General features: G+C 60.0%; 55 protein-coding genes (1 of these 55 running past the window's edge). 23 read left to right on the plus strand and 32 right to left on the minus strand.

What is annotated here, in order from left to right:
• Positions 1 to 3: 3 nt before the first annotated feature.
• From FEE99_RS10620 to FEE99_RS10655, 8 genes are all read right to left on the minus strand, one after another.
• Positions 4 to 468 carry a Rha family transcriptional regulator gene (locus FEE99_RS10620; protein WP_016488749.1) on the minus strand — a complete coding sequence of 155 codons (465 nt, stop codon included), beginning with the start codon at positions 466 to 468 and terminating at the stop codon, positions 4 to 6.
• A 304-nt stretch (positions 469 to 772) separates the two neighbouring features.
• Positions 773 to 1,783 (minus strand): hypothetical protein, encoded by a 1,011-nt coding sequence (locus FEE99_RS10625; RefSeq protein ID WP_041478056.1) that lies wholly within the window; start codon positions 1,781 to 1,783, stop codon positions 773 to 775.
• A gap of 44 nt (positions 1,784 to 1,827) precedes the next feature.
• On the minus strand, positions 1,828 to 2,223 hold the full coding sequence (locus FEE99_RS10630; RefSeq protein ID WP_041478055.1) for a hypothetical protein: 396 nt from the start codon (positions 2,221 to 2,223) through the stop codon (positions 1,828 to 1,830).
• Between the two features lie 283 nt (positions 2,224 to 2,506).
• The gene (locus tag FEE99_RS10635) at positions 2,507 to 2,830 is read right to left on the minus strand and encodes a hypothetical protein (protein ID WP_041478054.1); all 324 of its coding nucleotides are present in this window, start codon (positions 2,828 to 2,830) and stop codon (positions 2,507 to 2,509) included.
• A 141-nt stretch (positions 2,831 to 2,971) separates the two neighbouring features.
• The gene (locus tag FEE99_RS10640; protein ID WP_041478053.1) at positions 2,972 to 3,598 is read right to left on the minus strand and encodes a hypothetical protein; all 627 of its coding nucleotides are present in this window, start codon (positions 3,596 to 3,598) and stop codon (positions 2,972 to 2,974) included.
• 101 nt (positions 3,599 to 3,699) lie between these two features.
• Complete coding sequence (locus FEE99_RS10645) at positions 3,700 to 4,104, minus strand: hypothetical protein (protein ID WP_041478052.1); 405 nt, start codon at positions 4,102 to 4,104, stop codon at positions 3,700 to 3,702.
• 49 nt (positions 4,105 to 4,153) lie between these two features.
• Positions 4,154 to 5,428, minus strand: a complete 1,275-nt coding sequence (locus FEE99_RS10650) for a site-specific integrase (protein ID WP_041478051.1) — start codon at positions 5,426 to 5,428, stop codon at positions 4,154 to 4,156.
• Positions 5,429 to 5,655: 227 nt separating this feature from the next.
• A complete protein-coding gene (locus FEE99_RS10655) occupies positions 5,656 to 6,153 on the minus strand; it encodes a DUF6231 family protein (protein WP_041478050.1) in 498 nt (165 codons plus the stop codon).
• Between the two features lie 199 nt (positions 6,154 to 6,352).
• On the opposite strand from FEE99_RS10655, the gene FEE99_RS10660 reads away from it, so the two are divergent.
• The 4 genes from FEE99_RS10660 to FEE99_RS10675 all read left to right on the plus strand — a co-directional run bounded on the left by FEE99_RS10660 (position 6,353) and on the right by FEE99_RS10675 (position 9,054).
• Entirely contained in the window at positions 6,353 to 7,048 is a 696-nt protein-coding gene (locus FEE99_RS10660) for an OmpA family protein (protein ID WP_041478049.1), read from the plus strand.
• Between the two features lie 90 nt (positions 7,049 to 7,138).
• Positions 7,139 to 7,861 (plus strand): OmpA family protein, encoded by a 723-nt coding sequence (locus FEE99_RS10665; protein ID WP_041478048.1) that lies wholly within the window; start codon positions 7,139 to 7,141, stop codon positions 7,859 to 7,861.
• 160 nt (positions 7,862 to 8,021) lie between these two features.
• Entirely contained in the window at positions 8,022 to 8,303 is a 282-nt protein-coding gene (locus FEE99_RS10670) for a DUF1145 domain-containing protein (RefSeq protein WP_016771375.1), read from the plus strand.
• Positions 8,296 to 9,054, plus strand: coding sequence for a collagen-like triple helix repeat-containing protein (locus FEE99_RS10675; protein ID WP_041478047.1), 759 nt, complete (start codon positions 8,296 to 8,298; stop codon positions 9,052 to 9,054). The genes FEE99_RS10670 and FEE99_RS10675 overlap by 8 nt, the downstream gene beginning before the upstream one ends.
• Before the next feature lie 198 nt (positions 9,055 to 9,252).
• On the opposite strand, the gene FEE99_RS10680 is transcribed toward FEE99_RS10675, so the two are convergent.
• The gene (locus FEE99_RS10680) at positions 9,253 to 9,717 is read right to left on the minus strand and encodes a CopD family protein (protein WP_016771373.1); all 465 of its coding nucleotides are present in this window, start codon (positions 9,715 to 9,717) and stop codon (positions 9,253 to 9,255) included.
• A 99-nt stretch (positions 9,718 to 9,816) separates the two neighbouring features.
• Between FEE99_RS10680 and dinG the strand changes: the two genes are divergently transcribed.
• The 6 genes from dinG (at position 9,817) to FEE99_RS10710 (ending at position 18,415) form a co-directional block, all read left to right on the plus strand.
• The gene (dinG, locus tag FEE99_RS10685; RefSeq protein WP_024011911.1) at positions 9,817 to 11,961 is read left to right on the plus strand and encodes an ATP-dependent DNA helicase DinG; all 2,145 of its coding nucleotides are present in this window, start codon (positions 9,817 to 9,819) and stop codon (positions 11,959 to 11,961) included.
• Positions 11,962 to 12,056: 95 nt separating this feature from the next.
• Positions 12,057 to 14,525: a beta-galactosidase gene (locus FEE99_RS10690; protein WP_041478046.1), complete on the plus strand. Its 2,469-nt coding sequence runs from the start codon at positions 12,057 to 12,059 to the stop codon at positions 14,523 to 14,525.
• Between the two features lie 210 nt (positions 14,526 to 14,735).
• The gene (locus FEE99_RS10695; RefSeq protein WP_041478045.1) at positions 14,736 to 15,881 is read left to right on the plus strand and encodes an EstA family serine hydrolase; all 1,146 of its coding nucleotides are present in this window, start codon (positions 14,736 to 14,738) and stop codon (positions 15,879 to 15,881) included.
• A gap of 113 nt (positions 15,882 to 15,994) precedes the next feature.
• On the plus strand, positions 15,995 to 17,098 hold the full coding sequence (locus tag FEE99_RS10700) for an OmpA family protein (RefSeq protein ID WP_041478044.1): 1,104 nt from the start codon (positions 15,995 to 15,997) through the stop codon (positions 17,096 to 17,098).
• A 24-nt stretch (positions 17,099 to 17,122) separates the two neighbouring features.
• On the plus strand, positions 17,123 to 17,770 hold the full coding sequence (gene pdxH, locus FEE99_RS10705; protein WP_041478043.1) for a pyridoxamine 5'-phosphate oxidase: 648 nt from the start codon (positions 17,123 to 17,125) through the stop codon (positions 17,768 to 17,770).
• 180 nt (positions 17,771 to 17,950) lie between these two features.
• Positions 17,951 to 18,415, plus strand: a complete 465-nt coding sequence (locus FEE99_RS10710; protein ID WP_016771369.1) for an outer membrane lipoprotein — start codon at positions 17,951 to 17,953, stop codon at positions 18,413 to 18,415.
• 73 nt (positions 18,416 to 18,488) lie between these two features.
• Here the strand turns inward: FEE99_RS10710 and FEE99_RS10715 are convergent, their stop codons facing one another.
• The 5 genes from FEE99_RS10715 to nhaA form a co-directional block, all read right to left on the minus strand.
• Positions 18,489 to 18,740: a pyocin S6 family toxin immunity protein gene (locus FEE99_RS10715; RefSeq protein WP_041478042.1), complete on the minus strand. Its 252-nt coding sequence runs from the start codon at positions 18,738 to 18,740 to the stop codon at positions 18,489 to 18,491.
• Positions 18,741 to 18,760: 20 nt separating this feature from the next.
• On the minus strand, positions 18,761 to 19,006 hold the full coding sequence (locus FEE99_RS10720) for a colicin E3-like toxin immunity protein (protein WP_041478041.1): 246 nt from the start codon (positions 19,004 to 19,006) through the stop codon (positions 18,761 to 18,763).
• 63 nt (positions 19,007 to 19,069) lie between these two features.
• A complete protein-coding gene (locus tag FEE99_RS10725) occupies positions 19,070 to 19,306 on the minus strand; it encodes a DUF7683 domain-containing protein (RefSeq protein WP_041478040.1) in 237 nt (78 codons plus the stop codon).
• Positions 19,303 to 20,514 (minus strand): S-type pyocin domain-containing protein, encoded by a 1,212-nt coding sequence (locus FEE99_RS10730; protein ID WP_041478039.1) that lies wholly within the window; start codon positions 20,512 to 20,514, stop codon positions 19,303 to 19,305. The genes FEE99_RS10725 and FEE99_RS10730 overlap by 4 nt, the downstream gene beginning before the upstream one ends.
• Positions 20,515 to 20,685: 171 nt before the next feature.
• Entirely contained in the window at positions 20,686 to 21,870 is a 1,185-nt protein-coding gene (nhaA, locus tag FEE99_RS10735) for a Na+/H+ antiporter NhaA (protein ID WP_041478038.1), read from the minus strand.
• Positions 21,871 to 22,121: 251 nt separating this feature from the next.
• Here nhaA and FEE99_RS10740 point away from each other — a divergent pair, with 251 nt between their 5' ends.
• On the plus strand, positions 22,122 to 23,216 hold the full coding sequence (locus FEE99_RS10740; protein ID WP_041478037.1) for a PLP-dependent cysteine synthase family protein: 1,095 nt from the start codon (positions 22,122 to 22,124) through the stop codon (positions 23,214 to 23,216).
• Positions 23,217 to 23,354: 138 nt separating this feature from the next.
• Here the strand turns inward: FEE99_RS10740 and FEE99_RS10745 are convergent, their stop codons facing one another.
• Both FEE99_RS10745 and FEE99_RS10750 read right to left on the minus strand, forming a co-directional pair.
• Complete coding sequence (locus FEE99_RS10745; protein ID WP_041478036.1) at positions 23,355 to 24,968, minus strand: NAD(P)/FAD-dependent oxidoreductase; 1,614 nt, start codon at positions 24,966 to 24,968, stop codon at positions 23,355 to 23,357.
• A gap of 96 nt (positions 24,969 to 25,064) precedes the next feature.
• Positions 25,065 to 25,718 (minus strand): COG3650 family protein, encoded by a 654-nt coding sequence (locus FEE99_RS10750; protein ID WP_041478035.1) that lies wholly within the window; start codon positions 25,716 to 25,718, stop codon positions 25,065 to 25,067.
• Positions 25,719 to 25,855: 137 nt separating this feature from the next.
• Here FEE99_RS10750 and FEE99_RS10755 point away from each other — a divergent pair, with 137 nt between their 5' ends.
• Complete coding sequence (locus tag FEE99_RS10755) at positions 25,856 to 26,203, plus strand: hypothetical protein (RefSeq protein ID WP_041478034.1); 348 nt, start codon at positions 25,856 to 25,858, stop codon at positions 26,201 to 26,203.
• A gap of 4 nt (positions 26,204 to 26,207) precedes the next feature.
• Here FEE99_RS10755 and FEE99_RS10760 read toward each other — a convergent pair whose 3' ends face one another.
• Positions 26,208 to 26,807, minus strand: a complete 600-nt coding sequence (locus FEE99_RS10760; RefSeq protein ID WP_041478213.1) for a short chain dehydrogenase — start codon at positions 26,805 to 26,807, stop codon at positions 26,208 to 26,210.
• A gap of 104 nt (positions 26,808 to 26,911) precedes the next feature.
• Between FEE99_RS10760 and FEE99_RS10765 the strand changes: the two genes are divergently transcribed.
• Positions 26,912 to 27,826 (plus strand): LysR family transcriptional regulator, encoded by a 915-nt coding sequence (locus FEE99_RS10765; protein ID WP_041478033.1) that lies wholly within the window; start codon positions 26,912 to 26,914, stop codon positions 27,824 to 27,826.
• A 98-nt stretch (positions 27,827 to 27,924) separates the two neighbouring features.
• Here FEE99_RS10765 and FEE99_RS10770 read toward each other — a convergent pair whose 3' ends face one another.
• From FEE99_RS10770 to FEE99_RS10810, 9 genes are all read right to left on the minus strand, one after another.
• The gene (locus FEE99_RS10770) at positions 27,925 to 28,401 is read right to left on the minus strand and encodes a DoxX family protein (protein ID WP_143978896.1); all 477 of its coding nucleotides are present in this window, start codon (positions 28,399 to 28,401) and stop codon (positions 27,925 to 27,927) included.
• On the minus strand, positions 28,398 to 29,156 hold the full coding sequence (locus tag FEE99_RS10775; protein WP_041478031.1) for an HvfC/BufC N-terminal domain-containing protein: 759 nt from the start codon (positions 29,154 to 29,156) through the stop codon (positions 28,398 to 28,400). Before FEE99_RS10775 ends, FEE99_RS10770 begins: the two co-directional genes overlap by 4 nt.
• Positions 29,153 to 30,040, minus strand: coding sequence for an MNIO family bufferin maturase (gene bufB / locus FEE99_RS10780; RefSeq protein WP_041478030.1), 888 nt, complete (start codon positions 30,038 to 30,040; stop codon positions 29,153 to 29,155). The genes FEE99_RS10775 and bufB overlap by 4 nt, the downstream gene beginning before the upstream one ends.
• Before the next feature lie 25 nt (positions 30,041 to 30,065).
• Complete coding sequence (locus FEE99_RS10785) at positions 30,066 to 30,371, minus strand: BufA1 family periplasmic bufferin-type metallophore (RefSeq protein WP_041478029.1); 306 nt, start codon at positions 30,369 to 30,371, stop codon at positions 30,066 to 30,068.
• A 291-nt stretch (positions 30,372 to 30,662) separates the two neighbouring features.
• The gene (locus FEE99_RS10790) at positions 30,663 to 31,364 is read right to left on the minus strand and encodes an ABC transporter ATP-binding protein (protein WP_003222380.1); all 702 of its coding nucleotides are present in this window, start codon (positions 31,362 to 31,364) and stop codon (positions 30,663 to 30,665) included.
• The gene (gene livG / locus FEE99_RS10795) at positions 31,365 to 32,132 is read right to left on the minus strand and encodes a high-affinity branched-chain amino acid ABC transporter ATP-binding protein LivG (protein WP_041478028.1); all 768 of its coding nucleotides are present in this window, start codon (positions 32,130 to 32,132) and stop codon (positions 31,365 to 31,367) included.
• Positions 32,129 to 33,385, minus strand: a complete 1,257-nt coding sequence (locus FEE99_RS10800) for a high-affinity branched-chain amino acid ABC transporter permease LivM (protein WP_016771356.1) — start codon at positions 33,383 to 33,385, stop codon at positions 32,129 to 32,131. The genes livG and FEE99_RS10800 overlap by 4 nt, the downstream gene beginning before the upstream one ends.
• The gene (gene livH, locus FEE99_RS10805; protein WP_016771355.1) at positions 33,382 to 34,305 is read right to left on the minus strand and encodes a high-affinity branched-chain amino acid ABC transporter permease LivH; all 924 of its coding nucleotides are present in this window, start codon (positions 34,303 to 34,305) and stop codon (positions 33,382 to 33,384) included. The genes FEE99_RS10800 and livH overlap by 4 nt, the downstream gene beginning before the upstream one ends.
• A 229-nt stretch (positions 34,306 to 34,534) precedes the next feature.
• On the minus strand, positions 34,535 to 35,662 hold the full coding sequence (locus FEE99_RS10810) for a branched-chain amino acid ABC transporter substrate-binding protein (protein WP_016771354.1): 1,128 nt from the start codon (positions 35,660 to 35,662) through the stop codon (positions 34,535 to 34,537).
• 351 nt (positions 35,663 to 36,013) lie between these two features.
• On the opposite strand from FEE99_RS10810, the gene FEE99_RS10815 reads away from it, so the two are divergent.
• Positions 36,014 to 36,319, plus strand: a complete 306-nt coding sequence (locus tag FEE99_RS10815; protein ID WP_016771353.1) for a DUF2288 domain-containing protein — start codon at positions 36,014 to 36,016, stop codon at positions 36,317 to 36,319.
• A 284-nt stretch (positions 36,320 to 36,603) separates the two neighbouring features.
• On the opposite strand, the gene FEE99_RS10820 is transcribed toward FEE99_RS10815, so the two are convergent.
• Entirely contained in the window at positions 36,604 to 38,802 is a 2,199-nt protein-coding gene (locus tag FEE99_RS10820; protein WP_041478027.1) for a hypothetical protein, read from the minus strand.
• 196 nt (positions 38,803 to 38,998) lie between these two features.
• Here FEE99_RS10820 and FEE99_RS10825 point away from each other — a divergent pair, with 196 nt between their 5' ends.
• Complete coding sequence (locus FEE99_RS10825; RefSeq protein ID WP_167351298.1) at positions 38,999 to 39,895, plus strand: NAD(P)-dependent oxidoreductase; 897 nt, start codon at positions 38,999 to 39,001, stop codon at positions 39,893 to 39,895.
• Here FEE99_RS10825 and FEE99_RS10830 read toward each other — a convergent pair.
• On the minus strand, positions 39,786 to 42,068 hold the full coding sequence (locus FEE99_RS10830) for a putative bifunctional diguanylate cyclase/phosphodiesterase (protein ID WP_041478026.1): 2,283 nt from the start codon (positions 42,066 to 42,068) through the stop codon (positions 39,786 to 39,788). The two genes, FEE99_RS10825 and FEE99_RS10830, sit on opposite strands and share 110 nt — an antisense overlap.
• Before the next feature lie 150 nt (positions 42,069 to 42,218).
• Positions 42,219 to 42,587, minus strand: coding sequence for a YkgJ family cysteine cluster protein (locus FEE99_RS10835; protein ID WP_041478025.1), 369 nt, complete (start codon positions 42,585 to 42,587; stop codon positions 42,219 to 42,221).
• Positions 42,588 to 42,888: 301 nt separating this feature from the next.
• Here FEE99_RS10835 and FEE99_RS10840 point away from each other — a divergent pair, with 301 nt between their 5' ends.
• Positions 42,889 to 44,238: a spinster family MFS transporter gene (locus FEE99_RS10840; RefSeq protein WP_041478024.1), complete on the plus strand. Its 1,350-nt coding sequence runs from the start codon at positions 42,889 to 42,891 to the stop codon at positions 44,236 to 44,238.
• Positions 44,239 to 44,429: 191 nt separating this feature from the next.
• Here FEE99_RS10840 and rapA read toward each other — a convergent pair whose 3' ends face one another.
• On the minus strand, positions 44,430 to 47,276 hold the full coding sequence (rapA, locus tag FEE99_RS10845) for an RNA polymerase-associated protein RapA (protein ID WP_041478023.1): 2,847 nt from the start codon (positions 47,274 to 47,276) through the stop codon (positions 44,430 to 44,432).
• 239 nt (positions 47,277 to 47,515) lie between these two features.
• On the opposite strand from rapA, the gene FEE99_RS10850 reads away from it, so the two are divergent.
• From FEE99_RS10850 to ccoM, 3 genes are all read left to right on the plus strand, one after another.
• A complete protein-coding gene (locus FEE99_RS10850) occupies positions 47,516 to 47,857 on the plus strand; it encodes a hypothetical protein (protein WP_024011931.1) in 342 nt (113 codons plus the stop codon).
• A 94-nt stretch (positions 47,858 to 47,951) separates the two neighbouring features.
• Positions 47,952 to 48,113, plus strand: coding sequence for a hypothetical protein (locus FEE99_RS10855; RefSeq protein ID WP_016771347.1), 162 nt, complete (start codon positions 47,952 to 47,954; stop codon positions 48,111 to 48,113).
• Between the two features lie 154 nt (positions 48,114 to 48,267).
• Entirely contained in the window at positions 48,268 to 48,381 is a 114-nt protein-coding gene (gene ccoM, locus FEE99_RS10860; RefSeq protein ID WP_016771346.1) for a cytochrome c oxidase subunit CcoM, read from the plus strand.
• Between the two features lie 956 nt (positions 48,382 to 49,337).
• Here ccoM and FEE99_RS10865 read toward each other — a convergent pair.
• Together FEE99_RS10865 and FEE99_RS10870 are read right to left on the minus strand one after the other, a co-directional pair.
• Positions 49,338 to 50,813 carry an inorganic phosphate transporter gene (locus FEE99_RS10865; RefSeq protein WP_016771345.1) on the minus strand — a complete coding sequence of 492 codons (1,476 nt, stop codon included), beginning with the start codon at positions 50,811 to 50,813 and terminating at the stop codon, positions 49,338 to 49,340.
• Positions 50,814 to 51,183: 370 nt separating this feature from the next.
• The gene (locus FEE99_RS10870; protein ID WP_008080067.1) at positions 51,184 to 51,384 is read right to left on the minus strand and encodes a hypothetical protein; all 201 of its coding nucleotides are present in this window, start codon (positions 51,382 to 51,384) and stop codon (positions 51,184 to 51,186) included.
• Positions 51,385 to 52,015: 631 nt separating this feature from the next.
• Here FEE99_RS10870 and pcaR point away from each other — a divergent pair.
• From pcaR to FEE99_RS10890, 4 genes are all read left to right on the plus strand, one after another.
• The gene (gene pcaR / locus FEE99_RS10875) at positions 52,016 to 52,858 is read left to right on the plus strand and encodes a pca regulon transcriptional regulator PcaR (RefSeq protein WP_041478920.1); all 843 of its coding nucleotides are present in this window, start codon (positions 52,016 to 52,018) and stop codon (positions 52,856 to 52,858) included.
• 293 nt (positions 52,859 to 53,151) lie between these two features.
• Positions 53,152 to 54,498, plus strand: a complete 1,347-nt coding sequence (locus tag FEE99_RS10880) for an MFS transporter (protein WP_041478919.1) — start codon at positions 53,152 to 53,154, stop codon at positions 54,496 to 54,498.
• 269 nt (positions 54,499 to 54,767) lie between these two features.
• Positions 54,768 to 55,625: a CoA transferase subunit A gene (locus FEE99_RS10885; RefSeq protein ID WP_024011937.1), complete on the plus strand. Its 858-nt coding sequence runs from the start codon at positions 54,768 to 54,770 to the stop codon at positions 55,623 to 55,625.
• Positions 55,625 to 55,745: the 5' end (the start) of a CoA-transferase subunit beta gene (locus tag FEE99_RS10890; RefSeq protein WP_041478918.1), read on the plus strand. It continues 659 nt past the right edge of the window; only the first 121 of its 780 coding nucleotides appear in the window; the start codon lies at positions 55,625 to 55,627; its stop codon lies off the right edge, out of view. Before FEE99_RS10885 ends, FEE99_RS10890 begins: the two co-directional genes overlap by 1 nt.

Below are 55,745 nucleotides of genomic sequence, written 5' to 3' on the forward strand. Positions count from 1 at the left end.
CTCTCAGCGGGCCTTGAGACGCCTTGCAGCGGTCCTGATGTCCCTCATTGCGATTCGATAGTTGTCCTTCTCACGCTCGATCAGGTGGACCACAGCGGCCTGTACCGACACACGTTCAAAGCCTGAGCCTTCCAGTTCAAGCCAGCGCTTGACGATCATATTGGACAGCTTGAAGGAATACCGGGAGAGCAGCGTAAAGGTCAGCTCCTTGTCGAGGATGGTCAGCGGCTGGAAACGACCATAGCCATCTGGTGCCTTGGTCTCGACATACTGACATTGGTCCAAATCTGGGCCGATCTCGTTGAGCATCTTTCGGATGTCCCGAAGGACGTGCTTGTGGTTCTTCCCGGTGATCTCCGCGATCTCCAAGGACGACATACCGGGTAAGCCGTTGAGGGTCGTTGGGGAGACCGCTCCAGTCTTGGAGATTTTCTCGAAGATGGTTGCGGTGCTGTTGATCATGTTCATAGTGTCGATTTCCTTTTGGTAGTGCCCTTCAGGTCGCACCCACAGCCGAGCATCCAGACCCCGACAAAGGGACCCGGCGTGGCATGAAAGGCACTATCAGAAAGACTGGATTGGGTGATGCCCAGCGACGGGCGAATAGGTCTCCCCAGATTTGGGGCGTCCTCTTTAAGGAGAAGCTTCACGAAATTTCGGGAAGGTGGAGCGATATGCAAATCTGCACATCGTCTGATAGTGCCCCTGCCGGTCCCTCTTGGATCGGCCTTACGGGGCTCACAGAGGTGCCCTCAGATCTGAGGAGTCCTCCTTAGGTCAGCTTGATGTTGGTGATCATCGGGAACGCCACCATCTCGGTCTGGAGACCATCGGCGGTCAGCTTCACCTTGACCTTGCCGTTAGCCACGATGTCCACGACTGTCATGATCTCAATGTCCCATGCCTGATGGGCGCCATTGCGGGTCGCTTGGATCTTCCAGACGTTACCGTCGCGGCCTTCGCGGTAGCTCAGCGAGGTAAACATCTTGGGCAACAGGAACAGGCCGAAGTCAGTACCGCTGTAAGGCTGCACAGAGGCGCCGATGAGGTCCTCAATGTCACCCACGCCAGCACGCTGAGCAGCACGCTCAAGCACCGCCACCAGAGACACAGGCAGCAGGACCACAAAGTCAGACAGCGAGGTGCCTACGGTCTGGTTGATGTGGGTCGTCAAGAGGTCAATGAGGTCCTCAGCGATCTCTACAGGCTTGCCGGTTGGCTTAGCCTCAGAGAACACTTCGGTGCTTGGGGCAGTCGAGAGGATGCCAGCGATCTTGCCCGCAGCACTCAGTTCGATATCGCGCAGGATCTTGTCAGCGGTCTGCGCAAGGGAGCCCTCAGTGAAGCCCGCCATGATGTTGTGATCGAGGATGGTTGCACGATGGCTGATTACCAGAGCGGTATCGGTCGCCTCAGTGAAGATGATCGACCCGGCCAGCACTTCGCCTTTCTCGACGGTCTGGTTGTCCCAGTTCTTACGTGGGTCGAACTTAACGGTACGGTCTGCCATGGTGATGATCTGTTGACCAGTGGCCTCAGAGCCAGCCGGGCGGAACTCACAAGGAGTCGCCTCCATGGCAGCTTCACGCCACTCATCGCCGTTCAAATGGTCCTCAGCGGCCTCCACAAGGGCCTGCACATAGACAGAAGGATCAGTAGCCACTTCGGTCTCGCTACGGACATCGGCAGTATTGAAACGGATAGACCCAGCCTCATGACCCGGAGTGTCGTTGAAAACGGCAGTGGTGTAGGTGGACGGCTTGACATATTGATTAGGTTTCATGGGGATTGGTCTCCTGAATTAGATTGAATGAAGGTGGCAAGTTATCAGCCGTTGTTGCGAGAGCGGGCCGCTAAGATCTTCTGAGCGTGCGCACGATGGGCAGCAGCTCGTTCTTCCTTGTCGGCTTTCGCTTGGGCCAGTTCGCGAGGGGTTGGCTCACGGAGTCGCTCAGCGCGCTCATCGGCCTCACGCTGGAGCTTTTCACGCTCAGCCTTTTGGGCCCGCTTGGTCTCGAAGTAAGTCAGAGCGTCCTCTTGGATGGCCTTGAGGGACAGACCGGCTTCGTCGAAAGCCTTGATCACTCCGAACTTAGCGCCGTTGTTCCGGCCACATTGGGCCATCAGCAAGGGCAGCATTACGTTCTCGACGTACTCACGGCTGAGGGTCTGGCCCGACACAGTTACTTCGTTCTTCAGGACTTTGGTGATGGTGATGTTCATGGGTTTGGATCTCCTATAGGCGACCCTTTGATTCGACCTTGGCGCCATAGACGCGCACGACCAGACGGCCAAGGAGGGAGCCTCATGGGCATCTTCCAAGGTCGATCAAAAGGTTCTGGGGTTTGGGTATTGGTGATGCTGGATCACAGGACATGGCAAGCCTGAGAGGGCATCTTTAAGGACAACCGTGGCGACGGTCGTTTGTAGCTGGGAGGGAATCTTTTGCAGGTGATTCGGTGTGGTCCCAATAGTGAGGGGTTTTAACGTCACCTTGACGATGGAGCTAAAGCCTGATCGAAATTGGTTCTTTTCCGGCCATTGGGATGCTCAAAGGCGTCTTGGCGAGAGCTTGAAGGCTGACCCCAAGCGAGACCAGTTCGGAGACCCTTGAGGCCGTCCTTGGGGAGCCTCGAAAGGACACCTCTTTGATCAAAGCGTCAACGTCAAAGCAGACCATTCCATTCTCATAGGTTCTGTAGGTGGCGTGTCGATCATTGAGCAGGTTCTTAACGATGACCAACTGGGGACGTGAAGGCGTGGGGAAGACACGAGACAGGGCAATCAGGTCGTCTTCAGTGAGCGTATCGGTGGCTTGATAGCAGGTCATGTAGGTTCTCCTTAATGATGTCTATGAGATGGATGAAAGGGAGGGGTGATTATTATCACTACCCCTCTCACTCTGAGGCTGGTCGATCAGGTGTCGATAAGCTGAAAGGGTCGTTAAGATTTATCTTTATATTATCCGGCGTTAAGTCGAAGAAGCCCGGAATAGGGCCTCCAAGCCAATCTCAGCACCAATCTCTGCCTTGATCCCAGGATGTCTATCCACATACAAAGCGATCCCATGGGCAGCATGTCGGGCAGCCTTGGCAATGCGCTGGGCGGTCCTCAAGCTGATCTCACTGGTCTTACAGGCTTCCGCTGTGATCTCCGAAAGGAACAGCGCACCGATGACCGCTCGGGCCTTGACGTTTATCTTCCCGTTGGTGACTCCGGCACTGGTGATGATCGACCCAGTAACGATGTCGTCTATCCATGGCAGAGGATCGGGAATCGCAAGGAGGTGCATGTAGGCAGCGACCGGATTCACATAGCTGGTCTTGGGACGCCCACGGCCTCGCTTGGGGGCTTCGATAGGGGGATCGCTGGGCTTGGCTCGGGCTGCCTTTTCGGCTGCCGTTTGGTGGTCCTTAGAGAGGGACTCATCGGCTCGGCGTTCGGCTGCCCATGCTTGATACTGCGCTTCAGGATTTTTGAGTCGGACCATCTCTTTGCGAGTAACGGCCTCGCCAGTGATTGGGTCGATATGAAGGATGTGGCCCGTCTCGTGATCGACGTGGCGGTGCAGCGGTCCCGGTTGGGTAAGTAGGGTCATTGGATCGGTCCTCATGTTGTTGGTCGCAACAGTGAGGGGTTTTAACGACACCGATCCAATGACCAGCAAACACAGCGCTTTATAGCAGCCTTCAGGTTGCCTCAATAGGCTCGCCAGACCTTCGCCACAACATAAAGGATGAACCCTAAGGCCATGAATAGATTCCTGAACGTGTAATTAGACACAGTACGGTTCGCATACTTTTCCGCAAGCTGCTTGCCTCCGAGGTAGGAGACTGGATCACCATCATTACGTCCTTGTAGAAACGTGGTATTGAATTTCAGGACTTGGATCGTATTTTCAATGCGCTTATGAGCGAAAAACGCAGCCAAGCCAAGCACGATAAGGTCGATTAGGAAAAGGGTTTCTGGATTGAGACCGATCTTTCCATATGGGTTGCTTTGCGCGAGATACGCGCATGCTGCTGCTATTGCACCCAATAAGAAATGGTCCGATTTGGATGACGCATCGAGATATGCCTTGTGTAGCTCCGTGACTTGTCCCATTTCTAATCCCTTACAGAGTTTGTGGATGTGGTGATACCGATCATTTTGTTCATATTATCCAGCCACTAAACGCCTTAACGAGCGCCTCATGGAGTGTCCCCACAGGAAGCCTCTGAGACCCCGCATACAGGTCATATGTGATGTTCCCTGCACTGTGTCCAGTGATGCCCTGCGCGATTACCTCAGGGGTCGCAGCGGCCTTCAGAAGACCCGACAACGAGTGTCTCAGGGAGTGAAACGATTGGTCGCCCCCAGAGGCCAGCCCCAGAGGTTCCCTTAGAGCCTCATTGAGCGGCTTGTTGAAATAATGTTCCTTTGCCTTGAACAGACGGCCTTCGTTGGCATTGACCCACTCAAGGAAGGTCTGAAGGGAGAACCCATAGGCCCCATCAACCAGAGGGACTTGTCTCACAGAGAAGCTATTCTTCAGGGTCTTGCCACCGTTCTCATCTTTGTTGATGTCGATAACGGTGATTCCGTCCACCTGCTTGATGTCCTCTTTGTTCAACTGGTAGATCTCGCCAATACGGGCACCTGTAAGAACCCCAAGGGACAACGCCCAGCGCTTCCAGTCGTCAATAGCCAGACCATTCGCGTGATCCATGATTGTGATCACCTGATCCTGAGTCAGGGGCTTGCGAGTGCTCTCAGCGCCTCGCTCAATCTTCAAGCCCTTATCAAAGGAGCGCTCAAGGAAACCGTTATTTACCGCCCAGCTCATCACCGTTGATAGCTGAGTTAGTAGCTTGTTAGATGTCAGAGGTTTGCGACCATCAATGATTTTCTCCTTGAGCGCCACCATATCGGCCCGAGTGTGGGTCTTGAGGTTCAAGTCTCCAAGGAGCCCGCTGAGGGTTCGGCAAGCTGACGTAACTGATTTGTGAGTGGTGGCGGTGACGTTGCCTTTGCGCTCAGCCAGATAGAGCCCTGAGAGGGTCTCAAAGGTTGTCGGCTCGCCAGACGGTAATACAGATAGGGACACAGAAGGGGCTACAGACGTGCCACAAGATAGCTCCCCAATGATCTCCGTGAGGTCCTGCGGGCGACCATCAAGGCGGTCTTGAGCAGCCCTGAGCATACGTTGACCGGTGCCTATGGCTCGTTGTTGACTCGCATTGAACCGACCGGTTGAGGCTGCCTCTGCGAGGTGGTTGCTCATCTGGTCATAGATTTCCATGTAGAGGCCCCGTGAGTCCTCGCTATGGCCCTGTAGCGCGTCCTCAGCGATCTCCTTGAGACGTTCCTTGAGGTCCTCCCACGAAGCCTCAGGGCGGTCGAGGTGGAAGACAGCCAGTGTCTTGAGGATGTCCTTGGAGAACTGCATAGCGGTCGGCCTATCGGTAGATCTGAGAGAGATGGTGAGACTACGGGCGGAACAGCCCCGTGGACGGACCCTCAGGTAGTAGATCCCTGAGCGCCTGTAATGCCAGACAGATAGGTGCTGATCTGGTCTTTGGTGACAAGGCTGGTGACAGGCTGGTGACACTTGGCCCTGCTCGGGCATAGCAATGCTGGTGGTCATGGTGAGGTAAGCCCTTGATATTCATGGGTTTACCACCAGTACTTCCCGAACATTTCCGGGTTGGCCCAGAAGCGTGAATTGAGCCAGTCGGGGACTTGTTTGTAGTCAAGCAGATCGTAGGTGAACAGGGTCAGCACCTGCGCGTCGCGCTGAAAACGCTCGCTGGCCTGCAGTGCCAGCGAATAGAAATCGGTTTCCTGCCAGCCACTGGCGGCCAGATCCGCCAGCACCGCGATGCGACTGGCGTTGAGATTGCGGATGCCGCCCAACAGGTTCAGGCCATCGCGTTTGGGCAAATGTTCCAGGCAATCGACTACCAGCGCCAGATCGAAGCGTTGCGCAGCCAATTCGGCGGGCAACGCGCCGGGCGCGGCATGAGCGACCACGGTGTCTGGATGCGCGTCCTTGAAAGCGCTCAAGGCGGGAAACTCGCTGGCGCCGATCAGCAGCAGTCGGGCCGGGGCGTAGCGATCCAGCAAAGCGGCCAACGCCTGTTGTGGCGTGCGCGAAGAAATGGCGGCGTTCATCGAAGCTCCTCAGTCAGACCGCCAAGACTAGCCTGCCAGATCGCGTCGGCAAAGCGCCCGGTGGCGGCGGTTTTCGCCAAAAGAGGCAAACCCCTGTGAACACGGTCGCAAACAGCGGTGGCCTATTGCTGGCGGAGATTAAAACTCCGGTCTTTACTCCCTGAATCGGTTTTAAGCCGATCCCTCAGGAGAAAACTAGATGAGCATAGTTCGGACAGCATTACCCTTGGTTCTGCTAACCAGTGTGTTGACTGGTTGTGCAGGTTTGCAGAAAACCGACTGGCCGACCTGTGCGGCGGTCGGCGGTGTGGTCGGTGCCGGTCTCGGCGCGACCGAGAGCGCCTCGTGGGCGGGCGGCGGCGCACTGATCGTCGGTGGTATGGCGGCGGCCTATTGCTGGGTGCACGGTGATGGCGATGAAGACGGCGATGGCGTGCCGGACAGTCGCGACAAGTGCCCGGGCACGCCAAAAGGCGTGCAGGTCGATGCTGACGGTTGCCCGCCACCGACGCCTGCGCCAGTGGTCGAAGAAGCGGTTGTGGTCAAGGAAGAAACCATCGTCATTCGTGATGTCCACTTCGAGTTCGACAAAGCCACGCTGACCGGCCCTGACAAGCAAGTACTGGACAAGGTCGCCGATCGCTTGAAACAGGAATCCTCTACCGCGCAACTGACCGTTACCGGTCACACCGACAGTGTCGGCAGCGATGCCTACAACAAGAAACTGTCGGATCGTCGTGCGCACTCGGTGGTGGAATACCTGATCCAGCAGGGCGTGCCGCGTGCCAGCTTCGTTTCGGTGTCGGGCCTTGGTGAAAGCCAGCCTGTGGCTGACAACAAGTCGGCTGATGGTCGTGCACAGAACCGTCGCACCGAAATCAAAATCGTCCGCTAGCCCCTCTCGCATCCGCGGCTTGTGCAGTCGCGGATGCGGGTCTTTACTCCTGTGTAACCGGTATGGGCCGGTACACAGGAGCGTTCACAAATGCGTCTTTTCTCAAGGTCCGTCTTGCCGGTGCTGCTGCTTGGCAGCTTGCTCACCGGTTGTGCCACTCACAGCGATGGCACCGCCCTCCTCAATCAACGTACGTGGCCGATCTGCAGCCTGCTTGGCGGTCTGGTCGGCGGCGGTCTTGGCGCCATTGAAAGCGCCGGCTGGGCCGGCGGCGGCGCGGCATTGGGTATCGTCACCGGCGGGCTGATCTGTTACGCCCAGGATGGCGACGAAGACAGCGACGGCGTCTTCGACCGCCGCGACCGCTGCCCGGACACTCCGGAAAACACCGAAGTCGATCACCGTGGCTGCCCGCTGCCGCAATATCCGGTGGCAGTCAAACCGGTCGAACCGGCGCCGCAATCTGAAGTGATCACCTTGAGCGATGCCGGCAACGTGCTGTTCGATTTCGACAAGTCCGATCTGACCCCGGCGGCCAAAGCCCAGCTCGACACCTTGATGGACAAGCTGCGCAATGCCGATGTGGTCAGCATCAAGGTCATCGGGCACACCGACAGTAAAGGCTCCGACGCCTATAACCAGGCTTTGTCCGAGCGGCGCGCGAGCAGTGTCGCCGCGTATCTGTTGAGTCAGGGGCTGGCGCCGAACAAGCTCACCAGCGAGGGCCGAGGCGAAAGTGAGCCGGTCGCCGATAACGCCAGCGATGAAGGCCGCGCGGAAAATCGCCGGGTCGAGCTGCACATCAATCGTTAGCAACCGTCTGTAGTACGCTGGCTAGAGCTGCCGGGTCGAGATCGTCGCCCCGGCAGCCATTTCATCCGCGTGTGCACAAATTTCATTTTTCCCTCTGGCTTATCCCCCGCAGAAGCCGGTACTGTGCGTGCAAAGAATAATTCGCAACACGGGGTAGCGTATGAAGGTGTTCTGGGGGCTGGGGCGTTTGCTGACCCTGCTGTTCTGCTGCGTGGTGCTGGCCAATCAGCTGGTGCCGTTTGTTCATCCGCTGCATCTGCTGGTGAATCTGGCCGGCGCTCTGTTGTTGCTGATTCATCTACTCGAAGTGCTGCTGTGCAACCGCAGCCTCAAGGGCCGTCCGCACCCTTGGCGTGACCGAGGCCGCATCCTGTTGTTCGGCGTTTTCCACCTGCAAACCATCCCGGCCCCGGCCGCTCCGGAGGCTTCTTCCCATGCGTAAACTCTGCCTGCTCGCTGCATTCATCAGTCCACTGGCCTGCGCCCAAGTGGTCAACGTGCAAAGCAATTCTTTGATGCGCTTGCCCAACACCACCAGCACGCTGCAACTCGAGAAACTGGAAGTCGCCGATTACGGCACCTTGCTGATCCCGTCCAACGTGACTGAATTGAACATCGATGAACTGCGCCTGGGCCACGAAGCACGTATTGCTATCGTTCCGGCTGAACAAGCGCTGGAAGTTAAGGTCAAGCGCGCTGAATTGAGCGATGGCAGCCAGATCACCGCGCGCGGCGCCCCCGGCACTTATGAGAAAGCAGCCCGGGCCGGGCGCAATCTGAACCTGCAATTTCAGGCCCTGAGCGCGCCGCAACTGACGGTCGATGCCCGTGGCGGCAGGGGCGCGGCGGGTTTCGTCGGCCTCGACGGCGGCAACGGTGAAGATCCGGGCTGCACCTATGGATCAGCCGGCCACGGCGCCGATGGCAGTGACGGCAGCGATGGCCAGCCAGGCGCGCCGGGTGCGCTGGTGCGACTCGCCGTACCACGGGATTTCCCGGCCGAGCTGATCAAGGTCAACGTGGCTGGCGGTGCCGGCGGACCGGCGGGTGTCGGTGGTAAAGCAGGGAAGGGCGGCAAATCCAAGGGCTGCCTGGTCTATCGCGCTGATGGCGGCAAGAACGGCAAGGCCGGTGCGGATGGCCAGCCTGGGCCGGTAGGGGCGGCGGGTTCGGTTACCGTGCAACGGCTCTAAAACTGCGACCCACTCTCTGATCAATAAAGTGCTTTGGTGAGTGAAATTCTGTGGCGAGGGGATTTAGCGAAACGTCGCACCGTCCCGTTGGGCTGCGCAGCAGTCCCGCTTTTAAATTGAAGAGCGGGGCCGCTACGCAGCCCAGCGGGGATAAATCCCCTTGCCACAACTGTGTTCACAGCAGAACAAGAGTGCGATTCAGAGCATCGGTCTCGCCGCAGCTACCGCCACCAGCACCAACCCGACAAGCAGATTAAGCCCCACCACCCGGCGAATCCGCCCCAGCACCGCCGCACCCGCCGGCCAATCCTTCGCCTCGACCGCCTTGCGCAACTCCGGCAGCATCAGCCCTTGAATGCGGATGAACAGTGCCGTCATCACCACATACAAACCGATCATCACCTGCACGTACTTCGGCGCGGTTTCAAATCCGACCTGCTGCAGATGCAACATGCCCACGCCGCTGATCGGCAACAGGATCACCGCGACCCAGACCCAACGGAAAAAACCTTGAAACACTTCCACCCACAGGGTCAGGCGAGCGGGGCCGTCCAGGGCCTTCACAGCCGCAGGGCGCAAGACCATCCAGGCGAAAAACATACCGCCGACCCACACCAAAGCGGCAAGGACATGCAGGGGATAAACGAGGCTAAAAGGTGTCATTCGGGCACTCCGTTCTGCGCAGGATCGATTAGGCAGGTATGATAGCCGCCGAACCAAACTACTGAAAATTTATCCAGCGTTTCCAGCGCCCGACACTCAATGATCAGCACTGAACTCAAAACCACGATCCAGGGCGCCTATTCGCGTTTTCTAGAGGCCAAGAGCCTCAAGCCGCGTTACGGCCAGCGCCTGATGATCGCTGAAATCGCCAAAGTCCTCGGAGATATCGACACCGACGACGAAGGCCGGCGCAGTGGCGACCCCGCGATTGTCGCGGTGGAAGCCGGCACCGGTACCGGCAAGACGGTGGCCTACAGCCTGGCGGCGATCCCTACGGCGAAACTGGCCGGCAAGCGTCTGGTGATTGCCACCGCGACCGTCGCCCTGCAAGAGCAGATCGTCTACAAGGATCTGCCCGACCTGATGCGCAACAGCGGGCTGAATTTCAGTTTCGCCCTGGCCAAGGGCCGTGGTCGCTACATGTGCCTGTCCAAGCTCGACATGCTGTTGCAGGAAGGCCACGCACAAACCGCCACCGCGCAGTTGTTCGAAGAAGAAGGCTTCAAGATCGAAGTCGACGAGGCCAGTCAGAAGCTGTTCACCAGCATGATCGAAAAGCTCGCCGGCAATAAATGGGACGGCGACCGCGACAGCTGGCCGAACGCGCTGGAAGACGCCGACTGGGCGCGCCTCACCACCGATCACAGCCAGTGCACCAACCGTCATTGCCCGAACTTCGGCCAGTGCGCCTTCTACAAGGCCCGCGAAGGCATGGGCAAGGTTGACGTGATCGTCACCAACCACGACATGGTCCTGGCGGATCTCGCGCTAGGCGGCGGCGCCGTGCTGCCGGACCCGCGCGACACAATTTACGTGTTCGACGAAGGTCACCACCTGCCGGACAAGGCCATCGGCCACTTCGCTCACTACACGCGCCTGCGTTCCACCGCCGACTGGTTGGAAACCACCGCCAAGAACCTGACCAAGCTGCTGGCCCAGCATCCGTTGCCGGGCGATCTCGGCAAGCTGATCGAGCAGGTGCCGGAGCTGGCGCGGGAGATCAAGACCCAGCAGCAGTTCATGTTCACCGCCTGCGAACAGATCGCCGATTTCAAGCCCGGCGAAGACGTCGAAGGCCGCGAGCGCCCGCGTCATCGCTTTGTCGGCGGGGTGATTCCCGAGGACATGCGCGAGATGGGCATCGAGCTGAAAAAAGGCTATTCGCGCCTTAACGACCTGTTCCAGCGCCTGACCGACCTGCTCAAGGAAGGCATGGACGGTGAGGTCAATATCGGCATCGCCAGCAATCAGGCCGAAGAGTGGTATCCGCTGTTCGGCAGCCTGCTGTCCCGCGCTTCCGGCAACTGGGAATTGTGGACCGCGTTCACCGCCGAAGACCCGGAAGACAGCCCGCCCATGGCGCGCTGGCTGACCCTGGCCGAAAGCGGGTCGCTGTTCGATATCGAGGTCAACGCCAGCCCGATTCTGGCAGCAGAAACCTTGCGTCGCAGTTTGTGGAACGTCGCTTACGGTTGCCTGGTGACGTCGGCGACGCTGACGGCGCTGGGCACTTTCGACCGTTTCCGCATGCGCGCCGGTCTGCCGAAAAAAGCCGTCACCGCCGTAGTGCCGAGCCCGTTCCATCATGCCGATGCCGGCGTGTTGCGCGTGCCGGACCTGAAGGCCGACCCGCGCGATGCCGCCGCCCACACGGCGGCGATCATTCGCGAGCTGCCCGATCTGGTGGAAGGTTCACGAGGCACACTGGTGCTGTTCTCCTCGCGCAAGCAAATGCAGGACGTATTCGACGGTCTCGACCGCGACTGGCGCAAGCAAGTGTTCATTCAGGGCAACCTGTCGAAACAGGAAACCCTGAACAAGCACAAGGCGCGGGTCGATGGCGGTGATTCCAGCGTTCTGTTCGGGCTGGCCAGTTTTGCCGAAGGTGTCGATTTGCCGGGGGCCTACTGCGAGCACGTGGTGATCGCCAAGATTCCGTTCTCGGTGCCCGATGATCCGGTTGAGGCCGCGTTATCGGAGTGGATCGAGGCGCGCGGTGGCAATCCGTTCATGGAAATCTCCGTGCCCGATGCCTCGCTGAAACTGGTTCAGGCCTGCGGCCGTCTGCTGCGCACCGAAGAAGACCGCGGCACCATCACCTTGCTCGACCGGCGTCTGGTCACTCAGCGCTACGGCAAGGCGATCCTCAATGCGTTGCCGCCTTTCCGTCGTGAAATATCCTGAGACACGGGTGGGCCGATTGGCCCGCCGCGTTGTCTATCTCTCTGCCACCGCTTTTCCACTGGCCTTGACTGGTCGTTAGGGAGAACTCCGTTCTTATGATCCGCCGTTCGTTGCCCGCTGTTTTCGCCTTGATCTTTGCCGCGCCGTTGCTGGCTGCGCCCGCCGGTCAGCAGACGCTGTTCAACTTCGTACGCCCGGCCGACGTGGTCAAGGTCGTCACGGAAAACGCCGACCTGCCGCAGGCCAACGCTGAACAGACCGCCGAAGGTGAAGTGCTGCGCCGGGTGACGTTCAACCCGGTGGCCCGGCCGACCTTGCGCCTGACCCCGCAGACCGGCGCTTGGGACTGGTCGCAGTCCGACATGATGACTCTGCGTCTGCAGAGTGCGATGAACTGGGCGGTGACGGTTTATGTGCAGATCCAGAGCAACGATGGCCGCACTCTGGTCAGCCGCGTCGATCTGCCGGCCGGCCCCGCGCAGACCTTGCTGGTGCCGCTGGTGGCGTCGACGCCGCTGAGTCAGGGCATGAAGGCCGGGCCGCCGATGCCGATGACCGTCGATGGCCAACGCATCCTGCTGGCCAGTAGCACCGGCGAGATCGATCGCAGTCAGGTGGTTTCAGTGAGTCTGTCGCTGGATCAGCCGAAAGTTGCGCAGAGCCTGTTGCTCGAGCGGTTCGGCGTGCAGGACGGCGAATCGGTGACGCGGGCGGTGTACGGCAATCTGGTCGACGCCTACGGTCAGTCAACCCGCAGTAAATGGCCGGAAAAAGTCAGCAGCGACGAACAACTGAAAAGCGCCGCCAGCAAAGAGCAGCAACAGCTGAATACGTGGCTGGCCGAGCGTGAAAAGGCTTCGCTGGACAAGTTCGGCGGCTGGAACAAAGGACCGGCGTTCAAGGCCAGCGGATTCTTCCGCACGGAAAAACGCGATGGCCGCTGGTATCTGGTGACTCCTGAAGGCCACCCGTTCTATTCGTTGGGCGTCAACACCGTCAGCGCGCAGGTCAACCAGACCTACGTCGCCGGCCGTGAATCCATGTTTGAATCGTTGCCTAAGAACGACGACCCGCTGGCCGCGCATTTCGGTGAGGGCGACAACCGTGGCGGCAACGGTGCCGATCAGGGCCGTGGCTACGGCAACGGCCGCTGGTACGACTTCTATGGCGCCAATCTGCAACGCCTGTACGGCGAACCGTGCAAGGCAGACAGCGACAACAAGGCCGGGATTGCCGAAGCGGCGAAGGCTGGGGCGGCTGAGGCCGGTTCGGTGCAGGCCGCTGAAACCGCAGCGGTGCCTGCCGAGCCAAAATCCGGAATTGCCGAAGCGGCGCAGACCGATGCGGTGCAAGCGTCCAGCGAGGAAACCGCTCCGTGCAAAGCCACTATTGATGAAGAACGCTGGACCCGGCATACCCTCGATCGGCTGCAAGCCTGGGGCTTCAACACAGTGGGCAACTGGAGCGCGCCGTCGCTGGCGGATGCTGAGCGCGTACCGTACACCTTGCCGCTGTCGATCGTCGGCGATTACACCAGCATCAGCACCGGCAGCGATTGGTGGGGCGGCATGCCGGACCCGTTCGATCCGCGTTTCGCCATGGCCACCGAGCGCGCCGTGGCCATTGCCGCCCGCGATCACCGTGACGATCCGTGGCTGATCGGTTATTACGCCGACAACGAACTGGCCTGGGCTGGCCCTGGCGACGATCCGAAGGCTCGCTACGCGCTGGCCTACGGCACGTTGAAAATGACCACCGACGTGCCGGCCAAACGCGCCTTTCTCAAGCAATTGCGTGACAAGTACCGCAATCAGGCCGGACTGTCCAAGGCCTGGGGCATCGAGTTGCCGGCGTGGGAATTGATGGAAGACCCTGGCTTCGTGCCGCCACTGCCGAACCCGGAGCATCCGGAGATCGAAGCGGATTTCAAATACTTCCAGAAGGTCTTCGCCGATACCTATTTCAAGACCATTTCCGATTCGCTGAAATGGCACGCGCCGAACCAGATGCTCCTGGGCGGTCGCTTCGCCACCAGTACGCCTGAAGCCGTGGCGTCCTGCGCACAATATTGCGATGTGTTGAGCTTCAACATGTACACGCTCAAGCCGCAGGAGGGTTACGACTTCGCCGCGTTGGCGGCGCTGGACAAACCGGTGCTGATCACCGAATTCAACTTCGGCTCGGCTGACCGAGGCCCGTTCTGGGGCGGCGTGACGCAGTTGGCCAAAGAGGAAGATCGCGGCCCGGCCTATGCCAACTTCCTCAAACAGGCGCTGAGCGAACCGTCGATTGTCGGCGTGCACTGGTTCCAGTATCTCGACCAACCGGTGACCGGACGTTTGCTCGACGGCGAGAATGGCCATTTCGGTCTGGTCGGTGTGACCGATCTGCCGTATCAGGGATTTGTCGAGGCGGTGCGCAAAAGCAATCTGCAGGCGCTTGAGCAACTGGGCAAGGAGGCGCAGAAAACCCCGGCTGCGGAAGTTGAAGGCGGGCGCAAGGCCGAGGCTGGCAAAGCTGCGGAGGCTGCACAGGCGGGTGGGCATTCGGGGAATGGTCACTAGGTTTCAGACCGCGTTATCGTTCTTCGCGAGCAGGCTCGCTCCCACACTGGATATCAACAGCAGCGGAGATCCCCTGTGGGAGCGAGCCTGCTCGCGAAGGGATCGCCACAAATTGCCGATCAACCGTCTGGCCCGCGCCTGTTCCCAAATCCCTCAAGGGCTGGAACAATGCGGACCACTTTGTAGAGCGTTTTCGCGGGGGAGTTGCGGGTGCAGATTCAGGGACATTACGAGCTTCAATTCGAAGCGGTGCGCGAGGCTTTCGCAGCACTGTTCGACGATCCCCAGGAACGCGGCGCAGCCCTGTGCATCAAGGTCGGTGGAGAAACCGTCCTCGACCTCTGGTCCGGTACCGCCGACAAGGACGGCAGCGAAGCCTGGCACAGCGACACCATCGCCAACCTGTTCTCCTGCACCAAGATCTTCACCGCCGTTACCGCGCTGCAACTGGTGGCTGAAGGCAAGTTGCAACTCGATGCCCCGGTTGCCCGCTACTGGCCGGAATTCGCCGCTGCCGGCAAAGAATCCGTCACCCTGCGCCAATTGCTTTGCCATCAGGCCGGCTTGCCGGCGCTGCGCGAACTGCTCGCCCCTGAAGCCCTTTACGACTGGCAAACCATGGTCGACTCCCTCGCCGCCGAAGCGCCATGGTGGACGCCGGGCACCGGTCACGGTTATGCCGCGATCACCTACGGCTGGCTGGTCGGCGAATTGCTGCGCCGCGCCGACGGTCGTGGGCCGGGCGAGTCGATCGTCGCTCGGGTCGCCAAACCGTTGGGCCTGGATTTCCATGTGGGCCTGGCCGACGAAGAGTTTCATCGCGTGGCGCACATCGCCCGTGGCAAGGGCAACGCCGGCGACGCTGCGGCTCAGCGTCTGCTGCAAGTGACCATGCGCGAACCGACGGCCATGACTACCCGCGCCTTCACCAATCCGCCGTCAGTGCTGACCAGCACCAACAAGCCGGAATGGCGCCGCATGCAGCAACCGGCGGCCAACGGCCACGGCAACGCGCGCAGTCTCGCCGGGTTCTATGCCGGCCTGCTTGATGGCAGCCTGCTCGAGAGCGAGATGCTCGAAGAGCTGACCCGCGAGCACAGCCTCGGCGATGACAAGACCTTGCTCACCCGTACCCGTTTCGGCCTCGGCTGCATGCTCGATCAACCGGACGTGCCCAACGCCACCTACGGCCTCGGCCCACGCGCGTTCGGCCATCCGGGAGCGGGCGGCTCGATCGGTTTTGCTGATCCGGAGCACGATGTGGCTTTCGGTTTCGTGACAAATACCCTGGGGCCTTACGTTTTGATGGATCCGCGTGCACAAAAGCTGGCGCGGGTGCTTGCCACTTGTCTGTAAAGCTTCAACAGAGGTTCCAGGGTCGGAACCTCGAAGGGATTTTCGTTTCAAAACGGCTGTTTATCCGGGCGAAAGTGCTCTGATTTTTCATTACTTCATTTTGTGGATTTTCAATGTCATCTAAAAAGACCCTCGCCCTGGCCCTGTGTGTAGCGATCACCGGTTGCGCACAGACTCCGAAAAACGATGCAGACGGCGGCAGTTGGTGGCCGTTCGGTTCTTCCGACAAAGTCGCGGCCAAAGATTCGGCCCCGGCCCCGGCCCCGTTGAAACCGGCGGCAACCGCGCCAGTGGCCAAGGCCGAGAGCAGCAACCCGTGGTACTGGCCGTTCGGTTCCAGCGATGAAGCGGTCAAGGCTGATCTGAAAGCCGAGGTCAAACCTGAAGCCAAACCGGTCGAGGTGGCCAAAGCCGAGGCGCAGTCCAATGGCAAATGGTGGTGGCCGTTCGGCGGCAAGGACCAGCCAACCGCCAAAGCCGTTCCGATGCCGGATCCGAAGGTCACTCAGGCCTGGCTGGATGACTACGAACCGCGTCTGCGTGAAGCGGTGAAGGACAGCAATCTGCAACTCGAGCGTCGCGACAACGTACTGGTGGTGACGGCGCCGGTCGAAGGCTCGTTCAACCCGGACCGCCCGGCGATGCTGCTGCCGGTCACTCTTGGCCCGTTCACTCGCGTAGCGAAAATCCTTGAAGCCGACCCGAAAACCGCAGTGCTGGTGCTCGGTCACAGTGACACCAGCGGTGCCGCACCGGCCAACGTCAAGCTGAGTCAGGAACGTGCGCAATCGGTGGCAGCGATCTTCCGCCTCAGCGGCTTGCAACGTGATCGCCTGATGCTGCGTGGCATGGGTTCCGAAGCGCCGCGTGCGGCCAACGACAGCGTTGAAGGCCGTGCCTTGAACCGTCGTGTCGAGCTGCTGGTGACTCCGCAAAACACCATGGTTGCACTGCTGAGCAAATACAACATGCCAGCGCCGAAGCCGGTGACGATGGTTGCTGCGCAAGACGTCAAGCCAGTGGCCAAACCGGTTACCCCGGCGCCTGCGGCGAAAAAAGCCGCTGTGCCGGCGGCGAAAAAGGCGCCAGCCAAGAAAACTGCCGCCAAGGCTCCTGCGAAGAAGGCCCCGGCCAAGGCTCCAGCGAAAAAAACTGCACCAGCCAAAGCCGCCGCGACCGACAAGAAAGTCGCCGCAGCCGACGCTGCCAAGAAGTGATCCGCTAACGAAAAGGAATCCGCCATGACCCAGGCTCTGGCCGATATGCGTCGCGACTACACCCGTGACGGTTTGACCGAGGCGCAAGCCCCGGCCGAGCCGTTTGCGCTGTTTCACCAGTGGTTCGCCGATGCGGTGAAAACCGAGCAGGCGCCGGTGGAAGCCAATGCCATGACCCTGGCCACGGTCGATGCCGACGGTCGTCCGCATTGCCGCATTCTGTTGCTCAAGGGCCTGGACGAGCAGGGCTTCACCTTCTTCACCAACTACGACAGCGCCAAGGGCCAGCATCTGGCGGCCAACCCGTTTGCCGCCATGACCTTCTTCTGGCCCACCCTGGAGCGCCAGGTGCGCATCGAAGGGCGGGTGGTCAAGGTCACGCCGCAAGAGTCCGACGCGTATTATCAGGTGCGTCCGCTGGGTAGCCGCCTCGGCGCCTGGGCCTCGCCGCAGAGCCGGGTCATCAACGGTCGTGGCGAACTGGAGGATTTGCTCAAGGCCACCGAGCAACGCTTCAGCGACAGCCAGCCGCACTGCCCGGAACATTGGGGCGGTTACCGCTTGTTGCCTGAGCGCATCGAGTTCTGGCAGGGCCGTCCGAGCCGCCTGCACGATCGCCTCAACTACCGCCTCCAGGGCGCCGAGTGGATTCTGGAACGTCTGGCACCCTGAGCAGTCTACCGAGCGAGATAAACGCGAATGGCGCGGGATCGGTGATTTGACGCTACCTTGAGTGGACGCTCGCGGGCATCTGTACCAGGCCTGAATGGAAGCCAATTTTATCCGGATGGTGTCGTGACAGGCGCCAGGCCACGGGGTTTAATGAACACATGTTCTTTTGGAGTTGATGCTATGCGTAAGTCTGTTCTGCTGGTTGCTTCCTTTTCGACGATGGCGATGTTGCTGACCGGCTGCCAATCGAGCCTCACTGGCGACTCCTACTCCCGTGACGAAGCGCGTCGTGTGCAGACGATTCGCATGGGCACCATCGAATCCCTGCGACCGGTAAAAATCGAAGGCACCAAGACCCCGATCGGCGGCGCAGCAGGCGCAGTAGTCGGCGGCGTCGGCGGTAGCGCTATCGGCGGCGGCAAGGGCAGCATTGTGGCTGCGGTCATCGGCGCAGTGGCCGGCGGCCTGCTTGGCTCGGCCACCGAAGAAGGCCTGACCCGCACCCAGGGCGTGGAAATCACCGTCCGCGAAGACGACGGCAGCATGCGCGCCTATGTGCAGCAGGTTCAGGAAAATGAAGTATTCCGCGTTGGCGAGCGGGTACGGATTTCCACCGTTGGCGGAACCAGCCGCGTTTCGCACTAAGCGGGAAACCGGGTAAAAGAAAACCCCGATCAGGTGACTGGTCGGGGTTTTTCTTTGTTTGTGAATTGCTCATTCAGTATGTGGCGCAGGTGCCCATGAAGTATTCGAGGCCCTTTGGAAAACTGGCGTTGAGCAGGTTTTCCAATGCGTTTACCTGATCCTGAGTCAACAACAGCTCGCCGGGTTCCACCTCATCCAAGGGCTTTGATTCAATGAGCTGAGCCACTTTTTCATTCATCTCGCTGCCGGTGATATCCAGCTCGAATTGCAAGGAGTCGTCTTGGGCTTCGTCAGGGAAGAATCCGGTAATCGAAAGAAAGCGCATGAAGAACTCATCCCGGTTATTTAACTGTAATCAAACGAAATCTGGTAGTCGCAGGTATTCAGAGTGATTTGATGTTGAAAGTACGGCTGAATGCTAGCTACCCACTTTTCGATAACGTTGAAGCCGCCATTATTGATGCTGCCTTCCACCGGAATACTCAGAGCATTCAAAACTGATTCATCGTCCCCCAGATCTTTTGACGATTCCTCGCTCTGAATTTCTAGGGTTGCTGTGTCGTACCACTCCAGCCTCAATACCAGACCCATTTCTTCCTCGCAGATACTTTGATGTTGCTTTTATTTTTTGTTCTTCACATTGCTCGCTTACGGCTAATAGGGGCCGTTACATGTCAGTTGAAAGTAATAGCGTGAATCTGCGATTGATATCTGCATCAGTTTTTCAAAGGCTTGAACTTGATTCTGATTCAGATCGTAGCCTTCCCACCCTTGCTGCTTGGTCGTCCAACCCATAATCGACTTAATGTGCTCTGCATACTCTGTGGGTATTTCGGTTATCGATACTTGGTAATCAGTCTGCTTATCAAAAGCTTCTATCAAAAATCTCAAGGCTCAACGCTCCGTTTTTTTCCTTTCTTCGAGTTTTTATTCTTTTTTGTAGACGTGGGCTCACCAGTCGCTGGATCGAATTCCCCGATGTGGTTTCCCCGAGGATCATATTTTTCAATCGTTCCGTGCATGGAGTCCCATTCAAGAATATGCCCTTTGGCGGTTTTCCATCTTTTGCGTTTTGAACCACCGCCCTGGACTACTGTTTTACGGCCGACGATTCTGGCATCGGGAAAAGCCGGCAGTATGTCAGGCGGCGGATGATATTCGTGATCACCAGCGCGAGTACTGATGACGATGTAGACCGGTTTAATACTAGATCCGGCCGGAAACACCAAAATAAAGTCGTTGTACTCCGGCGGATAAACCGGATTCACCAGTATCCCGTCCGCCGCCTTCGTCGGTGGATACACCCAGATATGCGGTGCCTGCGGTGCGGCCTCCAGTGCTGGAATGCCGAGAATGTCCGAGCCATCCACCGCCGGGGTCCAGAGCAGTTCGACGCCTTCACCCAGATCGGCAACGAACCGGTCGCCGCGTGCAGTGAACTGCACGACATCGACCATTTCCCAATCGCGGTTCTTACCGGTGTAGAAACCGTAACCCTTGAGGCTGCCATCGGCCTGTTGCTCGACGCGCAGGCGCACGCGGGTTCGGGCTTGTTTGAGTGTGCTCAGTTGCTCATCGGTGTAGAGCGCGCTGTCGCCCAGGCTGGATGGCATCAAAAGCGCAACCAGCCCCACCAAAGTCGCAGCCGCCGCAGGGGAGGCGAGCGCCGGTAGCACTTCAAAAGCCGAGCCTGCCAAGGCCAGACTGCCGAACCCGACCGGGATGGTGTTGGCGCTGATTTTCTTGAGAGGAATGCCGCCGCTTGCGTCGGCTTCGCGAGCGCCGAGCAGGATCAGCTCGCCGTAATCCTTCAGGCTGTCGGTCGGCACCATGCCGGAAGGATTGCTGTAATCGATAATCGCATCCGGCAGCTTGCAGGACTTGGCGAATACACAGCCGGCACGCACGGCTTCAGGTTTTTTCGCAGCCACTTCACGGCTGCGCTCGAACGCCTCCTGCCGCGCCAGCATCGCGTCGTAAGCGTTTTGCCCGGCTTCGCGCTCGGCCAGTTCTGCGGCCGTCATATACCGCCAAGTAACGTGATGACCGTCGCCCTGCGGTGGGTTTTGCACCCGGGGAATGTCCTTGTTCCGCGCCACTGATCGTCCCTTCGTTCATCATCGACAGCCCCTCGGAAAGGGGCTGCACGACGTTATCGAAGCGGGGAAAGTGTGGCTGTAGGACGGGTCGCTAATGACGTGGGGATTGTTCGCTGCGTAACTGTCAGGCGAGGAATCTGTGGCGAGGGCCAAGCTCCCTCGCCACAGGGGTCATTGCAGTTGTGAATTCTTGCGACTCGCCGCCGCCGTCACCGCATAACCAATCACCGCCGCGAGAATCGAGCCGGTGAGGATGCCCATGCGATCCATGCCGGCGTAATCACTCACGCCGGGTTCGAAGGCCAGCGAGCCGACGAACAGGCTCATGGTGAAGCCGATGCCGCAGAGGATTGCCACGCCGAGGACCTGGCCCCAGTTGGCGCCTTGGGGCAGGGCGGCGATGCCGATCTTGACCGCCAGCCAGGTCAGGCCGAACACGCCGATGGTCTTGCCCAGCAGCAGGCCGATGGCGATGCCCATCGGTACGTCGTGGGTGAAGCTTTCGACGGTGACGCCGCTCAGCGACAGGCCAGCGTTGGCGAAGGCGAACAGCGGCAGGATGCCGTAGGCGACCCAGGGGTGCAGCGCGTGTTCGAGGGTCAGCAGCGGCGACGACTCGGCGTTTTTCGTGCGCAGGGGAATGCAGAAAGCCAGGGTCACGCCGGCCAGTGTCGCGTGGACACCGCTCTTGAGCACGCAGACCCAGAGGATCAGGCCGATGATCATGTACGGGCCGAGTTTGACCACGCCGAGCCGGTTCATTGCCACCAGCGCGGCAATGCACGCAGCCGCCAGGCCAAGGGACAGGGTCGAGAGTTCGCCGGAATAGAAGATTGCGATGATGACGATGGCGCCGAGGTCATCGATGATCGCCAGGGTCATCAGGAACAGTTTCAGCGACACCGGCACGCGTTTGCCAAGCAGGGCCAATACGCCGAGGGCGAAGGCGATGTCGGTGGCGGTCGGAATGGCCCAGCCGCTCAGGGCGGCGGGGTTGTCGCGGTTGAGGAACCAGTAGATCAGCGCCGGCACCAGCATGCCGCCGATCGCCGCTGCGCCGGGCAGGACGATCTGCGAAGGCTTGGACAATTGGCCATCGAGCACTTCGCGTTTGACTTCCAGACCGATCAGCAGGAAGAACATCGCCATCAGGCCGTCATTGATCCACAGCAGCAGGGGTTTGGCGATTTTCAACGCGCCGATCTGCGCCACCACCGGGGTGTCGAGCAGGCCGGTGTACAGCCACGACAGCGGTGAGTTGTTGATGATCAGCGCGAGAACGGCTGCGGCGATCAATAGCAGACCGCTGGCGGCTTCCAACTGAAAGAAACGCGTGAAAGTGCTACGCAGAGGCAAGGTCGCTCTCCATCGAATCAAGAAAAAGGTGAAACACCCTAACCCGTACCGTTAGTTGTTAAAACAAAAGTTATATTCTTTTTTGTTATATGTCGTTACAGACTGTCTGGCGCGGGCAGCACTGAGCCTAGCAGTTGCCCGACACATTGAGACTCAGCTGTATCTTTGCCGTCTGCGGGATTTTTCCTAAGCTTGCGGCAGACCTTTTTCAGGAGACCGATCTCCTGGCTGATTCAATGAGAACCGAGACCATGAGCGACAACCGACAGTGGGCACGCGAAGCCATCCGCATCATCGAGGCGGACTTCCAGCGCAGCGCCGACACCCACCTGATCCCTTTGCCGCTGCCCGGTTTTGCCGGCATCGAGTTGTATTTCAAGGACGAATCCAGCCACCCGACCGGCAGCCTCAAGCATCGCCTGGCACGTTCGCTGTTCCTTTACGCGCTGTGCAACGGCTGGCTCAAGCCCGGCGCGCCGGTGATCGAGGCATCCAGCGGCTCGACGGCGATTTCCGAAGCGTATTTCGCGCGCATGCTCGGTTTGCCGTTTATCGCAGTAATGCCGGCGACCACCTCGAAAGAGAAGATTGCCCAGATTGCCTTCTACGGTGGCCAGAGCCATCTGGTGCAGGACCCGACGCAGATCTACGCCGAATCCGAGCGCCTGGCCCGCGAGCATGGCGGTCACTTTATCGATCAGTTCACCTACGCCGAACGTGCCACCGACTGGCGGGCGAACAACAACATCGCCGAGTCGATCTTCCAGCAGATGCGCTACGAAAAGCACCCTGAACCGACCTGGCTGATTTCCAGCCCCGGCACCGGCGGCACCACCGCGACCCTCGGCCGTTACGTGCGCTATCGCCAGCACTGCACCCGCGTGTTGTGTGCCGATGCCGAGCGTTCGGTGTTCTTCGATTTTTATCAGACGGGAGATGCCAGCCTGCGTCTGGATTGCGGTTCACGCATCGAAGGCATTGGCCGGCCTCGGGTGGAAGCGTCGTTCCTGCCCAAGGTCATCGATGCGATGGTCAAGGTGCCGGACGCCCTGTCGCTGGCGGCCATGCATTATCTGGCGCAGCGTTTGGGGCGGCATGTCGGCGGGTCGAGCGGGACCAATCTGATCGGTGCGCTGATGGCGGCGCAACAGATGAAAGCGGCGGGGCAGTCGGGGTCGATCGTGGCGATCCTGTGCGATGGCGGAGAGCGTTATGCCGACACGTATTACGATCAGCAATGGCTGAAGGCGCAGGGCTATGAACTGGGTGATTTGATTGCAGCGGTGGCGGCGAGTGCCGAGCGCGGGGAGGCGCTGCCGACCTCGGTACTGCGCGCGAATATCTAAAGCTCAACGCAGAAACCACTGTGGGAGCGAGCCTGCTCGCGAAGGCGGAATCACATTCAACAACTTCGTTGAGTGACAGACCGCTTTCGCGAGCAGGCTCGCTCCCACAGGGTTTTGTGTTGGGTCAGCTGATGCTGATCAGGCTTCCAGTCCGAGGATATCGCGAGCCACTGCCTCGGCAATGCGAATCCCGTCAACACCCGCCGAGAGAATCCCGCCGGCATAGCCCGCGCCTTCACCGGCCGGGAACAGGCCCTTGACGTTCATGCTCTGCAGCGACTCGTTGCGGGTGATGCGCAGCGGCGATGAAGTGCGGGTCTCGATTCCGGTCAACACGGCGTCATGCAGGGAATAACCGCGAATCTGCTTCTCGAACGCCGGCAAGGCTTCACGGATCGCCTCAATGGCAAAGTCCGGCAGCGCCAAGGCCAGATCGCCCAAGGCCACGCCCGGTTTGTACGACGGCTCGACTTCGCCCAGTTCGGTCGATGGAATGTCGTTGATGAAGTCGCCAACCAGTTGCGCCGGAGCCTTGTAGTCGCTGCCGCCAAGGATGAACGCGTGGGATTCCAGGCGCTCCTGCAACTCGATACCGGCGAGCGGGCCGCCCGGATAATCGACTTCCGGAGTAATGCCGACGACGATGCCGGAGTTGGCATTGCGCTCGTTACGCGAGTACTGGCTCATGCCATTGGTGACCACGCGATTGGGCTCAGACGTCGCAGCGACCACGGTGCCGCCCGGGCACATGCAGAAGCTGTAGACCGAACGCCCGTTCTTGGCGTGGTGCACCAGCTTGTAATCGGCCGCGCCAAGTTTCGGGTGGCCGGCGTACTTGCCCAGGCGCGCGCGGTCGATCAGTGACTGCGGGTGCTCGATGCGGAAACCCACCGAGAACGGCTTGGCTTCCATGAACACGCCACGGCTATGGAGCATGCGGAAGGTGTCGCGGGCGCTGTGGCCGAGGGCCAGAACCACATGCTTCGAATGCAGGGTTTCGCCGCTGGCCAGTTGCACGCCGACCAGTTGGCCGTCTTCGATCAGCACGTCGCTGACGCGCTCCTGGAAGCGCACTTCACCGCCCAGTTCGCGGATCTGCTCGCGCATGTTTTCGACCATACCGGTCAGGCGGAACGTACCGATGTGCGGCTTGCTGACGTAGAGGATTTCTTCCGGCGCGCCGGCCTTGACGAACTCGTGCAGGACTTTGCGGCCGAGGAATTTCGGGTCCTTGATCTGGCTATACAGCTTGCCGTCGGAGAACGTGCCCGCGCCGCCTTCGCCGAACTGCACGTTGGACTCGGGATTGAGCACGCTTTTGCGCCACAGTCCCCAAGTGTCCTTGGTGCGCTGACGGACTTCGGTGCCGCGTTCGAGAATGATTGGTTTGAAGCCCATTTGTGCCAGCAGCAGACCGGCGAAGATGCCGCACGGGCCGAAACCGACGACGATCGGCCGCTGGCCGAGATCGCTCGGTGCCTGGCCGACGAATTTGTAGCTGACATCCGGCGCCACGTTGACGTTACGGTCGTCGGCGAACTTGCCCAACACTCTGGCCTCGTCGCGTACGTTGAGGTCGATGGTGTAGATGAAGCACAGTTCGGAGGACTTTTTGCGCGCGTCATAGCTGCGCTTGAACAAGGTGAAATCGAGCAGATCATCGCTGGCGATGCCCAGACGCTGCACGATGGCGGCGCGCAGGTCTTCTTCGGGATGGTCGATTGGCAGCTTGAGTTCAGTGATTCGTAACATGGCGGGGATCCGGATTCGCGGGGCGCACAACTGCGCCAGGGCGTTTGAAGGCGGCGATTATAAGCCGCCGCGAGCGGATCCGTGGGGGAAAAACGATCAGTCGTTGCGTGCGCCGCCGAAATAGCCGCAGCCGCGCTGGACCTGACCGTCGATACGCAGCTCGGCGCTCATGTGCTGCACGCTGCCGGTGCTGCTGTCGACGCAGCGCTGTGGCGCAACCCACAATTCGATGCGCTGGTTGTTGGCTTCGCTGCTGAGATTGAAGCGGCCGTCGCCCAGCTGCTCTTCCACATACGGCACGGCCAGCGGGGGCTGGCCGGCGCGCTCGATGACCATGCCTTTGCCGCTGACCTTGACGTTCCATTCCGGGCCATGGCCGGCGGCGCGCAGGATCAGCAGTTTGAAATTCGGATCGTCGCAGGCCGTGCCCGAGCGCTCGACGCGATACAACTGGCCGAGGTCGAGACGGTCGCCGGAGACCTTGCCGCGCACATCGGCAAACAGCTTGCCCTGCTCGTCGGCAAGGGTGGCGGCCTCTTGCAGGACGCTGGTGCCGCCGATGTCGTTGACCACCAGTTGCCGCTGATCCTGGCACGGCTGGAACACCAGTTTGCCGTCGGCGGCGGTCAGTTGCCCCTGCATTCGCGTTTGCCCGGCATGGGACACACTTTCACGCTGGCCGTCGAACAACTGGCAGGCGGCAAACATCGGCAGCAGGGCAACGAGGACGAACGAACGGGCAACACGCATCTTTGGCTCTCCAGACAAGTGCTGCCACGTTACTGAGGCTGAGTGCCTATCACAAGGTCTGGTCTGCCACTATTGAGTCGGGCGTGGGAGCATCGCATAGTCTCTTGCACGTTTTTTGATAGATCAGGGAGTGTTGAATGAGATGGAAAATTGCGCTGTTGCTGTTGGCATCTGCAAGCGCTGTCAGCGTCCAGGCAGCCGATCTGGCTTTCTCTTCAGGGGTTGATTTCACAAAGATGGTAATGCTGCTCAAGGATGATCACGGGCCTAATCCGGATCTTGTCGAACTATCCCTGGTGTTGACACCCGTAGCCACTGCGAGGGCTAAGGCAATCAGTCATGAGGCGATGGGCCAGCCATTGAGTCTTTCGATCAACGGCCAGCACATTTCCACGGCGACAGTGCGATCCGAGCTGGGCGGGGAGTTCAGGATCTCTATGTCGCGGTCTGTCGCCAAACGGCTTTTACCTACCTTGATCGATTAATCATTCAGGCCACGTGAAACGTCTGCCCTGTTTGCAATCCTTCGACATTTTTCGCGTAGGCCAATGCCACTTCCGCTGCAGGAACCGGCTTGAAGCCACGGAAGTAGGGCGCGTATTTGCCGAGGGCTTCGGTGAGTACGGTCGGGCTTACCGAGTTCACCCGCAGGCCACGCGGCAGTTCGATGGCGGCGGCGCGGACGAAGCTGTCGATGGCGCCGTTGACCAGCGCTGCCGAGGCACCGCTGCGAATCGGGTCGTGGCTGAGCACGCCGGTGGTAAACGTGAACGAAGCGCCATCGTTGGCGTACTCGCGGCCGATCAGCAGCAGATTGACCTGACCCATCAGTTTGTCTTTCAGGCCGAGGGCGAAGCTGTCTTCGGTCATGTCGTCCAGCGCTGCGAACGTCACGTTGCCCGCCGCGCAGATCAGCGCATCGAACTTGCCGGTCTGTTCGAACAGCTTGCGGATCGAGGCGCTGTCGCTGATATCCACTTGCAAGTCACCGCTGTTACGACCGATACGAATGACCTCGTGGCGTTGCGACAACTCTTTGTCCACCGCGGAACCGATGGTGCCGCCTGCGCCTATCAACAGAATTTTCATCGTGCTGTACCCCATGTGTGTGAATGAGGTTTCAGTCTAGGGTGGTTTTTTCAGCGGATAAGCGCACTAATAGGCAACCTTTGGTTTTCAATTGGAAACAATCCATGAGCGAAATGGATGATCTCGCCGCGTTCGCTGTGCTGATCGAGGCCGGCAGTTTCACCCTTGCGGCGCAGCAGTTGGGCTGCAGCAAAGGCCAGTTGTCCAAGCGCATCAGCCAGCTCGAAGCGCAGTTCAGTGTGGTATTGCTGCAACGCACCACCCGGCGCTTGAGTCTGACGGCGGCGGGGGCGGCGCTGCTGCCGCAGGCCCAGGCGCTGGTGATCCAGGTCGAACGCGCACGGCAGGCTTTGGCACGGTTGAAGGACGACATGGCCGGCCCCGTGCGCATGACGGTTCCGGTGTCGCTCGGCGAGACCTTCTTCGATGGCTTGCTGCTAGAGTTTTCCGGGCAATACCCGGAGGTGCAAATCGAGCTGGAGCTGAACAACAGTTATCGCGATCTGTCGCGCGATGGCTTTGATCTGGCGATTCGCGCCGAAGTGGCCAATGACGATCGGCTGGTGGCCAAGCCGCTGTTGGCGTGGCACGAAATGACCTGCGCCAGCCCGGCCTACCTCGAGCGCTTCGGCGAGCCGGCGACGCCCCATGCCTTGGCCGAGCATCGTTGTCTGCTCAACAGCCATTACAGCGGTCGCGAAGAATGGCTGTATCACCAGCAGCACGAGTTGTTGCGGGTGCGGGTTTCGGGTCCGTTTGCCAGCAATCACTACAGCCTGTTGAAGAAAGCAGCGCTGTCCGGCGCCGGCATCGCCCGTTTGCCGTCGTATCTACTGCAAGCGGAACTGGCTGACGGCCGCTTGCGCTGGTTGCTGCGCGATTACCAGACCCGACGGATGCCGATGTATCTGGTGCACCCGTATCAGGGTGGATTGCCCAAGCGCACGCAGGTGTTGGCGGATTATTTGATGGGCTGGTTCAAGCGCAGTGGCGAGGCGCTGGATCGACTCCAGCGCTGACACCGAACCTGTGTAGGAGCTGCCGAAGGCTGCGATCTTTGGATTTTTAGAAGCAAGATCAAAAGATCGCAGCCTTCGGCAGCTCCTACTGTTTCAAGTCAGCCTTGGCATCGGCGGGCAATCAGGTGATCGATCGACAATTTGCCCGGCCCGGTCGCCATCAGGTACAGCAACACCGCCGCCCAGGTGCCGTGGGTCGGGTAGGCATCCGGGTAGACAAACAGTTGAATGGTCAGGGTCATACCGAGCAATGCCAGCGCCGAAAACCGTGTGGCGAAGCCGAGCAGGATCAGTAGCGGAAACACATGCTCGACAAACGCCGCCAGATGCGCGGCAATTTCCGGCGACAGCAGCGGCAGGTTGTACTCGCTCTGAAACAGCGGAATCGTCGAATCGGCCAAACGTGGCCAGCCCAGTTCAAAAGTGCCGTCAATAAAATCGACGGCCAGTCCTTCGACCTTGGTTTGCCCGGATTTCCAGAACACCGCAGCGATGGAAAAACGCGCGATGAGGGCAATCAGGCTGTGCGGGATTTTTTCCAACAGCGCGATGACGCGCAGGATAAAGGCGTTCATGGCAACTCCTTGTAATTCAGCTGGGTGATCGCGTTATGCGCAATCAGTAAGGCGAGGGTTTGCGCGAGATCGAACGGCGGGCTGTTTTCTGCCGCCGCGAGCAGTGGCGAGCCCTGGAGCAGATGACCAATGAACACGCTCGCACCCGCCTCAAGTGCAAACACCTCAACGTCGAGACCGTTGCGCAGCACCAGGGCATGCTCGCCTTGATGGAGGCCAATGCCCGCCAGACTTGGCTCCTGCTGATGCGCGGCCCAGATCGCCACGACCGCAAAAGCAGAGTCGAGCAGGTGCAGCGAGGGATGCAGTTCGAAACACAGTTCACTCAGCGACTGCGGATCGGCCAGCGCGGCACTGACTTGTTCAGGCCGGATCGGCTGCGCATCGGCGGCGTGGTAGGCAACAGTGCGCAAATGCTCGAGTCGCGCGACATCAGCGACATAAGGCACGCCGGCGATGGGTTCAAACTCTGCGATGAAGTCGGCGAAGTCCTCGCCATAGCGGCTCATCAACGGACTTTTTGGCGGCTGACTGCGTACGAAAATCGCCGCCATGGCGCGGAAGAATTCCTCGCCGACCAATTGCAGCACCACCGGATAACTGTCGGCCAGGGCATTGATCAGCGAGCTTTGCACGTTGTTGCGATAGACCGCGAAACGCCGCGACGGATCAGCGCCATTGCGGCTGCACAGGCCCTTGGGATGCGGCAGTTGCGCATTGAGCAGGGCGGCGGCGAAGTCCGCTTGCGTGCTCATGCCGCACGCTCCGCGCGGCGCAACAGCGTCTCGGCTTGCTGCGCTTCGGCGAGCAATGCGTTGAAAGTCGGGACGTGATTATCGCGTTCGATGAGTGTCGCCACCGGGCCGATACGTTGCAGCACTTGCCGGTACAGATCCCAGACGGCCGGATCAATCGGCGCGCCGTGATCGTCGATCAGCAAGCGGTCGCCGAGGTTGTCGCAATCTTCAGCGAAGCCGGCCAGATGAATCTCGCCGACTGCGTGCAGCGGTAACGCATCAAGGTAGGCCAAAGGATCGCGCAGATGATTGATGCACGACACGTAGACATTGTTGACGTCAAGCAACAAGCCGCAGCCGCTGCGGCGGATTACTTCGGCGATGAACTCGGCCTCGTCGATTGTCGAATGCTCAAACGCCAGATACGTCGCCGGGTTCTCCAGCAGCATCGGTCGCTTCAGAGTGTTCTGCACCTGGTCGATGTGCGCACAGACGCGGTTCAGCGTCGGCGTGTCGTAAGCCAGTGGCAGCAGGTCATTGAGGAACACCGGGCCGTGGCTCGACCATGCCAGATGTTCGGAAAAGGCTTGCGGTTGATAGCGCTCGATCAGCTCGGCGAGGCGTTTGAGGTGCTGGCTGTCCAGCGGGCCTTCGCCACCGATCGACAGTCCCACGCCATGCAGTGACAGCGGGTACTGTTCGCGAATCAGACCGAGAAAATGATGAAACGGGCCGCCGGCCACCATGTAGTTTTCGGCGTGGACCTCGAAGAAACCGAGGTCCGGTACGGAGCCGAGCACATCAAGGAAGTGCCCGGTCTTGAGCCCCAGCCCGGCGCGGGCAGGGAGCTCGGTGCGAGCTGCCTGAGTGCGCGGCAGGGACGGTTCGTGATGACTGAACATGGGCGTCACTCAGGCAGGCCGTGGATCAGGACTTGGCTTTGAAGGCTTCGAGCTGACCGAAACCGGTCGGCGAGGTTTTGCTCTCGGTGGTGGCGCAGGTGCCCTTCGGAACGAGCTTCCAGGCGTTGGCCTGATAGTCCATTTTCGCCGTGCCGGCGCAGGTGGTGCCGGCACCTGCGGCGCAATCGTTCTTGCCTTTCAGGGCTACGCCGAAGCATTTTTCCATGTTGGCATCAGCGGCCTGAGCGGTGGAGACAGTGGCGATGCTCAGAGCGGAACCGAGAGCCAGAACCAGAGCGGTTGCGGACAGGGTACGGGTAGTCGCAGTCATGATGTTTCTCCAGGTTTATCAGGGTTTCTGCAAGTGCTGTTGCGCTTGCTTGTCCCTCTAGAGAACGGGTGGCGGGATGCGTTACAGGTGGGGCGAGAAATTTATAAAAAATTTCGGATTCAGCAGTATCCCTGTGGGAGCGAGCCTGCTCGCGAAGGCGGTGTGTCAGGCACCCATAATGTTGAATGACAGAGCGCTTTCGCGAGCAGGCTCGCTCCCACAGGGTTACCTTGGTGGTGCTCAGGAAACAAAAAACGGCCCGAAGGCCGTTTTTTTGTGCAGCGATAACACTCAACCGCCGAGGTACGCCTCGCGTACTTTCGGGTCGGTCAGCAGCGCTTCACCGGTGCCTTGCATGACCACGCGGCCGTTCTCCAGCACGTAGGCGCGGTCGGCGATTTTCAGCGCCTGGTTGGCGTTCTGCTCGACCAGGAACACCGTCACACCGTCCTTGCGCAGCTGTTCGATGATGTCGAAGATCTGCTGGATGATGATCGGCGCCAGACCCAGCGACGGCTCGTCGAGCAGCAGCAGCTTGGGCTTGCTCATCAGTGCACGGCCGATGGCGAGCATCTGCTGTTCGCCGCCGGACATGGTGCCGCCGCGCTGGTTGAAACGCTCTTTCAGGCGTGGGAAAAGTCCGAGGACCTTGTCCATCTGTTCCTGATAGTCGCCCTTGTCGGTGAAAAATCCGCCCATCGACAGGTTTTCTTCCACGGTCAGACGGGCAAACACCCGACGACCTTCCGGGACCACGGCGATGCTCTTGCGCATGATCTGCGACGAGTCCTGGCCGACCAGTTCCTCACCCATGTAGCGGATGCTGCCGCTGTGCGCCTGCGGCGAACCGCACAGCGTCATCAGCAGCGTGGATTTGCCGGCACCGTTGGCGCCGATCAGCGTCACGATCTCGCCCTGACGGACTTCGACGTTGACGCTGTGCAGGGCCTGGATCTTGCCGTAGAAGGTGGAAACGTTTTCGAACTGCAGCATTTACGCTTCCCCCAGGTAGGCTTTGATCACTTCAGGATTGTCGCGGATCTGTTCCGGCGTGCCGTCGGCCAGCGGTGTGCCCTGGTTGATCACGACGATGTGGTCGGAAATGCTCATGACCAGTTTCATGTCGTGTTCGATCAGCAGCACGGTGACGTTGTGCTCTTCGCGCAACACACCGATCAGCGCCTTGAGGTCTTCGGTTTCCTTCGGGTTCAGGCCGGCGGCCGGTTCGTCGAGCATGAGGATCCGCGGGCGGGTCATCATGCAGCGGGCGATTTCCAGACGCCGTTGCTGGCCGTAGGCGAGGGTGCCGGCGGTGCGGTTGGCGAACTCTTTGAGGTTGACCTTTTCCAGCCAGTACTCGGCAAACTCCATCGCCTCGCGCTCGCTTTTGCGGAACGCCGGGGTCTTGAACAGGCCGGCCAGGAAGTTGGTGTTCAGATGACGGTGCTGGGCGATCAACAGGTTTTCGACCGCAGTCATGTCCTTGAACAAACGCACGTTCTGGAAGGTCCGCACCACGCCTTTGAGCGCGATCTTGTGGCCCGGCAGGCCCTGGATCGGCTCGCCGTCGAGCAGGATGCTGCCGCCGGTAGGCTGATAGAAACCGGTCAGGCAGTTGAACACGGTGGTCTTGCCGGCGCCGTTCGGGCCGATCAGGGCAACCACCTGTTTTTCCTTGACGGTCAGCGCCACGCCGTTGACCGCCAGCAAGCCGCCGAAGCGCATGCTCAGATTTTCGACTTTAAGGATCTCGCGGCTCATTTGCGCAACTCCATGTGTGGGCGTTGCATCGGCAGCAGACCTTGTGGACGCCAGATCATCATCAGCACCATCAGCGCACCGAACATCAACATGCGGTACTCGCTGAACTCACGCATCATTTCCGGCAACAGGATCATCACGATCGCCGCCAGAATCACGCCCAGTTGCGAGCCCATGCCACCCAACACGACGATGGCGAGGATGATCGCCGACTCGATGAAGGTGAACGACTCGGGCGTCACCAGACCCTGACGCGCGGCGAAGAAACTGCCGGCGAAACCGGCGAACGCAGCGCCCAGGGTGAAGGCGGAGAGCTTGATCACGGTCGGGTTCAGGCCCAGCGCGCGGCAGGCGATTTCGTCTTCACGCAGCGCTTCCCACGCACGGCCGATCGGCATGCGCAGCAGACGGTTGATCACGAACAGCGCGGCCAGTGCGAGCAACAGCGCAACCAGGTAAAGGAAGATCACCTTGTTGATCGAGTTGTATTGCAGGCCGAAATACTCGTGGAACGTCTGCAGGCCTTCGGCGGCTTTGCGCTCGAAGGTCAGGCCGAAGAACGTCGGTTTTTCGATGTTGCTGATGCCGTTCGGGCCACCGGTGATGTCGGTCAGGTTACGCAGGAACAGACGGATGATTTCGCCGAAACCCAAGGTCACGATCGCCAGATAGTCGCCACGCAGACGCAACACCGGGAAGCCCAGCAGGAAGCCGAACGTCGCCGCCATCAGGCCGGCAATCGGCAGGCAGATCCAGAAGCTCAAGCCGTAGTAATGCGACAGCAGCGCGTAGCTGTAGGCGCCGACGGCGTAGAAACCGACGTAGCCCAGGTCAAGCAGACCGGCCAGACCGACGACGATGTTCAGGCCCAGGCCGAGCATCACGTAGATCAGGATCAGCGTTGCGATATCCACCGCGCCACGGGAGCCGAAGAACGGCCAGACCAGGGCGATCAGAATCAGCGCAATGATGAAATAGCGCTGGGTGGTTGGCAGGGTCAGGAAGTTGCTGGCCTTGGCCGGGATCAACGGCATGCCCGGCGAGGAGCGCCAGGCCTTGCTGATCTGCTGGTTGAACAGCACGCGCAGGAACATCAGCACCGAGCAGATCGCGATGGTCGCGAGTACCGCAGGGCTGGTGTTGTGCACTTCCAGATTGATGCCGACGATGGTCAGTTTCAGACCCAGTACCGGGTAGGCCACCGCCCACACCAGCAAGGCACTGAACAGTGCCTGTTTAAGATTCCTAGTCATACTTTCTCAACCTCCGGACGGCCCAGAATGCCGGTCGGACGGAACAACAGCACCAGAACCAGCAGGCCGAACGCAACGACGTCCTTGTACTGGTCGCCGAAGATATCGGCACCGAACGCTTCCGCTACACCGAGCACCAAGCCGCCGAGCATTGCCCCGGGGATGCTGCCGATGCCGCCCAGTACCGCAGCGGTGAAGGCCTTGAGGCCGACGAGGAAACCGGCGTTGGGGTTGATCACGCCGTATTGCATGCTCAGCAGCACCGCAGCGACCGCCGCCAGCGCAGCACCGATGACGAAGGTCAGGGCGATGATGTTGTTGGTGTTGATGCCGAGCAGGTTGGCCATCTTGATGTCCTCGGCACAGGCGCGGCAGGCGCGGCCCAAGCGGGAACGGGAGATGAACAGGGTCAGGCCGAGCATGGCGATCAGGGTCACCACGAACACCACGATCTGCATGTAGGAAATCAGCACTTCTTGTGCGCCACCCGGACCGAAGGCGAAGTTGCCCGGGATCAGGTTGGGGATAGCTTTGTCCTTGGAGTCTTGCGCCAGCAGAACGGTGTTCTGCAGGAAGATCGACATACCGATGGCAGAAATCAGCGGGATCAGACGGTTGCTGCCGCGCAGGGGGCGGTAGGCGATCCGTTCGATGCTGTAACCGTAGGAACTGGTGACGACGATGCTGGCGATGAACGCCGCGGTCATCAACAGCGGGACACTGTCGAGTCCCATCATGGTCAGCCCGGCGATGGCGATGAAGGCCACGTAGGAACCGATCATGTACACCTCGCCGTGGGCGAAGTTGATCATTCCAATGATGCCGTAGACCATCGTGTAGCCGATGGCGATCAGGGCATACATGCTGCCAACGTTGAGGCCGTTAACCAGCTGTTGGAAGAAGTGATAGAGGTCAGGCATTACAGCGCTCCTAAAAACCTGTACGCATTTCACTGGTGGAGTCATTTTCCCGCCCGGCCCCGTGGATCTCTATCCACTTCGAATCCGGGTTTTGCCAGCGAACCGCTGATGACGGTTTTGAGATTTTCAGGTGGGTCGACTGGCGGATCACGCCAGCGCGGCCCATACATTCGCAAAACAAAGCCCACGGCACGCCGTGGGCTTTATTGGCAGTCAGTCGGGCAAGGCCTTACTGAGGCGAAACTTCGGTTTTAGGTTTGCCGTTGTGCCACTCGTACACGACAAATTTGAAGTCCTTCAGGTCGCCTTTGTCGTCGAAGCTCAGGTCGCCGGTCGGGGTCTTGAACGAACCGGCGTGGATGGCTTCAGCCACTTTGGTCGCGTCTTCGGACTTGGCCGCCTTGATGCCTTCGGCAATCACGGTCACTGCCGAGTAGGACGGGAACACGAACGGACCGCTCGGATCTTCCTTCTTGGCCTTGAACGCGTCAGCCAGGGCAACGTTGGCCGGATCCTGGTCGAAGGATTTCGGCAGGGTCACCAGCAGGCCTTCGGACGCGTCCTTGGCGATCTGGGTGATCGAGTCGTTACCCACGCCTTCCGGACCCATGAAGCGGGCTTTCAGGCCTTTTTCCTGAGCCTGACGCAGAATCAGACCCAGCTCCGGGTGGTAGCCGCCGTAGTAGACGAAGTCGACGCCGGCTTGCTTGAGCTTGGCGATGATGGCGGAGAAGTCCTTGTCGCCAGCGTTGACGCCTTCGAAGACGGCAACCTTGGTGCCTTTCTTCTCGAGGGTCGATTTGACGGCGGTGGCAATGCCTTCACCGTACTGCTGTTTGTCGTGCAATACGCCAACGACTTTCGGTTTCACGTGATCGGCGATGTAGTTGCCGGCGGCAGGGCCTTGGGCGCTGTCGAGACCGATGGTACGGAAGATCATTTTGTAGCCACGGGCGGTGATGTCCGGGCTGGTGGCAGCCGGGGTGATCATGATCACGCCTTCGTCTTCGTAGATGTCCGAAGCGGGCTGAGTGGAGCTGGAGCACAGGTGACCGACCACGAACTTGACGCCGTCGTTGACGACCTTGTTCGCTACCGCTACCGCTTGTTTCGGATCGCAGGCATCGTCGTATTCAACGGCTTCGAGTTTCTTGCCGTCGACGCCGCCCTTGGCGTTGATCTGCTCGATGGCCATCTTCGCGCCACTGAACTGCATGTCGCCGTACTGGGCTACTGGACCGGTTTTAGGACCGGCGATACCGATTTTGATGGTGTCAGCTGCGAACGAATGGCTGGCAACCCCGGCCAGAACCATAGCGGCAAACAGTTTGGAAATCTGCTTAGTAGCCTTAGTCATAGTGCTCCACTCTTACTGTTGTATTTTTTAGAGTTCTGGCGCCGTAGCAGCAGAACCGGGTCAGATATCTTTGCGATACCCTCCGGAAAATGCCCCGGCAACTGTACCGGTACAGTGTAGAGCGCCGCTTGATCAACTGGGAAGCGGGCGCCACGGGGCAAAACTTGGGGGTGTCGCATTTTTGAATGAAAGAGACAGAATTGCGGCGGGGCAATCGGGGGCATATATCCCAAAAGGCAGCATTCCCTGGCGTTCCTGCTCTTTTCGTTCGGTGCAGCGATTTGCAACCGGGTTTTTCTGACGGACCACCGACGTTATCATTCGCGTCGATTTCTTTTCCGGACAGCTCCCATGAATCAAGAACCTAGCACCCTCTATGCCAAGCTGCTTGGTGAAACGGCATCTATTACCTGGAAAGAGCTGGAGCCGTTCTTCGCCAAGGGTGCCCTATTGTGGGTCGACCCTGACCTGGATTTGATCGCCGCCGCTGAGGCCGTGGCCTCGGATGAGGGCGAGAAAGTCGCGGCCTGGCTGGCCGACGACAAGGTCGCCAAGCTGTCTGAAACGCGGGCGCTGGATATTTTCGAACGTGATCCGCAGCTGTGGGCCGTGGTGGTTTCGCCGTGGATTCTGATCCAGGAAAGGGCGGCCGTTTAATTGCCTGCATCCTTTTGGTGCCTCGATTGCCGCGCCGCAAGTGTGTAGCGGAGTAGCGTGATGGCACCTTGCCGTGGAGAAATGCCACGCCTCACGGTGACGTAAACGTAACGGGAACAGTTTATGGAGCGGCCTGAGGGTCGCTTAATTGTTTCTGGAGGTTCGCAAAGCGGGAATTTGTCGGTGAAGTCGAGGGCGCCTTCGCGAGCAGGCTCGCTCCCACACTGGAATGCATTTCCCTGTGGGAGCGAGCCTGCTCGCGAATGGGGCAACTCGGTGCTGGATCAGACCGAGAACGTCTTCCCAGTATGGTTATTCAGCGAAATCACCTTGGTCTTGCCAATCCGGTGGCGGTAGATCTCGCGCAGGTACTTGATCGACTTCTTCACGCAATCGCGTGACAGGCGAATGTCATTGATCGAGACGAACTTGTCCTTGTCGTTGATCAACTCGCGGTATTTCTTTTCGTACATCGGTTTGATCGCGTACCAGTTGGTATCGAGGATCTTCGCCGGGTTTTCGAATTCGTTGAGCAGGTCGTCGATCCGCTCCTCGTCGAAGTCTTCCTGAATGATGAAGTCGAGAATCGAGTTATCCAGCGTCTCGTCGAAACGGTACGGATTCTTCGCGAAGCAGCGCTTGATGAACGCCACGATCAGCGTGAGGAAGTCGTCCGACAGGCACGGGCTCTTGGCGATCAGGGTGGTCAGCGACAGGTTGGCCGAAGCGCCGATCACCAGCGCGTAGCGCTTGAGCGTGGTGTTGGGGAACAGGCTGTTGAGATGGGTCTTCAACCGGTTCAGATCCATGTACGACAGTTTGTAGTCTTTCGGCAGCGAGACGATCGAGACCACCGACGAGCAATTCTTGAAGAAGTGCAAATCGTGCAACGCGGCGGCGTCGTAGCCGGAATTCTTGTACTGCTCAAGCGAAGCGCGATAACGCTTGGATTCGATCGGCAGCAGGCTGATGCCTTCGATGGCCTGAGTGACCTTGTTGAAGTGCGGCAGGTCGATCGAACGGAAGAACAGGTCGTCGATGTTCAGGCGCTGCGGCTCTTTATCGAAGACCTTGAATTTGTCGCTGCTCGGCGGCGGGGTTTCCGGTACCACCGATTCGGCGTAGGCAATCGCCACCGGGCCGGCCAGACTCATGAACAGGTCGTTGGCATCCAGGCGGATGGTTTCGCCGATGTCGATGCCGGCGCGGCGGAAGTAGTTCTGGTCGTAGTCAGTGGTGACTGCCTGCGCCGTCAGAATGTTGAAGATCTGCTGCGAGATGTACTGGTTGGCGTGTTTCTCCATGGCATTGACATCAATGTTCTGGATGTTGCCGTCATCGCTTTCTTCGGCGTAACGCATGATGTCGTTGGAGATCAGCATCATCGCGTTCCACGGGCGGATACGCCCCATCACGCTGGCTTCGCTGCTGTCTTCGTTGGCGAAGTTGTAGGAGAAATCCCATTCCTCCGACAGGTACTTGCAGAGCAGGCGCCCGGCGTTGATATGCAGCGCCTCGGACATTTCGCTGCGGTGGTCGGAAATGTTCGGCAGCACGCAGATGCCGCTGGTAAAGATCGGCTCAAAGACAAACGAATGGCCGCTCTTGCCGTCATGCTCGTCCATCGGCTTGGTGTCGAAGGTCTTGTTCATGTACGAGTGCTGTTGGGCCAGACCGAACTCAGAAGCCATGCCGGAACCGGTACCGCCGCCGGCACTGAAGATCGAGAAATACAGGCGCGACTGGTTGGCCTTGATCCCGCAGCTGTCGATCAGGTACGAGTGGATCATTTTCCAGTCGGGGCTGGAGAAGCGCTGGGTGTCCTTGTTGAGGATGATCTTCGCCAGGTACTGGCCGAGGATCGGCGCGTTACCGGCGCCACCGGCGTGGACTTCGGACAAGTCCATGATCTTCATTTTGCTGTAGTCGCGCAGGAAGCCGCTTTTCTCGCCCTTGCGCGAGAAACGGATGCGCCCGGCGATGTCCTTGTCGAGGTCGCCAAGCATCACCAGCGGTTCGACCAGAAACACCGGTTTGGTCGATTTGCTGGTGCCGATGCGCAGATTGTTCTTGATCCACTGCGCCGGGCTGTAGCCCTTGTCGGCCAGGCGTCGGTCGCTCGGGCGGTCTTCGTTGTTGAATTCGTTGAGGTAGAACTTGCGCGCGTTGTACACCAGCTCCGCCACGTCGAGGGCGATGTTGGAGCCGCAGCGACCGAGGCCGATCAGGCACACCGAGGGAAATTCCTGGTCGTTGTGCTGCTCGTTGTCGCCTTCCTGATGCGCCGGGCGCGGGAACACCGAATCGCGCAGGCCGTCGAGGTTATCGAGGATGCGATCAGTGTTGGTTTCGGTGAAGTACAGGTATTGCTGGGTCGACAGCGGACGCGAAGGCGGCGTCGGTCTGGATAATGACGCGCTGTTCGCGGCGGGGCTCAGGGTCAGATCGGCTGTTGCACTGGCGGGGTTGTTTTTAGAGGTCATGGTGCGCCATTTACCTGGACTGGGTTGGCCCGCCGAACAGTGCCGGCGAACCTCACGGAATAAGATCTCGCGTCTTGTGTGCGCGAATACGGCCCGGGCGTCGTAGTGCTGGCTGGTCTGATCGCCGGGCGGAATCCTTTCCTGATCGTTGATGAATCGGCCATGATTCGGTGATCTTTAATCGAAAAGAGGCGAAATGATGTCAACGCTACCTTCGTTGGGGTTTGCCGGAATCGGCCTGATGGGCCTGCCCATGTGCCGGCGTCTGCTGGCGGCGGGTTACCCGTTGACGGTGTGGAACCGCAACCCGGACAAGTGCGCACCGCTGGTTGCGGCCGGCGCCCGCCAGGTATCGAGCCCCGCCGAACTGTGCGCGCACGCCGACATCGTCATGCTGTGTCTGGCCGATACCGCCGTGGTGCGTGAAGTGGTGTTTGGCACTGGCGGTGTTGCCGAGGGTGCGAAAAACGGCCAGCTATTGGTGGATTTCTCCAGTCTTGAACCGACCGCGACTCGCGAGATGGCCGCAGCGCTGGCCGAGAAAACCGCCATGGGCTGGCTCGATTCACCAGTGTCCGGCGGCGTGGTCGGCGCCGAGGCCGGCAGTCTGGCAATCATGGTCGGTGGTGCAGCGGCAGATCTTGAGCGCGTGCGCCCGGTGCTGCTCAACCTCGGTCAGCGCGTCACGCACATGGGCGGCATCGGTGCCGGCCAGGTGACCAAGGCCTGCAACCAGATGATCGTCGCGTGCAATGCGCTGGTGATTGCCGAAGTGGTGGCGTTGGCCGAGCAGGCCGGGGTCGATGCCAGTCTGATCGCCGAGGCGCTGGCCGGTGGGTTTGCCGATTCCAAGCCCTTGCAGATCCTTGCTCCGCAAATGGCCGAGAGCCGTTTCGAACCGATCAAGTGGCACGTGCGCACGCTGCTCAAGGATCTCGACACAGCAGTGAAATTTTCCCGCGAGCAGGGTTCGGCGACGCCAATCAGCGGATTGGCCGCACAATTGATGCGCCTGCATGGGGCGCAAGGCTTTTTAGCGAAGGATCCAGCGACGCTGGTGCAAATGTATCGCGCGCCAGACTCAACGGATTGACCCCGAGCACGGGTTTGCGCTGGTTGATTTCATCGAGCACCGCGCGTAATTCGTCCAGCGGCACCGGGCGGCTGAGCAGATAACCCTGAATGAAGTCGCAGCCCGAACGCTCGAGAAACTCATATTGCTCCAGGCTCTCGACGCCCTCGGTGACCACCTGCAGATGCAGGGTGTGGGCCATGACGATGATCGCCTGGACGATCTCCATGTCCGCCGTAGCGGTGGGAATGTCGAGGATGAACGAGCGGTCGATTTTCAGGGTGTTCAGCGGCAGGCGCTTGAGGTAGGCCAGCGACGAATAGCCGGTGCCGAAATCATCGATCGACAGCGACACACCGAGGGCGCGGATCTGCCGCAGCAGCACCAGAGTGTCGGCGATATTGCCCATCAAGGCGTTTTCGGTGACCTCCAGTTCCAGGCGTTCCGGGGCAACGCCCGCCGTGTGCAAGGCGTGCTCGATCTCCTCGGCCAGCTCTTCGCGCGCCAGATTCAGCGGCGAGCAGTTCCAGGCGATTTTCAATTCGGCACAACCATGCCGCGACAGCTCGCCAAGATCCTTGCAGGCGCGGCGCAGCACCCAATTGTCCAGTTCGGCGATCAAACCGTTGTTCTCGGCGATACCTATGAAGCGATCCGGTGTAAGCAAGCCGTGAACCGGATGTTGCCAGCGAATCAGCGCCTCGAGCTTGGTCACGCGTCCGGTTTTCACCTCGAAGATCGGCTGGTAGTAGAGCATCAGCGCGTTGTCTTGCCGTAGCGCACTGCGCAGTTCCTCTTCCAGTTGCAGCTCGAAACTGGCGCGGGTCTTCAGGCTGGAATTGAAGAAGTGCAGACCGTTGCGCCCGGCGCCTTTGGATTGGTACAGGGCCAGGTCGGCGTGTTTGAGCAGCTCTTCGCAGGTAGTGCCGTCTTCGGGAAACAGGCTGATGCCGATGCTGGTGGTCATCACCATGCGCCGGCCGGCCAGTTCGATCGGCTCTTTCATCTTGTGCATGATGCGCTGCGCCATACCGCGCGCCTCTTCGCGGTCGCGCAGGCTGATAAGGATGCAAAACTCGTCGCCGCCGAACCGCGCGACCACGTCTTCGTGGCTGCGCACCGAGCTTTTGATGTGCTGGGCGATGACTTTGAGCAGCGCGTCACCGGCATCATGGCCGAGGCTATCGTTGATGCGCTTGAAGTGGTCGATGTCGAGAAACATCACCGCGAGCATGCCGCCCTCGCTGGCTTTCTGGTTGAGTTTTTCGGCAAACATCTGGTTGAAACCACGGCGGTTGATCAGGTTGGTCAGCGCGTCGTAATTGGCCGCTTGCTGCAAAGACATGCGCGCCTGATCGAGTTGGCTGAGCAGGGCGTTGACCCGGCGCAGGTCGTTTTCCTTGTTCTGCAGCTTTTTGTCGGCGAGGGCAGCGCTGATCGCACTGCCGAGAATCAACAGGATGATCAGCGCCACGGTCAGGCCAAGTTGCAAATGCCCGGTTTCACTGCCGCTCGCTGCCAGGGCACCTTCGGGAAGCACCAGATCCAGCGCAGCCATGCCGGTGAAGTGCATGCTGATGATGCCGGCGCCGAGAATCAGCGCCGCGCTGTACTTGAGCAATTGATGCGCGACGCCGCTGCCTTCGCTGAGATAGCGCGCCACCCAGAGCGCGGTGAAGCTGGCGCCGATGGCAATCAGCACCGACAGCGCGAACAGCCCTGGCTGATAGTAGGCGGTGGCGCTCGACTTCATCGCGGCCATGCCGACGTAATGCATGCCAGCGATGCCCAAGCCGATGACACACGCGGTCTTCAGGCAATGCAATGCGCTCGGCTGCACCTCACTGAGGGTATGCATGGCCAGCCACGAGGCGAGCAGAGCGATCAGTAACGACAAGAGGGTGATGCCGAGGTCGTACTGAATATCGATGGGGGTCTGGAAGGCCAGCATGCCGATGAAGTGCATGGCCCAGATGCCGCCGGCCAGGCAGGTCGCGCCGATCCAGCGCCAGATTCGCCGCGACCCCGGATCTTCGGCATGCACCAGGCGCTCTGCCATGTCCAGGGTGGCGAAACTCGCCGCGCAGGCGACCAGGTAGGCCACCATCACCAACAAAGGGTTGTGGCTGCAATCGAGGAGAATCTGCCCGCTCGCCGGCAGCTCGGCAACAAACTGCAAACCAAGCCACTCCATAGCATGCCCCGTCTCGGATTCATCTGGCCCGTGCGTCAATCAACGCAGGCGAATGGATGGAGTATAGAGGCGGTTTTCACGCTGCAAGGCGTAGTGGCACATTGGTGGTAATGATTTTGCCATTAGCCTCATAGCGATTTGCGCTAAGGCTCAGGCAATGCGCTCCAGCGGCAGATCATTCCAGTGTGGCGGCAAGGGCGGCAGGCCGTGGGCAGCGCGGGCCTTGTCGCAGTCCGGATTGTGTTCGCCGTTCTCCCACGACGCCTCGAACTCACGACACGTACTCGAGCGCTTCTCATAGATCGTGCAGGCCACGGCACTGCCGACCTCACCCGCCAGGGACATGCAACGCGCCGGTTTGCGATCGGTGCCGATCATTGCCACCCGGCTCGGGGTGATCTGCGCGACAAGTTCATCGGGCACCGTCCCGCCAGAGGATGAGCACTCACCCCAGAAAAAAGACACGCGAAAATGGGAACAGCAGGCACCGCAATTCAGACACGGACTGGCTTCGGACATGGGCGGGGGTATCAAAGGGATTGATCGGAAGATCCGGACGGATCCGGTGGCCATTCTAGGCTTTGCCATGGCGTTGGGAAGGGGGGCGCGAAACTATTTTTTTGTCGCCGGATTTTGCCGCGAAAGCCCCGTATGGCGGGGGATTCCAGAGTTATCAAGGGCTTACGTTTCGTTACAGTGCGATGGGTCGATATCAGGCTGACGAATGATGACAGACAGCCCCCGCGCGGCTGACTAGATTGCAGGTTCCGGGCTCGACGCGCTGGCAGTGAAGCCCTCATAACAATAAAGAGACGGACCCATGCAGAACTCGACCCAAGCGGCGAATGCCTGGCGCATTCTGTTCCTGCTGTTCCTCGCCAACCTGTTCAATTTCTTCGACCGCACCATCCCGGCGATCATCATCGAACCGATCCGCATGGAGTGGCACCTCAGCGACTTTCAGCTGGGCATCATCGGCACTGCGTTCACCATCGTTTACGCCATTGCCGGCCTGCCACTCGGGCGCATGGCCGACACCGGTTCACGCAGCAAACTGATGGGCTGGGGCCTGGCCACCTGGAGTGCGCTGACTGCGGTCAACGGTATGGTCGGCAGTTTCTGGAGCTTTTTGATCGTGCGCATGGGCATCGGCATCGGCGAAGCCAGTTATGCACCAGCGGCCAACTCGCTGATCGGCGATCTGTTTCCGGCGCACCGTCGGGCGCGGGCGATGGGTATTTTCATGCTTGGCCTGCCGCTGGGGCTGCTGCTGGCGTTCTTCACCATCGGCGCGATGGTCAAGGCCTTCGACAGCTGGCGCGCGCCGTTCTTCATCGCTGCTGTGCCGGGGCTGATCCTCGCGGTGTTCATGTTCTTCATCAAAGAGCCGAAACGCGGCGCGGCTGAAACCGTGCAGGTCTCGCAAGAGAAAGTCGACAGGCCTATCCGCCGCGTTCTCGCTGTGCCGACCTTCCTGTGGCTGGTGATGGCCGGGCTGTGCTTCAACTTCGCGACCTATGCCTGCAACTCGTTTCTGGTGCCGATGCTGCAACGCTATTTCCTCATGCCGTTGCAGGAGGCAGCGGTGGCCACGGGCGTGATCGTCGGCGTCACCGGACTGGTCGGGCTGACCCTTGGCGGCTGGATCGCCGACAAGATCCACCAGCGCTTCGCCAGTGGGCGGCTGCTGTTTGCCGCGTTCAGCCTGATCATTTCAACGTTGTGCACAGCCTGGGCGCTGCATGCCGGGCGCATTGAGATCGGCGTGTTCGTCGCGGTGTTCAGCGTCGGCTGGCTGTTCGCTTACAACTTCTATACCTGCGTGTACACGGCGATTCAGGACGTCGTCGAACCGCGCCTGCGGGCGACGGCGATGGCGTTGTTCTTCGCCGGTCTGTATCTGCTCGGCGGCGGGTTGGGGCCGGTGGTCGTGGGTGGTCTGTCGGATCACTTCGCGCACACGGCGATGCTGGCCGCAGGGGCTGAGCAGATGACCGAAGCGTTCAAGGCTGTCGGCCTGCACGACGCGATGTACCTGATCCCGGTAGCGCTGTTCCTGACCATGGTCTTTCTGTTTTTGGCATCGCGGTGTTTTGTTCGCGATGCACAGCGGATGAAGGAGGGGTTGGTGGCGGTGGTTGAGCCTGAAATTTCTGCGGCGACTGCCTGACCGTTTTCGCGAGCAGGCTCGCTCCCACATGATCGTTCCCACGCTCTGCGTGGGAATGCCTCAAGGGACGCTCTGCGTTCCAGCCTCGGTAGGGACGCGGAGCGTCCCGGGCTGCATTCCCACGCAGAGCGTGGGAACGATCGGCCCGCATCACTGCGGGCCTCTTGGTTTTCAGCGGTGGAGCGGGGCGGTTAACCCGCCACCAGCACCCGAATCGCTTCCAGGCGCAGCGCCGCTTTGTCGAGCATCGCCAGACCTTGCTCACGCTGAGTGCGCAACGCCTCCAGTTCGCTGTCGCGCACGGTCGGGTTGACCGCTTGCAACGCGGTCAGGCGCGCCAGTTCTTCGTCGGTGTCGGCGGCCAGGCGGCGGCGCGCTTCGGCCACACGCTCGGCGTGACGTGGGGCGATCTTTTCTTCGCCGGCGTTGATCCGTGGCGTCAACTGATCGCGCTGAGCCTGGATGAACTTGTTGGCGCTGGCGCGGGGCACGCTTTCCAGCTGATCGTTGAGGGTTTCGAACGACACCCGTGGCGACAAGTCGTTGCCATTGGCATCGAGCAGGCAACGCAGCGCCGCCGGTGGCAGGTAGCGACCCAGTTGCAGCGAGCGCGGTGCGACCACTTCGCTGACGTAGAGCAATTCCAGCAACACAGTGCCCGGCTTCAACGCCTTGTTCTTGATCAGCGCGACGGCGGTGTTGCCCATCGAACCGGACAGCACCAGATCCATGCCGCCCTGCACCATCGGGTGTTCCCACGTGATGAACTGCATGTCTTCGCGCGACAGCGCCTGGTTGCGGTCGTAGGTGATGGTCACGCCTTCGTCGTCGCCCAGCGGGAAACTGGCGTCGAGCATCTTCTCGCTCGGCTTGAGGATCAGGGCGTTTTCCGAATGGTCTTCGCTGTCGATGCCGAACGCGTCGAACAGGGTTTCCATGTAGATCGGCAGGGCGAACTGATCGTCCTGCTCGAGAATCGCCTCGACCAGCGCTTCACCTTCGCCAGCGCCGCCGGAATTCAATTCCAGCAGACGGTCGCGACCGGTGTGCAGCTCGGCTTCGAGACGCTCACGCTCGGCGCGTGCTTCGTCGATCAGCGCTTGCCACTCGCCGTCATCGGCTTCTTCGAGCAGCGGCAGCAGGCGTGGGCCGAACTGATGCTGCAACGCGTTGCCGGTCGGGCAGGTGTTGAGGAAGGCGTTGAGCGCTTCGTGGTACCACTGGAACAGGCGCTCTTGCGGGCTGGTTTCCAGGTACGGCACGTGCAGTTCGATGATGTGCTTCTGGCCGATCCGGTCGAGACGGCCGATGCGCTGCTCGAGCAGGTCCGGGTGCGATGGCAGATCGAACAGCACCAGATGATGAGCGAACTGGAAGTTGCGACCCTCACTGCCGATTTCCGAGCAGATCAGCACTTGCGCGCCGAACTCTTCATCAGCGAAGTAGGCGGCGGCGCGGTCACGCTCAAGGATGTTCATGCCTTCGTGGAACACCGTGGCCGGGATGCCGGAGCGCACGCGCAACGCGTCTTCCAGGTCCATCGCGGTTTCGGCGTGGGCGCAGATCACCAGCACCTTGGTGCGCTTGAGCATTTTCAGCTGATCGATCAGCCACTCGACGCGCGGATCGAATTTCCACCAGCGCTCTTCTTCACTGGCTTCCGGCTGGGCCTGGAAGCTGACTTCCGGGTACAGCTCGGCGTGTTCGCCCAGCGGCAGTTCGAGGTATTCGTCCGGGCACGGCAACGGGTACGGGTGCAGTTTGCGCTCCGGGAAACCCTGCACAGCCGCGCGGGTATTACGGAACAGCACGCGACCGGTGCCGTGGCGATCAAGCAGCTCACGGACGAGGCGGGCGCTGGCTTCAGTATCGCCATCGTTGACGGCGGTGAGCAGGGCTTCACCTTCGTTGCCGAGGAAGCCGTGAATGGTCTTGTGCGCTTCGGCGGAGAGACGGCCCTTGTCGAGCAGTTCCTGCACCGCTTCGGCGACCGGGCGATAGTTGTCGCTCTCGGCGCGGAACGCGGCCAGGTCGTGGAAACGATTCGGGTCGAGCAGGCGCAGACGGGCGAAGTGGCTGTCCTGACCGAGTTGTTCCGGGGTGGCGGTGAGCAGCAGCACGCCGGGAATCACTTCGGCCAGTTGCTCGACCAGCGAATATTCCGCGCTGGCCTTGTCTTCATGCCAGACCAGGTGGTGCGCTTCGTCGACCACCATCAGGTCCCAACCGGCAGCGAACAAGGCGTCCTGCGCCTTCTCGTCGTCGACCAGCCACTCCAGCGCGACCAGCGCCAGTTGCGTGTCTTCGAACGGGTTGGTGGCATCGCTTTCGATAAAGCGTTCTTCGTCGAACAGCGCGACCTGCAGATTGAAGCGGCGGCGCATCTCCACCAGCCACTGATGCTGGAGGTTTTCCGGGACAAGGATCAGCACGCGGTTGGCGCGGCCCGAAAGCAGTTGGCGATGGATGACCAGACCGGCTTCGATGGTTTTACCCAGACCCACTTCGTCCGCCAGCAATACGCGCGGGGCGATACGGTCGGCGACTTCGCGGGCGATGTGCAACTGGTGCGCGATCGGTTGCGCACGCACGCCACCCAGACCCCACAGCGAGGACTGCAACTGGCGGCTGGTGTGTTCAAGAGTGTTGTAGCGCAGGGAGAACCACGGCAGCGGGTCGATCTGTCCGGCGAACAGGCGGTCGCTGGCGAGGCGGAACTGAATGAAGTTCGACAGCTGGGTTTCCGGCAGCGTGACGACTTCGTTCTGCCCGTTGAGGCCGTGATAGACCATCAGCCCGTCGACATCGTCGACCTGCTGCACGGTCATCTTCCAGCCTTCGAAATGGGTGATGGAGTCGCCCGGCGAGAACCGCACGCGGGTCAGGGGCGCATTCCGTAGCGCGTACTGGCGGGTTTCGCCAGTGGCCGGGTAAAGCACGGTCAGCAAGCGGCCGTCCTGTGCCAGAACGGTGCCTAAACCAAGCTCTGCTTCGCTGTCACTGATCCAGCGTTGCCCCGGTTGATACTGCTGCGCCATGCTGCCTGACTCCCACCTTGAAAAAGCGGGCTATCTTAACGGAATGAGGGCTTCAGGGCCAAAGGAATAGGAGCAGCGGCAAGCTTTTAGCTTCGAGCTGCAAGCTGAAGCCGAGGCGTCATGTGTCGCTTTTTTCAAGCGGCAGGGCACCTGTCAGTGTCTACCGGGTCACAAGTTTGCGACAGGCGGCTCAAGGCGCCTGCACCCCAGCCGATAGCCTGCAGACAGGAGACCTTTATATGTTGCCACCGATGCTCCCCTTGAGCGCCGTGCCGATCACTTCCCAGCAGGATCCGATCCGCCAGCGGCCGGACATCCCGCCGGTGGTGCCGGTGCAGGAAAGCTCCAACGAAAGCACGATCGATCTGCAGAAGCGTGATCCGGAAGAGGATCGTCTGCTGGCGCGCGAAGAACAGCGCCGCCAACAGGAACGTGACCGCCGACGCCGCGAGGCCGATGAAGATCCCGAAGAGCATCTGGCCGTGCCGGGTACCGAGTTGAATGCCGATAACACCGTGCCGGTGGTGCCGCTGATAGACGATCAGCCGCGTCAGGGCTTGTGGGTCGATATCGAGATTTGAGCGGTGACTGGTCAGCGCCTGCGCCAAGCGGCATGATTGGCGCAATCCTGTCGGTGACGGCAGCTGTGATCTCTTCTGCGATGTGCCGGACGCCATGAGCCAAGACGACAAACTGATCGACCTCAGCACTGAACGCGCCAAGCGAGTGCATGACCTCAACGAGAAGCGCCTGAACGAAGTGCGCCAGGCTTTCGAACAGGCGATGCCGTTGGGAAAAGCCAAGAAAAAGTCGAAGAACAAGCCTAAAAAGCGTTGATCTCCCGCTGCATTGGTTGATGCAGATCAGTTATTTCCCCTCCTTTATTTCCCTTCGTTGCGGATATTGATCCTGGTCAATATGTGCGCCTGTGTGTTTGTTAATTTGAATCCATCGCAGCAAAGCAAAGCAAAGCAGGGCCGGGAGGTCAGTCATGTTTTTCGATAACGTGGTGTTTGCCGGGGTTCTCACGGTGGGGCTCATGGTGCTGTTTTTTGCAGGGTTTGGATTTTTTATCTGGAAGGATGCGCATAAGCGGCGCAAGTGAGTTCTTCTGGATTGATGGGCACGCAAGGCATTTTGGGGCGACTTCGGTTGCCCTTTTTTTTTGGCCGTGGCGGCCTTTGGGCCGACCAGGCTGTTGGGGTTTTGGGTGAATATCCGTTGCTTCGGTAGCGGCTGCTGGCGGTTTCGCCTGACGGCGACTTACTTTTTTACAAGCGCCTAAAAAAGTAAGCAAAAAACGCTAGCTCCTGCGTTCGGCCCTCGCAGGCTCGGGTCCCTTCGCTCCGGGACTGATCCGGGCGCAGCGGCTACGGTTTGCTTCGCTGCACCTCCTTCCGCTGTGTCTGGCTGCGCCAGACGGTCGCTGCGCTCCCACGCCCGGATCAATCCCTCCACTCAGCCTTCCGACGTCGCCCGTAGATCAAAAGCACTCGAGCTTGCGCTCATTGTTGAGTGGGGCGGCTTTGCCGCGGGCAGCTGCGCTGCTTTTGCCTTTTTGTGGGAGCGAGCCTGCTCGCGAAGGCGGCCTGGTCTTGAGGTAACTCGATCCAACTGTAGGAGCTGCCGAAGGCTGCGATCTTTTGATCTGGCTTCTGCTTTGGCTTTTGCTTTTGCTTTTGCTTTTGCTTTTGATCCGGCTTTTGATCCGGCTCTTGATCTTTTGCCCCTTCGGCAGGCTTCGTTACGGGATCGATCCGGGGGTGGGAGCGCAGCGACCGTACGACGCAGTCGTACACAGCGAGTGTAGGTGCAGCGAAGCCAACCGGAGCCGCTGCGCCCGGATCGATCCCGTAACGAAGGTACCCCGAGCCCCAGCGAGCGGGCCGTACGCCGGGGCAAAGCCTTTTGGGTTACCTTTTCGGCGTTTGGAAAAGGTGACTCGCTGTAAGAGCGAAACCGCCAGCGGCAGCACCCGCAGCAACGGATATGCCCCCAATCCCTATAACAAAAAAGGCGTGATCCTCACGAATCACGCCTTTTCCAATCAACAGCTAAAGATCAACTACCCAAAGCCTTCGAAGCCAACCAGAACAACCCGGCCGACAGCGCCACGGTCGCTGGCAAGGTCAACACCCAGGCCAGCAGAATAGTCTTGACCGTGCCACCCTGCAGGCCGCTCTTGTTGGCAACCATGGTCCCGGCCACACCCGAAGACAACACATGAGTGGTCGACACCGGCAGGCTGAAAATGTTGGCCATGCCGATCAGACTGGCGGTGGTGATCTGCGCCGACATGCCCTGGGAATAGGTCATGCCCTGCTTGCCGATCTTCTCGCCAATGGTCAGCACCACACGCTTCCAGCCGACCATGGTGCCCAGGCCCAGTGCCAGGGCGACCGCCAGGATCACCCAGAACGGGGCGTATTCAGTGGTGGTGGTCAGGTCTTTGCGCAGCTTGTCGAGGTCAGCCTTTTCACGGGCTTCCAGGCCTGGCAGCTTGCCGACTTTCTTGGCCGTGTCGTCCAGGCAGAGCAGGTAGCGACGCACTTCGATGCGGCTGTCCGACGACAGCGAATGGTAGTCCGCTACACCTTTAAGGGTATGCAGCAGGGCGGTGATGGTCGGTTCGGTCTGCTGCGGGTTGCAGCGGAATTTCTCCGGCAGGTCGCCTTCCACGCTCTTGCCCAGGGCCAGGAACTCACCCAGCGAATCGGCGTTGCGCTGGTAGAACTGGCTCAGGTGCAGGGTCGCGTCGCGGGTGCGTTCGATCTGGTAGGTGGTGCTGTTCAGATCGAGTACGAACTGCGCCGGGACGATACCGATCAGCACCAGCATGATCAGGCCGATGCCTTTCTGGCCGTCGTTGGAACCGTGCACGAAGCTCACGGCCATGGCCGAGATCACCAGGACCAGACGGTTCCAGAACGGCGGGTGCTTTTTGTCGTCGATCTTGCGGCGCTGTTCCGGCGTCTTGTGCATCTTCGACAGCGGGCGCCACCATTTCAGGCCGATCAGCACCAGCGCGGCGATGAGGAAGCCCGCCATCGGCGAGAACACCAGCGAGGCGCCGATGTCGATCGCTTTCTGCCAGTTCACGCCATCTCTCAACGGAATGTCGTTGATCAGTGCGTTGGCCAGGCCGACGCCGAGGATCGAGCCGATCAGGGTGTGCGAGCTGGAAGCCGGGATACCGAAGTACCAGGTGCCCAAATTCCAGGCGATTGCCGCGGCGAGCAACGAGAACACCATCGCCAGGCCATGGCCGGTGTTCACATTGATCAGCAGTTCAACCGGCAGCAAGTGGACGATGGCATACGCCACACCCACGCCGCCCAGCAGCACGCCGAGGAAATTGAACACACCGGAAAAGAACACCGCCAGGTGTGGCGGCATGGCTTTGGTGTAGATAACAGTGGCTACCGCGTTAGCGGTGTCATGAAATCCATTGATGAACTCGAAGGCGAGGACAAACGTCAGGGCGAGCAAGAGGCTCACAAGCACCCAAGCATCCAGTCCGCTGAATAAATCGATCATGAAGGTTTTCTGACCCGGTCGTAAGGGGGCGCGATTATGCCAGAAAAGACAGGAAATCGATGCCCCGTCTGCTCACTGGTCACACCCTTCTTCGATTTAATTTGTTGCAGGGCGTGAAAACCAAGCAGCACGCAGGGTTTTTCAACTACTTGATTTTATTGAATAAACTATATTTTCGAGCCGTTTTTTCAGACATCGCAAAGGCTCAAACGCTTGTCTGAAATATCTCTGAAACCTGTGGGACGCTCGTTCATCAGCCCCAGAACAGCGATGCAGCCGCTGCCCGCCGATAGCGGGCGCGCGAGGTGTCGTCTTCCACCGCGCTGTGGCTCAGGCGGACGCCGACTTTCGAATGCTCAACCGCCGTGGCTCATGGCTCTTCGGCTTTGAGTTCCTTTTCGATCTTTTCGATTTCCTGCTTGAACACCTGATCCTGAACAGTAGGGCGCTTGCGCCATGCCTTGCGTTCCGGTTCCGGCTGAGCGGCGTAGGTGGTGACTTCCCCGCCGTAAACTTCCTTGTAACGTTGTTCCTGGCGCTCTAGTTCCGCGCGCAGTTCGTCTTTCGTCACGGTGCTACCTGTATGAGTTGAATTGAATATCCGGTGAAACACACTGCAACGAGTCAATTGAGCGAACCCGCCAGTCATCCACAGCCCGATCAGGCGCGGAGACATTGCAGAGGCGATCAAGACTTCCGTGTTACAGGCGGCTACGGCACCAGATAAAAACTGACGCAGCATCAGTTTCCTGTTTCAGCGAGCGCTGGCGTTGCATGTGTGATGGGCGCCGGGCGCTGGCCGGAGCTGAGACGAAGGACCTCGTTTCAGCAAGTCGCGGGCTTTTGATTAAAGCGCCGCGACTAGGGTGCATTATAGCGGCCGATTCGGGAATGACTATCTTTGCCAAGTTAAAAACGGTTCTGAATGTGTGAGGGTTTTGTTACCGGCAACTTTTACCGCTAGTTAAGTGTAAAGACCGCGTTATAGAACAGGCGTTCTGTTTTTGGCGCCATTAACTGGAACAACTAAGTTGCGAGCAGAATCGCTAAAGCTGCCTCAAGGATGAAGAGGAGGGCGGGTGACTGGATTGCGATTATCGGTCGGCGGTTCGATAATCGCCCAATGTTGGCGCCGCGATGCTTGTGCATCGCGCGGCGAGCCGTTTGACTAGGCATCGATGCGTGCCGGACAAGGACAAGAAATGAACGATCAAATGCGCAACTCCTTCACGTCGGTGGCGCCGCCCATCGTCGCCTCGCCGGCCAAGCGCATTCAGGCGCTGACCGGTGATCCGGATTTCATGACGTCCCTGGCCCGTGGTCTGGCGGTGGTGCAGGCGTTTCAGGAGCGTAAACGCCACCTGACCATCGCGCAGATCAGTCATCGCACGGAAATTCCCCGCGCCGCCGTGCGCCGTTGCCTGCACACGCTGATCAAACTCGGCTACGCCACCACCGACGGGCGCACCTATTCGCTGCTGCCGAAAGTGCTGACCCTCGGCCACGCCTATCTGTCCTCGACGCCGCTGGCGGTCTCGGCCCAGCCGTATCTGGACCGTATGAGCGAGCAACTGCACGAAGCCTGCAACATGGCGACGCTGGAGGGCGATGACATTCTCTATATCGCGCGTTCGGCGACCACTCAGCGATTGATCTCGGTCGACCTTTCCGTCGGTGGGCGGTTGCCGGCGTATTGCACGTCGATGGGGCGGATTCTGCTAGCGGCACTGGATGACACTTCACTGGGCGAATACCTCGACCACGCCGAACTGGTGGCCAAGACCAGCCGCACCATTCATACCTCCGACGCGTTGCTCGAATGTTTGCAGCAGGTGCGTCAGCAGGGCTGGTGCATTGTCGATCAGGAACTGGAACAGGGCCTGCGCTCGATCGCCGTTCCGGTGTACGACGCCTCCGGGCAAGTGGTCGCGGCGCTGAATGTCAGCACCCACGCCGGGCGAGTCAGCCGCGCCGAGCTGGAGCAGCGCTTCTTGCCCGGACTGCTCAGCGCCAGCCGCGACCTCAGCGCGCAGCTGTTCGCCTGAGGAAGCTGTTCGATAAACGCACAGTGTTGCGTTTATCGAATTGACGCTAAAACCCTCGGATCATTAATGTCGCGGCAGCGTCATCCGGCGCTGATGTGAATGAGCTCGCCGGACTGTCGACCCCATAATAATGACAAGAGGCAATTCACCATGCGCTCGCTCCCCGACTGTCTGTATCCCACCCGTTGTTGCCGGGTTCACCGCAACGCCTGATAACAACCTTCTATTCTTGTGACCGTGCCTTCCTTTGGCCGGCCGCCGTTCGACTGCGTTTTTTGCGTGGAATAAAAATAATGAACCAGCCTCAGTCCGCTGTGGGTAACTGCCTCGATGTGCAGACCTTTATCAACGCCCAACCGATCTCGCGCTACCAGTGGCGAGTGGTGATCCTGTGTTTCCTGATCGTATTTCTCGACGGCCTCGACACCGCCGCCATGGGCTTCATCGCCCCGGCGCTGTCGCAAGACTGGGGCATCGACCGCGCCAGCCTCGGCCCGGTGATGAGTGCCGCGCTGATCGGCATGGTCTTCGGCGCGCTCGGCTCCGGCCCTTTGGCTGACCGCTTCGGGCGAAAAGTCGTCCTCGTCGGTGCGGTGATTCTGTTCGGCGGCTTCAGCCTGGCCTCGGCCTACAGCACCAACGTCGAACAACTGCTGGTGTTGCGCTTCCTGACCGGCCTCGGTCTCGGTGCGGGCATGCCCAACGCCACGACGCTGCTCTCGGAATACACCCCGGAGCGCAAGAAGTCGCTGCTGGTGACCAGCATGTTCTGCGGCTTCAACCTCGGCATGGCTGGCGGTGGTTTCATCTCGGCAAAACTGATCCCGGCGTTCGGCTGGCACGCGCTGTTGATGATCGGCGGGATCCTGCCGCTGATCCTCGCGGTGGTATTGGTGTTCTGGCTGCCGGAGTCGGCGCGCTACCTGGTGGTACGCAACCGCGGCACCGACAAAGTTCGCAAGACCTTGGCACCGATCGATCCAATTACCGTCGCCCAGGCTGCGAGCTTCAGCGTGCCGGAACAGAAGACCGTCAAGGCGCGTAATGTCTTCGCGGTGATCTTCTCCGGCACTTACAGCACCGGCACGCTGCTGTTGTGGCTGACTTATTTCATGGGCCTGGTGATCGTCTACCTGCTGACCAGTTGGCTGCCGACGCTGATGCGCGACAGCGGTGCGAGCATGGAACAGGCCGCGTTCATCGGCGCGTTGTTCCAGTTTGGCGGCGTGTTGAGCGCGGTCGGGGTGGGCTGGGCGATGGACCGCTTCAATCCGCACAAGGTCATCGGCATTTTCTACCTGCTGGCCGGGGTGTTTGCCTACGCGGTAGGGCAAAGCCTGGGCAACATCACCTTGTTGGCGACACTGGTGCTGGTGGCAGGCATGTGCGTCAACGGCGCGCAATCGGCGATGCCGTCATTGGCAGCACGCTTCTACCCGACACAAGGCCGCGCGACCGGGGTGTCGTGGATGCTCGGCATCGGCCGCTTTGGCGCGATCCTCGGCGCGTGGATGGGCGCAACCTTGCTCGGCCTGGGCTGGAATTTCGAGCAGGTGCTGACCGCGTTGGTGATCCCGGCGGGGTTGGCGACGGCGGCGGTGCTGATCAAAGGCATGGTCAGTCATGCGGATGCGACCTGAGTCGGGCGCAGATCGTTATTGAACAGGCTGGCCCCTTCGCGAGCAGGCTCGCTCCCACATTCTGGAATGCATTCCAAGGTGGGAGCGAGCCTGCTCGCGAAGCTTTTGATCTGATTGTTAGCTGAACAACAATCCGTTCGATAAACGAACACTCAGTCGATTATCGGATTGTTTGGCGATTTTCCCGAGCTTAATCTTCAGTGACTCCGGCGCTGAACCTCGCGCCTTTTTATCACTGGCGATTCCTTACAAGAACAGGAGCCCGCTCCATGGCTGAGATCCTTTCGCTGCACGACGCGGTGAAGCAATTCGTCAACGACGGCGATACCGTCGCCCTCGAAGGCTTCACTCACCTGATCCCTACGGCAGCGGGTCATGAAATCATTCGTCAAGGCAAGAAAGATCTGACGCTGGTGCGGATGACGCCTGACTTGATCTACGACCAACTGATCGGCGCCGGTTGCGCGCGCAAACTGATTTTCTCCTGGGGCGGCAACCCGGGTGTGGGTTCGCTGCACCGTCTGCGTGACGCGGTCGAAAAGCAGTGGCCGCACGCGCTGGAAATTGAAGAACACAGCCACGCCGACCTCGCCAACGCCTACGTTGCCGGCGCGTCCGGCCTGCCGTTCGCGGTGCTGCGTGCCTACGCCGGCTCCGACCTGCCGAAGGTCAATCCGCTGATCAAAACCGTGACCTGTCCGTTCACCGGCGAAGTGCTGGCGGCAGTGCCATCGGTGCGCCCAGACGTCACCGTGATTCACGCGCAGAAAGCCGACCGCAAAGGCAACGTGCTGCTCTGGGGCATTCTCGGTGTGCAGAAAGAAGCCGCGCTGGCGGCCAAGCGCTGCATCGTCACGGTGGAAGAGATCGTCGATGACCTCAACGCACCGATGAACGCTTGCGTACTGCCGACCTGGGCCTTGAGTGCGGTCTGTCACGTGCCGGGCGGCGCGCATCCGTCCTACGCCCACGGTTACACCGAGCGTGACAATCGTTTCTATCAGGCGTGGGACCCGATCGCTCGCGACCGTGAGACGTTTACCGCGTGGATCAACGAATACATCCATGGCTGCGCTGACTTCAGCGAATTCCAGGCCAAATTGGCCGCTGCTTCGGAGGCCAAGTAATGACTTACACCACCAATGAAATGATGACCGTCGCGGCGGCCCGGCGCCTGAAGAACGGCTCGGTATGCTTCGTCGGCATCGGCCTGCCATCGAAAGCCGCCAACCTCGCGCGCCTGACTT

The organism is Pseudomonas sp. ef1 (assembly GCF_007293365.2).
Lineage (GTDB): Bacteria > Pseudomonadota > Gammaproteobacteria > Pseudomonadales > Pseudomonadaceae > Aquipseudomonas > Aquipseudomonas siliginis.

Excerpts from the sequence above, each read along its gene's own strand:
- FEE99_RS10820 (WP_041478027.1), bottom strand. The coding sequence starts at position 38,802 with ATGACCTCTAAAAACAACCCCGCCAGTGCAACAGCCGATCTGACCCTG.
- FEE99_RS10650 (WP_041478051.1), bottom strand. The coding sequence starts at position 5,428 with ATGCAGTTCTCCAAGGACATCCTCAAGACACTGGCTGTCTTCCACCTC.
- FEE99_RS10865 (WP_016771345.1), bottom strand. The coding sequence starts at position 50,813 with ATGATCGATTTATTCAGCGGACTGGATGCTTGGGTGCTTGTGAGCCTC.
- pdxH (WP_041478043.1), top strand. The coding sequence starts at position 17,123 with ATGACCCAGGCTCTGGCCGATATGCGTCGCGACTACACCCGTGACGGT.
- FEE99_RS10680 (WP_016771373.1), bottom strand. The coding sequence starts at position 9,717 with ATGACACCTTTTAGCCTCGTTTATCCCCTGCATGTCCTTGCCGCTTTG.
- FEE99_RS10775 (WP_041478031.1), bottom strand. The coding sequence starts at position 29,156 with ATGAGCACGCAAGCGGACTTCGCCGCCGCCCTGCTCAATGCGCAACTG.
- FEE99_RS10830 (WP_041478026.1), bottom strand. The coding sequence starts at position 42,068 with ATGGAGTGGCTTGGTTTGCAGTTTGTTGCCGAGCTGCCGGCGAGCGGG.
- FEE99_RS10815 (WP_016771353.1), top strand. The coding sequence starts at position 36,014 with ATGAATCAAGAACCTAGCACCCTCTATGCCAAGCTGCTTGGTGAAACG.
- ccoM (WP_016771346.1), top strand. The coding sequence starts at position 48,268 with ATGTTTTTCGATAACGTGGTGTTTGCCGGGGTTCTCACGGTGGGGCTC.
- rapA (WP_041478023.1), bottom strand. The coding sequence starts at position 47,276 with ATGGCGCAGCAGTATCAACCGGGGCAACGCTGGATCAGTGACAGCGAA.
- FEE99_RS10880 (WP_041478919.1), top strand. The coding sequence starts at position 53,152 with ATGAACCAGCCTCAGTCCGCTGTGGGTAACTGCCTCGATGTGCAGACC.
- FEE99_RS10715 (WP_041478042.1), bottom strand. The coding sequence starts at position 18,740 with ATGCGCTTTCTTTCGATTACCGGATTCTTCCCTGACGAAGCCCAAGAC.
- dinG (WP_024011911.1), top strand. The coding sequence starts at position 9,817 with ATGATCAGCACTGAACTCAAAACCACGATCCAGGGCGCCTATTCGCGT.
- FEE99_RS10630 (WP_041478055.1), bottom strand. The coding sequence starts at position 2,223 with ATGAACATCACCATCACCAAAGTCCTGAAGAACGAAGTAACTGTGTCG.
- FEE99_RS10760 (WP_041478213.1), bottom strand. The coding sequence starts at position 26,807 with ATGAAAATTCTGTTGATAGGCGCAGGCGGCACCATCGGTTCCGCGGTG.
- FEE99_RS10710 (WP_016771369.1), top strand. The coding sequence starts at position 17,951 with ATGCGTAAGTCTGTTCTGCTGGTTGCTTCCTTTTCGACGATGGCGATG.
- FEE99_RS10785 (WP_041478029.1), bottom strand. The coding sequence starts at position 30,371 with ATGACTGCGACTACCCGTACCCTGTCCGCAACCGCTCTGGTTCTGGCT.
- FEE99_RS10655 (WP_041478050.1), bottom strand. The coding sequence starts at position 6,153 with ATGAACGCCGCCATTTCTTCGCGCACGCCACAACAGGCGTTGGCCGCT.
- FEE99_RS10640 (WP_041478053.1), bottom strand. The coding sequence starts at position 3,598 with ATGACCCTACTTACCCAACCGGGACCGCTGCACCGCCACGTCGATCAC.
- FEE99_RS10665 (WP_041478048.1), top strand. The coding sequence starts at position 7,139 with ATGCGTCTTTTCTCAAGGTCCGTCTTGCCGGTGCTGCTGCTTGGCAGC.
- livH (WP_016771355.1), bottom strand. The coding sequence starts at position 34,305 with ATGCCTGACCTCTATCACTTCTTCCAACAGCTGGTTAACGGCCTCAAC.
- FEE99_RS10770 (WP_143978896.1), bottom strand. The coding sequence starts at position 28,401 with ATGAACGCCTTTATCCTGCGCGTCATCGCGCTGTTGGAAAAAATCCCG.
- FEE99_RS10810 (WP_016771354.1), bottom strand. The coding sequence starts at position 35,662 with ATGACTAAGGCTACTAAGCAGATTTCCAAACTGTTTGCCGCTATGGTT.
- FEE99_RS10750 (WP_041478035.1), bottom strand. The coding sequence starts at position 25,718 with ATGCGTGTTGCCCGTTCGTTCGTCCTCGTTGCCCTGCTGCCGATGTTT.
- pcaR (WP_041478920.1), top strand. The coding sequence starts at position 52,016 with ATGAACGATCAAATGCGCAACTCCTTCACGTCGGTGGCGCCGCCCATC.
- FEE99_RS10720 (WP_041478041.1), bottom strand. The coding sequence starts at position 19,006 with ATGGGTCTGGTATTGAGGCTGGAGTGGTACGACACAGCAACCCTAGAA.
- FEE99_RS10745 (WP_041478036.1), bottom strand. The coding sequence starts at position 24,968 with ATGTTACGAATCACTGAACTCAAGCTGCCAATCGACCATCCCGAAGAA.
- FEE99_RS10855 (WP_016771347.1), top strand. The coding sequence starts at position 47,952 with ATGAGCCAAGACGACAAACTGATCGACCTCAGCACTGAACGCGCCAAG.
- FEE99_RS10645 (WP_041478052.1), bottom strand. The coding sequence starts at position 4,104 with ATGGGACAAGTCACGGAGCTACACAAGGCATATCTCGATGCGTCATCC.
- FEE99_RS10635 (WP_041478054.1), bottom strand. The coding sequence starts at position 2,830 with ATGACCTGCTATCAAGCCACCGATACGCTCACTGAAGACGACCTGATT.
- FEE99_RS10625 (WP_041478056.1), bottom strand. The coding sequence starts at position 1,783 with ATGAAACCTAATCAATATGTCAAGCCGTCCACCTACACCACTGCCGTT.
- FEE99_RS10690 (WP_041478046.1), top strand. The coding sequence starts at position 12,057 with ATGATCCGCCGTTCGTTGCCCGCTGTTTTCGCCTTGATCTTTGCCGCG.
- FEE99_RS10850 (WP_024011931.1), top strand. The coding sequence starts at position 47,516 with ATGTTGCCACCGATGCTCCCCTTGAGCGCCGTGCCGATCACTTCCCAG.
- bufB (WP_041478030.1), bottom strand. The coding sequence starts at position 30,040 with ATGTTCAGTCATCACGAACCGTCCCTGCCGCGCACTCAGGCAGCTCGC.
- FEE99_RS10885 (WP_024011937.1), top strand. The coding sequence starts at position 54,768 with ATGGCTGAGATCCTTTCGCTGCACGACGCGGTGAAGCAATTCGTCAAC.
- FEE99_RS10825 (WP_167351298.1), top strand. The coding sequence starts at position 38,999 with ATGATGTCAACGCTACCTTCGTTGGGGTTTGCCGGAATCGGCCTGATG.
- FEE99_RS10765 (WP_041478033.1), top strand. The coding sequence starts at position 26,912 with ATGAGCGAAATGGATGATCTCGCCGCGTTCGCTGTGCTGATCGAGGCC.
- FEE99_RS10755 (WP_041478034.1), top strand. The coding sequence starts at position 25,856 with ATGAGATGGAAAATTGCGCTGTTGCTGTTGGCATCTGCAAGCGCTGTC.
- livG (WP_041478028.1), bottom strand. The coding sequence starts at position 32,132 with ATGAGCCGCGAGATCCTTAAAGTCGAAAATCTGAGCATGCGCTTCGGC.
- FEE99_RS10840 (WP_041478024.1), top strand. The coding sequence starts at position 42,889 with ATGCAGAACTCGACCCAAGCGGCGAATGCCTGGCGCATTCTGTTCCTG.
- FEE99_RS10800 (WP_016771356.1), bottom strand. The coding sequence starts at position 33,385 with ATGACTAGGAATCTTAAACAGGCACTGTTCAGTGCCTTGCTGGTGTGG.
- FEE99_RS10620 (WP_016488749.1), bottom strand. The coding sequence starts at position 468 with ATGAACATGATCAACAGCACCGCAACCATCTTCGAGAAAATCTCCAAG.
- FEE99_RS10675 (WP_041478047.1), top strand. The coding sequence starts at position 8,296 with ATGCGTAAACTCTGCCTGCTCGCTGCATTCATCAGTCCACTGGCCTGC.
- FEE99_RS10700 (WP_041478044.1), top strand. The coding sequence starts at position 15,995 with ATGTCATCTAAAAAGACCCTCGCCCTGGCCCTGTGTGTAGCGATCACC.
- FEE99_RS10740 (WP_041478037.1), top strand. The coding sequence starts at position 22,122 with ATGAGCGACAACCGACAGTGGGCACGCGAAGCCATCCGCATCATCGAG.
- FEE99_RS10660 (WP_041478049.1), top strand. The coding sequence starts at position 6,353 with ATGAGCATAGTTCGGACAGCATTACCCTTGGTTCTGCTAACCAGTGTG.
- FEE99_RS10835 (WP_041478025.1), bottom strand. The coding sequence starts at position 42,587 with ATGTCCGAAGCCAGTCCGTGTCTGAATTGCGGTGCCTGCTGTTCCCAT.
- FEE99_RS10790 (WP_003222380.1), bottom strand. The coding sequence starts at position 31,364 with ATGCTGCAGTTCGAAAACGTTTCCACCTTCTACGGCAAGATCCAGGCC.
- FEE99_RS10670 (WP_016771375.1), top strand. The coding sequence starts at position 8,022 with ATGAAGGTGTTCTGGGGGCTGGGGCGTTTGCTGACCCTGCTGTTCTGC.